49 protein-coding genes, 2 tRNA genes, 1 pseudogene and 1 riboswitch (1 of these 53 cut by a window edge) are annotated in these 50,321 nt (G+C 67.2%); of the genes and pseudogenes, 26 read left to right on the top strand and 26 right to left on the bottom strand.

Annotation, left to right across the window (positions count from 1 at the left end):
• From ACZI8W_RS08600 to ACZI8W_RS08585, 4 genes are all read right to left on the bottom strand, one after another.
• A partial coding sequence (locus tag ACZI8W_RS08600; RefSeq protein WP_463368071.1) for a DMT family transporter occupies positions 1-1,047 on the bottom strand: 1,047 nt, incomplete at its 3' end.
• A gap of 141 nt (positions 1,048-1,188) precedes the next feature.
• A riboswitch (glycine riboswitch) is annotated at positions 1,189-1,276 on the bottom strand.
• Between the two features lie 54 nt (positions 1,277-1,330).
• Positions 1,331-1,846, bottom strand: a complete 516-nt coding sequence (locus ACZI8W_RS08595) for a hypothetical protein (protein ID WP_463368070.1) — start codon at positions 1,844-1,846, stop codon at positions 1,331-1,333.
• Complete coding sequence (locus ACZI8W_RS08590; protein ID WP_463368069.1) at positions 1,843-2,424, bottom strand: hypothetical protein; 582 nt, start codon at positions 2,422-2,424, stop codon at positions 1,843-1,845. The genes ACZI8W_RS08595 and ACZI8W_RS08590 overlap by 4 nt, the downstream gene beginning before the upstream one ends.
• 31 nt (positions 2,425-2,455) lie before the next feature.
• Complete coding sequence (locus ACZI8W_RS08585; RefSeq protein WP_463368068.1) at positions 2,456-3,157, bottom strand: TVP38/TMEM64 family protein; 702 nt, start codon at positions 3,155-3,157, stop codon at positions 2,456-2,458.
• 253 nt (positions 3,158-3,410) lie between these two features.
• On the opposite strand from ACZI8W_RS08585, the gene mutA reads away from it, so the two are divergent.
• From mutA to ACZI8W_RS08565, 4 genes are read left to right on the top strand one after another with little or no spacing between them, the layout of a single operon-like run.
• A complete protein-coding gene (gene mutA / locus ACZI8W_RS08580) occupies positions 3,411-5,279 on the top strand; it encodes a methylmalonyl-CoA mutase small subunit (protein ID WP_463368067.1) in 1,869 nt (622 codons plus the stop codon).
• Positions 5,280-7,529 (top strand): methylmalonyl-CoA mutase, encoded by a 2,250-nt coding sequence (gene scpA / locus ACZI8W_RS08575; protein WP_463368066.1) that lies wholly within the window; start codon positions 5,280-5,282, stop codon positions 7,527-7,529.
• Positions 7,530-7,536: 7 nt separating this feature from the next.
• Positions 7,537-8,595: a methylmalonyl Co-A mutase-associated GTPase MeaB gene (gene meaB / locus ACZI8W_RS08570; RefSeq protein ID WP_463368065.1), complete on the top strand. Its 1,059-nt coding sequence runs from the start codon at positions 7,537-7,539 to the stop codon at positions 8,593-8,595.
• The gene (locus tag ACZI8W_RS08565; protein WP_463368064.1) at positions 8,592-9,299 is read left to right on the top strand and encodes a lysoplasmalogenase; all 708 of its coding nucleotides are present in this window, start codon (positions 8,592-8,594) and stop codon (positions 9,297-9,299) included. Before meaB ends, ACZI8W_RS08565 begins: the two co-directional genes overlap by 4 nt.
• A 67-nt stretch (positions 9,300-9,366) precedes the next feature.
• On the opposite strand, the gene ACZI8W_RS08560 is transcribed toward ACZI8W_RS08565, so the two are convergent.
• From ACZI8W_RS08560 to ACZI8W_RS08535, 6 genes are all read right to left on the bottom strand, one after another.
• Positions 9,367-9,960, bottom strand: a complete 594-nt coding sequence (locus ACZI8W_RS08560) for a hypothetical protein (protein WP_463368063.1) — start codon at positions 9,958-9,960, stop codon at positions 9,367-9,369.
• A 72-nt stretch (positions 9,961-10,032) separates the two neighbouring features.
• The gene (locus ACZI8W_RS08555; protein WP_463368062.1) at positions 10,033-10,980 is read right to left on the bottom strand and encodes a sulfite exporter TauE/SafE family protein; all 948 of its coding nucleotides are present in this window, start codon (positions 10,978-10,980) and stop codon (positions 10,033-10,035) included.
• Positions 10,981-11,249: 269 nt separating this feature from the next.
• Positions 11,250-12,494: a saccharopine dehydrogenase family protein gene (locus ACZI8W_RS08550; RefSeq protein WP_463368061.1), complete on the bottom strand. Its 1,245-nt coding sequence runs from the start codon at positions 12,492-12,494 to the stop codon at positions 11,250-11,252.
• 9 nt (positions 12,495-12,503) lie between these two features.
• Entirely contained in the window at positions 12,504-12,896 is a 393-nt protein-coding gene (locus tag ACZI8W_RS08545) for a DUF2784 domain-containing protein (RefSeq protein ID WP_463368060.1), read from the bottom strand.
• A gap of 18 nt (positions 12,897-12,914) precedes the next feature.
• Positions 12,915-13,283, bottom strand: a complete 369-nt coding sequence (locus ACZI8W_RS08540) for a universal stress protein (RefSeq protein WP_463368059.1) — start codon at positions 13,281-13,283, stop codon at positions 12,915-12,917.
• Positions 13,284-13,421: 138 nt separating this feature from the next.
• Entirely contained in the window at positions 13,422-14,897 is a 1,476-nt protein-coding gene (locus tag ACZI8W_RS08535; RefSeq protein ID WP_463368058.1) for an SDR family NAD(P)-dependent oxidoreductase, read from the bottom strand.
• 95 nt (positions 14,898-14,992) lie between these two features.
• Here ACZI8W_RS08535 and ACZI8W_RS08530 point away from each other — a divergent pair, with 95 nt between their 5' ends.
• Positions 14,993-15,238 (top strand): PLDc N-terminal domain-containing protein, encoded by a 246-nt coding sequence (locus ACZI8W_RS08530; protein WP_463368057.1) that lies wholly within the window; start codon positions 14,993-14,995, stop codon positions 15,236-15,238.
• A gap of 63 nt (positions 15,239-15,301) precedes the next feature.
• On the opposite strand, the gene ACZI8W_RS08525 is transcribed toward ACZI8W_RS08530, so the two are convergent.
• A tRNA-Leu gene (locus tag ACZI8W_RS08525) sits at positions 15,302-15,387 on the bottom strand.
• Between the two features lie 180 nt (positions 15,388-15,567).
• Positions 15,568-15,653: transfer RNA gene (locus ACZI8W_RS08520), tRNA-Leu, on the bottom strand.
• A gap of 119 nt (positions 15,654-15,772) precedes the next feature.
• On the opposite strand from ACZI8W_RS08520, the gene ACZI8W_RS08515 reads away from it, so the two are divergent.
• Both ACZI8W_RS08515 and ACZI8W_RS08510 read left to right on the top strand, forming a co-directional pair.
• Positions 15,773-17,125 (top strand): M20/M25/M40 family metallo-hydrolase, encoded by a 1,353-nt coding sequence (locus ACZI8W_RS08515; protein ID WP_463368056.1) that lies wholly within the window; start codon positions 15,773-15,775, stop codon positions 17,123-17,125.
• A gap of 41 nt (positions 17,126-17,166) precedes the next feature.
• The gene (locus ACZI8W_RS08510) at positions 17,167-17,709 is read left to right on the top strand and encodes a YbhB/YbcL family Raf kinase inhibitor-like protein (RefSeq protein ID WP_463368055.1); all 543 of its coding nucleotides are present in this window, start codon (positions 17,167-17,169) and stop codon (positions 17,707-17,709) included.
• 65 nt (positions 17,710-17,774) lie between these two features.
• Here ACZI8W_RS08510 and ACZI8W_RS08505 read toward each other — a convergent pair whose 3' ends face one another.
• From ACZI8W_RS08505 to ACZI8W_RS08470, 8 genes are all read right to left on the bottom strand, one after another.
• On the bottom strand, positions 17,775-18,839 hold the full coding sequence (locus ACZI8W_RS08505; protein WP_463368054.1) for a quinone-dependent dihydroorotate dehydrogenase: 1,065 nt from the start codon (positions 18,837-18,839) through the stop codon (positions 17,775-17,777).
• 42 nt (positions 18,840-18,881) lie between these two features.
• Positions 18,882-19,136 (bottom strand): DUF5703 family protein, encoded by a 255-nt coding sequence (locus tag ACZI8W_RS08500; protein WP_463368053.1) that lies wholly within the window; start codon positions 19,134-19,136, stop codon positions 18,882-18,884.
• Between the two features lie 2 nt (positions 19,137-19,138).
• Entirely contained in the window at positions 19,139-20,146 is a 1,008-nt protein-coding gene (locus ACZI8W_RS08495) for a hypothetical protein (RefSeq protein WP_463368052.1), read from the bottom strand.
• A 132-nt stretch (positions 20,147-20,278) separates the two neighbouring features.
• The gene (locus ACZI8W_RS08490; protein ID WP_463368051.1) at positions 20,279-21,166 is read right to left on the bottom strand and encodes a heme ABC transporter ATP-binding protein; all 888 of its coding nucleotides are present in this window, start codon (positions 21,164-21,166) and stop codon (positions 20,279-20,281) included.
• A complete protein-coding gene (locus ACZI8W_RS08485) occupies positions 21,163-22,224 on the bottom strand; it encodes a FecCD family ABC transporter permease (RefSeq protein ID WP_463368079.1) in 1,062 nt (353 codons plus the stop codon). The genes ACZI8W_RS08490 and ACZI8W_RS08485 overlap by 4 nt, the downstream gene beginning before the upstream one ends.
• Positions 22,225-22,279: 55 nt before the next feature.
• Positions 22,280-23,302 (bottom strand): heme/hemin ABC transporter substrate-binding protein, encoded by a 1,023-nt coding sequence (locus tag ACZI8W_RS08480; RefSeq protein ID WP_463368050.1) that lies wholly within the window; start codon positions 23,300-23,302, stop codon positions 22,280-22,282.
• A gap of 5 nt (positions 23,303-23,307) precedes the next feature.
• Positions 23,308-23,973 carry a biliverdin-producing heme oxygenase gene (locus ACZI8W_RS08475; protein ID WP_463368049.1) on the bottom strand — a complete coding sequence of 222 codons (666 nt, stop codon included), beginning with the start codon at positions 23,971-23,973 and terminating at the stop codon, positions 23,308-23,310.
• Between the two features lie 89 nt (positions 23,974-24,062).
• A complete protein-coding gene (locus ACZI8W_RS08470; protein WP_463368048.1) occupies positions 24,063-25,001 on the bottom strand; it encodes an aldo/keto reductase in 939 nt (312 codons plus the stop codon).
• A 207-nt stretch (positions 25,002-25,208) separates the two neighbouring features.
• Here ACZI8W_RS08470 and ACZI8W_RS08465 point away from each other — a divergent pair, with 207 nt between their 5' ends.
• From ACZI8W_RS08465 to ACZI8W_RS08450, 4 genes are read left to right on the top strand one after another with little or no spacing between them, the layout of a single operon-like run.
• A complete protein-coding gene (locus ACZI8W_RS08465) occupies positions 25,209-26,054 on the top strand; it encodes an undecaprenyl-diphosphate phosphatase (protein WP_463368047.1) in 846 nt (281 codons plus the stop codon).
• A gap of 54 nt (positions 26,055-26,108) precedes the next feature.
• Positions 26,109-26,840 (top strand): histidine phosphatase family protein, encoded by a 732-nt coding sequence (locus ACZI8W_RS08460; protein WP_463368046.1) that lies wholly within the window; start codon positions 26,109-26,111, stop codon positions 26,838-26,840.
• 45 nt (positions 26,841-26,885) lie between these two features.
• Entirely contained in the window at positions 26,886-27,473 is a 588-nt protein-coding gene (locus ACZI8W_RS08455) for a DUF3090 domain-containing protein (protein WP_463368045.1), read from the top strand.
• A gap of 4 nt (positions 27,474-27,477) precedes the next feature.
• Positions 27,478-28,275, top strand: coding sequence for an SCO1664 family protein (locus ACZI8W_RS08450; RefSeq protein WP_463368044.1), 798 nt, complete (start codon positions 27,478-27,480; stop codon positions 28,273-28,275).
• Between the two features lie 17 nt (positions 28,276-28,292).
• On the opposite strand, the gene ACZI8W_RS08445 is transcribed toward ACZI8W_RS08450, so the two are convergent.
• On the bottom strand, positions 28,293-29,246 hold the full coding sequence (locus tag ACZI8W_RS08445) for a DUF808 domain-containing protein (protein ID WP_463368043.1): 954 nt from the start codon (positions 29,244-29,246) through the stop codon (positions 28,293-28,295).
• Between the two features lie 142 nt (positions 29,247-29,388).
• Between ACZI8W_RS08445 and mshC the strand changes: the two genes are divergently transcribed.
• Positions 29,389-30,630 carry a cysteine--1-D-myo-inosityl 2-amino-2-deoxy-alpha-D-glucopyranoside ligase gene (gene mshC / locus ACZI8W_RS08440; protein WP_463368042.1) on the top strand — a complete coding sequence of 414 codons (1,242 nt, stop codon included), beginning with the start codon at positions 29,389-29,391 and terminating at the stop codon, positions 30,628-30,630.
• Positions 30,631-30,684: 54 nt separating this feature from the next.
• Here mshC and ACZI8W_RS08435 read toward each other — a convergent pair whose 3' ends face one another.
• Positions 30,685-33,903 carry a DEAD/DEAH box helicase gene (locus tag ACZI8W_RS08435; RefSeq protein ID WP_463368041.1) on the bottom strand — a complete coding sequence of 1,073 codons (3,219 nt, stop codon included), beginning with the start codon at positions 33,901-33,903 and terminating at the stop codon, positions 30,685-30,687.
• Positions 33,904-34,063: 160 nt separating this feature from the next.
• Between ACZI8W_RS08435 and ACZI8W_RS08430 the strand changes: the two genes are divergently transcribed.
• The 8 genes and pseudogenes from ACZI8W_RS08430 to ACZI8W_RS08395 all read left to right on the top strand — a co-directional run bounded on the left by ACZI8W_RS08430 (position 34,064) and on the right by ACZI8W_RS08395 (position 40,340).
• A complete protein-coding gene (locus ACZI8W_RS08430; protein ID WP_463368040.1) occupies positions 34,064-35,434 on the top strand; it encodes a hypothetical protein in 1,371 nt (456 codons plus the stop codon).
• Positions 35,435-35,508: 74 nt separating this feature from the next.
• Positions 35,509-36,741 carry an AAA family ATPase gene (locus ACZI8W_RS08425; protein ID WP_463368039.1) on the top strand — a complete coding sequence of 411 codons (1,233 nt, stop codon included), beginning with the start codon at positions 35,509-35,511 and terminating at the stop codon, positions 36,739-36,741.
• Positions 36,738-37,976: a vWA domain-containing protein gene (locus ACZI8W_RS08420; protein ID WP_463368038.1), complete on the top strand. Its 1,239-nt coding sequence runs from the start codon at positions 36,738-36,740 to the stop codon at positions 37,974-37,976. The genes ACZI8W_RS08425 and ACZI8W_RS08420 overlap by 4 nt, the downstream gene beginning before the upstream one ends.
• Positions 37,977-38,087: 111 nt before the next feature.
• Positions 38,088-38,493: pseudogene (locus ACZI8W_RS08415) on the top strand (IS6 family transposase); the annotation flags it as partial.
• 123 nt (positions 38,494-38,616) lie between these two features.
• Positions 38,617-38,772 carry a hypothetical protein gene (locus ACZI8W_RS08410; protein WP_463368037.1) on the top strand — a complete coding sequence of 52 codons (156 nt, stop codon included), beginning with the start codon at positions 38,617-38,619 and terminating at the stop codon, positions 38,770-38,772.
• A 101-nt stretch (positions 38,773-38,873) separates the two neighbouring features.
• On the top strand, positions 38,874-39,098 hold the full coding sequence (locus ACZI8W_RS08405) for a hypothetical protein (RefSeq protein WP_463368036.1): 225 nt from the start codon (positions 38,874-38,876) through the stop codon (positions 39,096-39,098).
• Positions 39,099-39,254: 156 nt separating this feature from the next.
• Positions 39,255-39,929, top strand: coding sequence for a hypothetical protein (locus tag ACZI8W_RS08400; protein ID WP_463368035.1), 675 nt, complete (start codon positions 39,255-39,257; stop codon positions 39,927-39,929).
• A 228-nt stretch (positions 39,930-40,157) separates the two neighbouring features.
• Entirely contained in the window at positions 40,158-40,340 is a 183-nt protein-coding gene (locus ACZI8W_RS08395) for a hypothetical protein (protein WP_463368034.1), read from the top strand.
• A gap of 471 nt (positions 40,341-40,811) precedes the next feature.
• On the opposite strand, the gene ACZI8W_RS08390 is transcribed toward ACZI8W_RS08395, so the two are convergent.
• Positions 40,812-41,015: a cold-shock protein gene (locus tag ACZI8W_RS08390; RefSeq protein WP_463368033.1), complete on the bottom strand. Its 204-nt coding sequence runs from the start codon at positions 41,013-41,015 to the stop codon at positions 40,812-40,814.
• Here ACZI8W_RS08390 and ACZI8W_RS08385 point away from each other — a divergent pair.
• The 3 genes from ACZI8W_RS08385 (at position 41,009) to ACZI8W_RS08375 (ending at position 44,406) form a co-directional block, all read left to right on the top strand.
• On the top strand, positions 41,009-42,205 hold the full coding sequence (locus tag ACZI8W_RS08385; RefSeq protein WP_463368032.1) for an aminotransferase-like domain-containing protein: 1,197 nt from the start codon (positions 41,009-41,011) through the stop codon (positions 42,203-42,205). The genes ACZI8W_RS08390 and ACZI8W_RS08385 overlap by 7 nt on opposite strands.
• Positions 42,206-42,297: 92 nt before the next feature.
• Positions 42,298-42,738: a VOC family protein gene (locus ACZI8W_RS08380; protein ID WP_463368031.1), complete on the top strand. Its 441-nt coding sequence runs from the start codon at positions 42,298-42,300 to the stop codon at positions 42,736-42,738.
• 156 nt (positions 42,739-42,894) lie between these two features.
• The gene (locus ACZI8W_RS08375) at positions 42,895-44,406 is read left to right on the top strand and encodes a protein adenylyltransferase SelO (protein ID WP_463368030.1); all 1,512 of its coding nucleotides are present in this window, start codon (positions 42,895-42,897) and stop codon (positions 44,404-44,406) included.
• A 73-nt stretch (positions 44,407-44,479) separates the two neighbouring features.
• Here the strand turns inward: ACZI8W_RS08375 and ACZI8W_RS08370 are convergent, their stop codons facing one another.
• Entirely contained in the window at positions 44,480-45,424 is a 945-nt protein-coding gene (locus ACZI8W_RS08370) for a LysR family transcriptional regulator (RefSeq protein WP_463368029.1), read from the bottom strand.
• A gap of 150 nt (positions 45,425-45,574) precedes the next feature.
• Between ACZI8W_RS08370 and ACZI8W_RS08365 the strand changes: the two genes are divergently transcribed.
• Both ACZI8W_RS08365 and ACZI8W_RS08360 read left to right on the top strand, forming a co-directional pair.
• On the top strand, positions 45,575-46,813 hold the full coding sequence (locus ACZI8W_RS08365; RefSeq protein ID WP_463368028.1) for a Glu/Leu/Phe/Val dehydrogenase dimerization domain-containing protein: 1,239 nt from the start codon (positions 45,575-45,577) through the stop codon (positions 46,811-46,813).
• A gap of 479 nt (positions 46,814-47,292) precedes the next feature.
• Positions 47,293-47,937, top strand: coding sequence for an MBL fold metallo-hydrolase (locus ACZI8W_RS08360; protein WP_463368027.1), 645 nt, complete (start codon positions 47,293-47,295; stop codon positions 47,935-47,937).
• Between the two features lie 50 nt (positions 47,938-47,987).
• On the opposite strand, the gene ACZI8W_RS08355 is transcribed toward ACZI8W_RS08360, so the two are convergent.
• Together ACZI8W_RS08355 and ACZI8W_RS08350 are read right to left on the bottom strand one after the other, a co-directional pair.
• The gene (locus ACZI8W_RS08355; protein WP_463368026.1) at positions 47,988-49,517 is read right to left on the bottom strand and encodes a glycerol-3-phosphate dehydrogenase/oxidase; all 1,530 of its coding nucleotides are present in this window, start codon (positions 49,515-49,517) and stop codon (positions 47,988-47,990) included.
• Positions 49,517-50,113 carry a TetR/AcrR family transcriptional regulator gene (locus ACZI8W_RS08350; RefSeq protein WP_463368078.1) on the bottom strand — a complete coding sequence of 199 codons (597 nt, stop codon included), beginning with the start codon at positions 50,111-50,113 and terminating at the stop codon, positions 49,517-49,519. The genes ACZI8W_RS08355 and ACZI8W_RS08350 overlap by 1 nt, the downstream gene beginning before the upstream one ends.
• A 71-nt stretch (positions 50,114-50,184) precedes the next feature.
• On the opposite strand from ACZI8W_RS08350, the gene ACZI8W_RS08345 reads away from it, so the two are divergent.
• On the top strand, positions 50,185-50,321 hold the start of the coding sequence (locus ACZI8W_RS08345) for an FAD-binding oxidoreductase (protein WP_463368025.1). The gene runs 1,486 nt beyond the window's last position; 137 of the gene's 1,623 nt are visible here — the first part of the coding sequence; it begins with the start codon at positions 50,185-50,187; the stop codon falls past the right edge of the window.

Below are 50,321 nucleotides of genomic sequence, written 5' to 3'. Positions count from 1 at the left end.
CCCTGCTGACCCTCCTCGGGTCCCCTGGGCCGGGCCCCGCACCTCCGATATGCGGGCCGCGACACTGGCACGGCGCCGTCGACCGGTGACGAGGGGCAGTGTCATCGCCGCAATGATCATTCCCGCTCCGAGGACCGCGGACGGTGAGATGGATTCGCCGAAGGCGACGGCGCCGAGCGTCAGCGCGACCACGACCTCGAGATACGACAGACCCGATAGCTCCGCCGCCCGCAGGTGCTTGCCCGCGACGACGAGCAGACCCAGAGCGACCAGACCGCACACGACGAAGAAGCCGGCGGCCCACACCCAGTTCGTGGCGGTCATGCCCGTCACGTCGGGACGGGTGACCGCGACCATTGCCGCGGTGGCGACGGCGCCGAACGCGAAATTCCAGAAGCTGCGCACATCGGCGGGCATGTCGGAGCGGTACCGATAGCAGAGCAGGGCCAGACCGTAGAAGATGCCCGACGCCACACCGAGCACCGTGCCCAGGGTGTCCTGGTCGGACCCGGCAGTAGGGCTGCCGCCGATCAGTCCGGCGGCGAGCAGCATCCCGGCGAATGCGGTCCCCAACGACACTGCATCGAGGCGTGTGATCGTCTCCCTGAGAAGGACTCGGGCCAGCACCGTTGCGATGAGCGGACCGAGGTAGTGCAGAACCACCGCTCGCGACAAGTCGGTGAGCAGGGTGGACGACAGGTAGGTGGCCAGCGACAGTCCCAGGAACACACCGCCGAGCACGATCGACGGGGACAACCGGGTGCGGCGGATGGCACCGAGCCGCCGGGAGAAGACGATCAGGAGCAGCATACCCACGGTTCCGACGAGCATTCGACCCAGCGTCAGGGCCTCGCCGAGCGCTGCGCCGGGCGGGGTGGCCATACGACCGAACAGGCCTGCGGCGCCCATGGCGGTCGCGGAGACGACGATGGCGGCGATGCCGAGCCGTCGATTCGGATGTGGACGCGAAAGCGGGGGAGTGGTCGACGGTGCGACGGGAACGGGAACAGCCTGGACGCGCGTGGGCGCGCCGACGGACAGCGTCAAGGAACTTCCTCCGGACAGGGTGCTTCACGCACCGGGGGTAGTGGTTCCCCGCTCTGTCATCGGACCTGAGAGCTTTCACGAATCCGTCAGGACCCGCCTACACCGTCGGTGAGCCCCGAAGGGCTGCTTTCCAGAGTTGCCTCGCGTGCGGCGGTCTGTGGGCCTGAGAGATTCCCGGGTGGTTGCTCCTTCGGCGCCCGCAGACGCGGGACTCTCCCGCCGCAGTTCCTCGGCTATTCAGTTGCGCCCGCAATTATGCCAGCCGGACTACGCGCGTGGACACTCAGGTGATCAGGGCGTGGCCGACTCCACACGCTGCGGCGGCCCACAGCACGCTCGTGGACGTGCCGATGATGAATTGCTCGGATGCCTGCGGTTCGCGTAGCTCCGGATATCGGGCCAGGCCTTTGACCGCCATGATGATGGCGATCCCTTCCGGCCACCCGGCCAGGATCGAAGCGGCGACCGCGCCGCGTTCGAGGACGCCGATGACCCGGCCACCGCGCAGCGGTCCCGGCGGGGGTGTCGGCGTCGGTCCCGCGTCCGGTTGCCGACGGGCGATCCGGAACGCGACGAGCACGGCCGGGCCGCCGCCGGTGATGGCGACGAGGGTGGTGAGGGTGAGCGTTGCCCCGAGCGCGAAGCCCTGAGCGGGGTCGGTGGCGGCCGCGGTCAGGGCCGCGATCCCGAGTGCGATCCCGGTGGTGGCCGCCCCGATCCACACCGGAAGACGCGGAATCAGCGACAATGCCGGCGCGACGGCGGCGACAGCGAGGAGCACCAGGGAAGCGACGGTCAACGGTCGGCCCTTTCGAGGAGTCGGTGCAGGAGGGCGCGGCCTGCGAACTCGGCCTGCCACCCGGCGGTGAGCAACCGCTGGGACACGGCCTGTTTGCTGATGCCGAGCTCGCTGGCGATCTCGGCCTGCGACAGTCCGGTTCGAGCGAGCGTGACGGCTTCGACACCCTGAGCGGTGCGGCGGAGCACGATCGTCGCGAGCAGGGTCAGTGCGGCGTCGACATCGGATGCGGACTCGGCTTCGGCGCCGTCGGCGGCGATTCGACCGGGGGTGTTCTTGGCGCGCTCGACGGCGGTGCGGGCGTGTTCGAATGCGGGCCCACGGCCGGCGCGGGTCTGGGCGGGCAGTGGAGTCTCGACGGGGCCGATCCCGATGCCGATGCTCCAGTTGTCCCGGTCGAGGAGATTCAACGCGAGATCGACGACGGTGCCGGGGTCGTCGGATACGGCCTGCACCTCGTCGCCGGCGGTGCGTTCGAACCCGCGGAGCAGGGGTGCGTCGCGGAGTTCGTCGAGCAGGTCGGCGACGCGGTCGATGTCGCGGCGACTGCCGCGTTGGTCGACCGTGAGTACATACACACATCAAGGGTGATGCCTTGATTGTTTGAAATCAAGCCTTCAGCCTTGCGTTGTTCTCTTTCGGGTCGGTGATGGCATCGAGTGCCGACCCCGCGGGCTGAGGCAGGCGCGCCTCGAGTAGGAGGCCGCCGACACCGAGTGCGATACAGATCGCCGTCGTCACCATCAGGGCGGGACTCGACTCCCCGGTGAGCACATCACCGAGGAGTACCACGGCGACGGTGCCCGGCAGAATCCCGACGACGGTCGCGAGGGTATAGGGAGCCAGACGCACCGCTGACACCGCACAACAACAGTTCACCACGAAGAACGGCGCCGCGGCGATCAGTCGCAGCGACCCGACCGCGAGCCAGCCGCGGCGCGCGAGGCGCAGATCGACCGCCTTCGCCGCGGGATGCGTCAGGTATGACGCCACGACGCCTCGTCCCAGAGCTCGTACCAGCACGAACGCAAGGACCGCGCTGACGGTGGTCGCTGCACTGGTGACTGCAATCCCGACCACGGGACCGAACAGCACGCCGGCGCTGAGAGTGAACACCGTGCGCGGAACCGGGAGGATCGTCACAAGAGAGTGGACGGCGAAGAAGATCAGGACCAGCAAGGGGCCGTCGACCGATTCCGACCACTCCCGGATCTGCCCGATCGATGGATGGGGAAGCACGAGTGCCGCAGCAGCGAAGACTGCGAGAAGTACGAGGATGCCGACGACCCTGCGGTCCCTGAAAATCCTCATCACAGGGGGTCAGCGTACCTGCCGTGGTCGGCACGCACCCGTCACGCAGAGATGCAGACCGCAGGATCACACAACCACGTCGTGCGGGGTTATCGATCGCTAGCAAAATTGTGGTGATCCCCACGGTTCTTCACCGGAGTGTGCGGCTAGCATCACAACGAGATCGGCTTAGTGTTTTTGCGAGGCGCCCCGCCCCGTCGGCCCACCCCGGCCGCCCGAGAGCCTGCCCACCCGCAGTAGGAGGAAATCGCACGTGTCATTAGCAGCAGAGGCCGAGGACGCCGCGCGCGCATACGCGCAGTGGCAGCAAGCGGTCGCGGGCGTACTCGCGAAATCGCGTCGCGTCGATCCGGCAGAACTCGGCCCGGAGCCGCAGCGCCTGCTCGAGACCACCACGTACGACGACGTGACGGTGGCCCCGCTCTACAGCGGTCGCGACGAACGCCCGGAAGCACCCCTGCCCGGGCAGTTCCCGTACACCCGTGGCGGGTCGTCCACCCGCGACGTCAACGCCGGTTGGCTCGTCAGCGCCCGCTTCGACGGAACCGACGCCAAGAATCTCAACGAGCGCGTCCTCGACGCCCTCGAGAACGGCGTCAGTGCACTGTGGCTGCAGATCGGCGACGGCGCACTGCCCGTCGACGGATTGTCCACGGCACTCGACAAAGTGCTCGTCGACCTCGCACCCATCAGCCTGGACGCCGGCAGCGACCTCGCTGCTGCCACAGAGGCCCTCTACACGCTGCTCGACGCACGTACCGATGTCGCCGACCGTGCCGCCGTGCGCGTTGCACTCGGCGCCGCGCCGTTGACCAGTGCCTTCTCCGGCCGCGCCGACATCACCGTCGACGACGCCGTCGCACTCGCGACCGCGGCCGCGGAGCGCGTCGAGACCGTCCGCGCGTTCACCGTCGACGGCACCGCTTTCCACAACGCCGGTGCCTCCGACGCCGAGGAACTCGGCGCGGCCGTCGCCGCCGGCATCGAGTACGTCCGCGCGCTCGTCGCCGCCGGGCTGTCTGCGCAGCAGGCCCTGCGCCAGATCGAGTTCCGGTTCGCGGCCACCGACGACCAGTTCCAGACCATCGCGAAGTTCCGCGCAGCCCGTCAGCTGTGGGCGCGTGTCGCACAGGTCGCCGGAGCAAGCGACGCCGGAAACGCACCGCAGCACGCGGTGACCTCCGCAGCGATGATGGCCCAGCGCGACCCGTGGGTGAACATGCTCCGCACCACCTTGGCCGCGTTCGGTGCGGGAGTCGGTGGCGCCGACGCCGTCACCGTGCTGCCGTTCGACGCTGCGCTGCCCACCGGCGTCGTCGGAGTGTCCGAGGCGTTCTCCGCCCGCATCGCCCGCAACACCAACTTGCTCCTGCTCGAGGAATCCAACCTCGGTCGTGTTCTCGATCCGGGCGCCGGATCCTGGTACATCGAGGACCTCACCGCGCAGGTCGCGGCGAAATCGTGGGAATTCTTCCAGCAGATCGAAGCGGCAGGCGGATATCGCGCGGCGCTCGACGCCGGGCTGATCTCCGAGCGCATCGCTGCGACCCGCGCTCGCCGCGACTCCGATATCGCACACCGCAAGACCTCCGTGACCGGCATCAACGAGTTCCCGAACCTCGGTGAGGCCCCGCTGCCCACCGGCGTCGCCGACTCGGGTGCCTTCGCGGCGCGCTACGCCGCACCGTTCGAAGCGCTGCGCGACCGCTCCGATGTGTATCTCGCCGTGCACGGCTCCCGGCCCACGGTGCTGCTCGCACCGCTCGGACCGATCGCCGAGCACAACGTGCGCACCACCTTCGCCAGCAACCTGCTCGCGGCCGGTGGTATCGAGGCGGTCAACCCCGGATCGCTGGATCCGAACGACGACACCCTTGCCGCCGCGGTCCGCGACTCCGCCACCACCGTGGCCGTACTGTGCGGCACCGATGCTCGCTACGGCGAACATGCCGGCCCCGCGACCGCGGCGTTGCGCGCAGCCGGGATCACCACCGTGCTGCTCGCCGGCCCGGAGAAGGCCGTGGGCGACGCGCAGGGCGACAACCGTCCGGACGGTTACCTGACCGCGCGCATCGACGCGGTCGCTGCACTGACCGATCTTCTGAACACCCTGGGAGCGTAAGTGAGCATCCAATCCGAGATCGGCAGCTTTGCCGATGTCCCGCTGACAGATCCGGATTCCCCGGAACCCGCTGCTCCCACCGAGGAGCAGACCACCGCGCTCGTCGAATCCGTCGCGTCCGCCAACAACTACACCGCCGACGATGTCGTGTGGAACACCCCCGAGGGTATCGACGTCAAGCCGGTCTACACCAAGGCCGACCGCGACGCCATCGCAGCCGAGGGCTACCCGCTCGGCAGCCACCCGGGCATCGCGCCGTTCGTGCGCGGCCCGTACCCGACGATGTACGTCAACCAGCCGTGGACCATCCGCCAGTACGCCGGTTTCTCCACCGCGGCCGAATCGAACGCCTTCTACCGTCGCAACCTCGCGGCCGGCCAGAAGGGCCTGTCCGTGGCCTTCGACCTCGCGACGCACCGCGGCTACGACTCCGATCACCCGCGCGTCCAAGGCGACGTCGGTATGGCCGGTGTCGCCATCGACTCGATCCTCGACATGCGTCAGCTGTTCGACGGCATCGATCTGTCGAAGGTGTCGGTGTCGATGACGATGAACGGTGCGGTGCTGCCGATCCTCGCGCTGTACGTCGTGGCCGCCGAAGAGCAGGGTGTCACGCCCGAGCAGTTGGCCGGAACCATTCAGAACGACATTCTGAAAGAGTTCATGGTCCGCAACACCTACATCTACCCGCCGAAGCCCTCGATGCGGATCATCTCCGACATCTTCGCGTACACCAGCACGAAGATGCCGAAATTCAACTCGATCTCCATTTCCGGCTACCACATCCAGGAGGCCGGAGCTACAGCCGATCTGGAGCTCGCCTACACCCTGGCCGACGGTGTCGAGTACATCCGGGCAGGCCTCGACGCCGGCATGGACATCGACAAGTTCGCACCGCGCCTGTCGTTCTTCTGGGCCATCGGCATGAACTTCTTCATGGAGGTCGCCAAGCTTCGCGCCGGCCGGCTCCTGTGGGCCGAACTCGTCGAGAAGTTCGCTCCGAAGAACGCGAAGTCACTCTCTCTGCGCACCCACTCGCAGACCTCCGGCTGGTCGCTCACCGCACAGGATGTGTTCAACAACGTCGGACGTACCTGCGTCGAGGCGATGGCTGCGACGCAGGGGCATACGCAGTCGTTGCACACCAATGCGCTCGACGAGGCGATCGCGTTGCCGACCGACTTCTCCGCCCGCATCGCGCGTAACACACAGCTGTTGCTGCAGCAGGAGTCCGGCACCACCCGGCCCATCGACCCCTGGGGCGGTTCGCACTACGTCGAGTGGCTCACCCACGAACTCGCGAACCGCGCCCGCGCGCACATCGCGGAGGTCGAGGAGGCCGGGGGTATGGCGCAGGCCATCAACGAGGGCATCCCGAAGCTGCGCATCGAAGAAGCCGCCGCCCGCACCCAGGCACGCATCGACTCGGGTCGTCAGCCGCTGATCGGTGTCAACAAGTACGTGCCGGCCGAACCCGACAGCATCGAGGTTCTCAAGGTCGAGAACTCGAAGGTGCGTGCCGAGCAGCTCGCGAAGCTCGAGCAACTGCGTGGAGACCGTGACGAGGCCGTCACCCGGGCCGCGCTCGCCGAGCTGACCCGCGCCGCCGCAGCCTCCGACGCAGTCTCGATGGAGAACAACCTGCTGGCGCTCGCGATCGACGCTGCCCGCGCGAAGGCCACTGTCGGCGAGATCTCCGACGCTCTCGAGAAGGTCTACGGCAGGCACCAGGCCGAGATCCGCACGATCAGTGGCGTCTACCGCGACGAAGCCGGGGAGGCGAGCAACATTTCCACGACCATCGGACTCGTCGACAAGTTCGCGGAGGAAGAGGGACGCCGCCCCCGTATCCTCGTCGCGAAGATGGGCCAGGACGGCCACGATCGCGGCCAGAAGGTGATTTCCACTGCCTTCGCCGACCTCGGCTTCGACGTCGACGTCGGACCGCTGTTCCAGACTCCCGAAGAGGTTGCCCGGCAGGCAGCCGACAACGACGTGCACGTCATCGGTGTGTCGTCGCTGGCCGCGGGGCACCTGACGTTGGTGCCGGCGCTCAAGCAGGCACTCGCGGAAGTGGGGCGTGAGGACATCATGATCGTGGTCGGCGGTGTCATTCCGCCCGGCGACTTCGACGAGCTGTACGAGGCCGGGGCCGCGGCGATCTTCCCGCCCGGCACCGTCATCGCCGACGCCGCAGCCGGCTTGCTCACCAAGCTCGCTGCGCAGCTCGGACATTCGCTCGGGAGCTGACGCAGATATGAGCGACACCTCGATCGGGACCACCACCGCGACGCGTCGGCGTCCGGTCGACCTCGACGCCTTGGCCGCCTCGGTCCTCGCCAACGAGCGAGCCGGACTCGCGAAGGCGATCACCCTGATCGAATCGACTCGCAACGACCATCGGGAGCAGGCGCAACAGTTGCTGTTGCGTCTGCTCCCGCAGGCCGGCGGGGCGATCCGGGTCGGGATCACCGGCGTTCCCGGGGTCGGGAAGTCGACGTTCATCGACTCGCTGGGCATGTACCTGATCGACAAGGGTCATCGGGTTGCGGTGCTCGCGGTCGATCCGTCCTCGACGCGGACCGGCGGATCGATCCTGGGCGACAAGACCCGGATGGCGCGGCTGTCCGGGGAGCAGGAAGCCTTCATCCGCCCGTCGCCGACAGCCGGCACGCTCGGCGGGGTCGCGAAGGCGACGCGCGAGACAATGGTGCTGCTCGAGGCGGCGGGATTCGACGTGATCCTCGTCGAGACCGTCGGCGTCGGCCAGTCCGAAGTCACCGTCGCGAACATGGTGGACTGCTTCTGTTTCCTGACTCTCGCACGCACCGGCGACCAGCTGCAGGGCATCAAGAAGGGCGTGCTCGAACTCGCCGACCTCGTCGCGGTGAACAAGGCAGACGGCAATCACGAGCGCGACGCGCGTGTCGCCGCCCGTGAATTGTCCGGTGCCCTGCGCATGGTGCATCCGCACGACGCGCTGTGGAAACCGCCCGTGATCACCATGAGCGGCCTCGAAGGTGTCGGTCTGGATACGTTCTGGGACACCGTCCTCGAACACAAGAGGGTGCTCACCGAGGCCGGGAGGTTCGACGAGAACCGCAGCCGCCAACAGGTCGACTGGACGTGGACGATGGTGCACGACCAATTGCTTCGACGGCTCGAGAGCAACCCGCGAGTCAAAGCGATCCGCGGCGACGTCGAAGCCGGGGTTCGCGCCGGGTCGCTCACCGCGGCCATCGGTGCGCAGCGGATCCTGGATGCATTCGACGGTGTGGATGACGAGGGCTTCGACAACGACGGTCCCGCTCGGTGACCCAGCGCGTCGCCGCGCGGTTCACCTTCGCCGGTTTCGGTGTGCTTGCCGCGGTGCATCTGATCGCCCAGCTCATCGACTCCGAGTCGCTGTGGGTCGACGCCACTCAGTGGCTGCTCATGCCGGTGCTGGCAGCAGCGCTGGTGCTGGGCACCAGCGCGTCGCGGTCACGGCTCGTCGAGCTGACGCTGGTGGCGCTGACCTTCTCCTGGCTCGGCGACACCGCCCCCGACCTGTTCGACGGCGACACCTCGTTCCTCGTGCTCGTCGGATTCTTCCTGTGTGCGCAGGTGACGTACATCGTGGCGTTCGTGCCGTACCGGGCGGAGAGCGTGCTGCACACCAGGCGGTGGGTACTCGCGGTTTTCGCAGTCGCCGTCGTCGCCCTGGTGGCGGTGTGCGCTCCGGGCGCGGGTGTGTTGCTGATCCCCGTCGTGCTCTACGCGTTGTGTCTGGCCACGGTGGCGGTCCTTGCGACGGGCGTCGGGCGCACCGTCGCGATCGGTGCGGTGGTCTTCGTGGTCTCCGATTCGCTGATCGCGCTGCGCGCGTTCGTCGAAGACTTCCCGCTGCCGCTGTCGGGTTTCTGGGTGATGCTCACCTACATCGCGGCGCAGGTACTCATCACACACGGTGTGATGACCCGGGACCGCGCGGCCCGGGATGAAGATGCCGACCGGAGTGCGGTCAGCACGCTCGAGTGACCCCGATACGAGAACGGGCGCGCTCACCATCTCGGTGATCGCGCCCGTGTCGTTCGAGACCGGTTGTTCAGAGGCCCAGAAGTTCTGTGGCGGCGGCGATTGCCGCCGGTCCGTCCAAGCTGGGGAGGTCGGCCCACTGCCCGCCGGTGATCGCGACACGCACGTCCGGGAGTTCGACGGTGGTGACGGTGATACCGGCGGCGTCGGTGCCCATATTCATGGTGTATGCGACGCCGCCCTTCGCCTCGATGGCGCTGTCGGTGAGCACGTCGATACCTGCGGTACCGAGCACCGAGGGGTCTGCCACCGCGCCGTTCCCGGTCTCGATCCTGACCTCCACCGTGCGGATGTCGTCGGAGCTTGTGGCGGTGTCGGGTGTGCTCCAGGTGCAGTACACGCCGTAGTCGCTCGATCCGTTGTTCGGATCGGCGTCGAGCCCTCCGATGTACTGCTCCACGGCGGGGGCCACGTCGTCGCAGGTCGTGAACTTCGCGAGGAGGTCGGCATCGAGTGTGTCGACGCTGACGTCACTGTCGGAGAACGCGGTGTCGGTGGACGATGAGGCGCCGTCGGTGGACGAAGCGTCGTCGGAGGAGCAGGCGCCGAGGGCAAGTGCGCAGGCGAGGATGGCGGGGAGGACCGCAAAACGGTGTCGATTCACGCGGCGAATGCTATCGGGCGGGGTGCACCGGCATGATCTTGGTATGGGTGTTTTGTCCGGTCAGAGCGCGTGCTAAATTTTTTGGCCCGGCGGGTCTTCCTGTAACGCTGTCGGGGTCGGCGCCTCGAGTTTCTCGAGCCCACCCGACGACTCGGCGGCGGTGAGCTTCGAACGTTTCCACGACACGACCAGCAGAGCGATCCAGCCGGCGATGAGCAGAAGGTAGAGCAGCGTGGCGACGGTGCTGGACACGTCGAACGTGTCGAACAACTTGTACAGGTTGGTCACGACGATCACACCGCCGACCGCGGTCCCCAGCAACGTCGCCGGGACACGGGAGACGAGCCATGCTGCCACCGGTGCGGCCAGCGCACCGCCGATTGCCAACCCGGCGACGATGAGCACGTTGTCGAGCGATTCGCGTCCCAGACCGATCAGGAAGCCGATGCTTGCGGCCACCGCGACCAGGAACTCCGAGGCGCTGACCGATCCGATCACCGTGCGCGGTGCGGTCTTTCCGCGGGACAGCAGGGTGCTGGTGGTGATAGGACCCCAGCCGCCGCCGCCACTTGCGTCGATGAAACCACCGAAGAACCCGAGGGGGGAGAGGAACTTCGCGGTGTGCGGCGAGGTACGGGCATTGGCCACCGCCGGTGGGCGCACCGAGAAACGCAACGCCACGTACACACCGATGATCAGCAGGATCGTCGCCGTGACCGGCACGGCCGCTTCCGTGGACAGACCGGAGAGGACAGTGGCGCCGAGAAACGCGCCGATCGCGCCGGGCACACCGAGTCGCAGCACGACCTTCCAGTCGATGTTGCGGAACCGCCAGTGCGCCACACCGGACACCAGAGTGGTGCCGACCTCGGCCAGATGGACTGCAGCACTCGCGTGGGCTGCGCCGACACCACTGAAGATCAACAACGTGGTCGCTGTGACACCGAACGCCATGCCGAGTGCACCGTCGACCAATTGGGCACCGACGCCGACCAACGTGAAAACGAGAAGATTGAGCATGCACCGCTCCGTGCGACTGAAGGGATCTGGACGAACACGCCGAGCGGTGCGACACCGCTCAGAAGGACATCCGGAAACAACACTCGCAGTCGAAGCATGCACCACGACGGGTAGGCCAGAACGCCATCAGAGCAAGTCGGGAGGCCGGAGCCGCCTCGATGCTCGTCGCGTGCATGATGCCTGTCTTTCCGTCGGATACTCGGTCGCCGGACAGGCGACCGATCGAGCATAGCCTCTCGCAGACGCCGGATCTATGCGGGCGTGCACATTCAGGGCAATCGGCGTGTCGAGATCTCGACTCCTGCCACCCGCAGACGCTCGGTCAGCACATCACCGAACGCCACCGCCGGGGTGAGTACCCCGCCGCCGGCGTGCAGTGCGGACCCGCCGACCGCCAACGACAGCGCGGATTCGCCCAGCATCATCGCGGTCGCCTTGTATCCGGGATCGCCCTGCGCAGCAAACCGTGCCGTGTAGCGGGCACCGGTCTCGGTGGTGGTGTACAGATCGACCGTGAAATGCCCGCGCTCGCGGGTCTGCTCCGACGGGCCCTCGCCAGCGGCGGGCAACACCTTGTCGAGCAGGAATCGGGTCGGACGGAACGACAGCCCCGCCACGAAGGCGCCCAGCCCCGCCGCGACGGCCCCGGCGATCGGGAGGGACGCCACCGACGACCCGACGTTCATCACCTCCCGATACCGGAACCGCGGCCCATAGGTTCCCTCGGTGAGGGCGCTGCTGCGTCGCACCACACGGGTGTTGGCCGACGCCATCGCGAAGGGCGCCTTCCATCCGGTCACTTCCGGCGCGATCGTCTTCCCGTCGACCAGCGCAAAATCACTCTGCCTGCCGTGATCGGGTTCCTGATCCCGGTCGGGTGACAACGAGTAGGGACTCGCCGCGACCCTCCGTGCGGTGCGATCGGTGCGCACCGCGTCGAGCTGGTCACGCAGTGAATCGATCGTGCCGCCGCTGATGCCACCACGCAGTGAGGTCAGAATGAACGTGGTGTCCGTCAGCGCGCCGGTTCCGTCGGCCTCGGCTGCACGGCGCAGGGCATGCACACCGAGGTCGGAGGGAACCGAATCGAAACCGCATGCATGCACGATGCGGGCGCCGGTCCGGTGCGCAACATCATCGAACCGGTCGATGCTCTCGCGCTGGAACAGGACCTCACCGGTCAGATCCACGTAATCGGTGCCCGCCTCGGCGCACGCCTGCACCAGCGGCACGCCGTACCGGGCGTAGGGGCCGACCGTCGTGATCACCACGCGAGTCTCGGACACCATCGTCGCCAGAGACTCGGGGTCGTCGGCATTCGCGATGATCAACGGCCACTCGGCGGCGGCGGGAGGAAGCGCCGAACGCACGGCTTCGAGCCTGCCGCGGGAGCGACCGGCGAGACCGACCGACAGACCGGACGGCAGGTGGTGGGCGAGGTACTCGGCGGTGAGCCGGCCGACGAAGCCGGTGGCGCCGTAGACGACGACGTCGAGATGGCGTGAGGCAGTCATGCCGCCACCCTACTGTCGGGTAAGTCCGGCGGTGGCCTTTCTCACTCGCGTGCGCCCCTGACGCACCCACAACACCGTCCAGGACACCACGACGCACATCACGACACTCCAGCGGACCAACCCGAGAGCCGATTCGGGATAGATTACGCCGGTCAGATAGTGCTCGATGAATCCGCCCGGGGGTAGCCCCGACGCCCCGGCCTTGTCTCTGGCCCAGTTCTCTGCCGACGTCAACGGGCAGTCGAACCCCACGATCACCGACCCGGCGCCCCACGCCACAGCGGGCACGTGGGCGACAATCGTGCGCGGCCACCGCCACGTGAGGAACCCGCCGACCGCAACATAGAGCACGAACAGCAGATGGACGAACGCAGTGGCATCGGCGAGCAGCCGGTAGGCCATGCACCCAGGGTAAGCCGATCACTCGTCCTTGACGACGAGTACCGGAACAGCCGCTTCGATGATCATGCGCTGCAGCCCACGTTCGAGCAGGAACTTGCCGGTCGCGGTCCGGCCGCGGCTCCCCACAACAGCTCTGCCGGCCCCGCTGCGCGCGAGCAACTCGATGACGGTTCCGACCGAATCACCGTCGTGGACCTCGGCGAGCAGCTCCCAGTCCCCGTTGCCGAGGACCTCGCGGACGTCGGCGCCCACCGCGGCGCTCGCGGCGGGGTCGTCGAGCGGAGCGAGCACGACCAGCTTCTCGCCGCGGTCGGCGGCCTCGCGGGCGCCGACGCGCAGGGCGGCGCGTCCCTCGGGAGTTTCGGCATGGACGACGGCGACAGACATGATGCTCCTAGGCGCGGTGGAACGGTAAACCACTGTGTACCAGTATCACGGCCGACGCCGGCGAATCCGGAATCCGACCCGTGTGGACATGCTCTCCACCGTCGGTGCCGTGTCGGCCGGATCTCACCGGGCACGCCATCACCAGGGCGCCGGCGCGTAATCCTTGAGGAAGCACCCGTACAGATCGATACCGGCTTCGCCTTGCACGACCGGGTCGTACACCCGCGCCGCCCCGTCGACGAGATCGAGCGGCGCATGGAAGCCTTCCTCGGCCAGCCGGATCTTCGTGTGGTGGGGTCGTTCGTCGGTGATCCACCCCGTGTCCACTGCGGTCATGAGGATGCCGTCGCTGAGCATTTCCTCGGCGCTCGTGCGGGTGAGCATGTTGAGCGCGGCTTTTGCCATGTTGGTGTGCGGATGTCCTGCGCCCTTGTATCGGCGACCCGCGAACTGTCCTTCCATTGCGGAGACATTGACGACGTACTTGCGCCGCGCCGGCGACGAGGCCATCGACGGACGCAGCCGATCGACGAGGATGAACGGCGCCACCGAGTTGCACAACTGCACCTCGAGCAGCTCGAGAGGATCGACCTCACCGACGGTCTGCACCCAACTGTTGGTGTGGACCAGATCGGGAAGCAGGCCGCCGGCGTCGATTGCGATGCCGGCCGCGATCCGCTCGGGAGCTGCGGACCCTGCCACCATGGCCAGCGACGACACGGCCGCCGGCGTCAACGTTCGGCCCGAGAGGCTGCCGGCGAGCGCGGCGGGATGCGCGTCCGAGGGCTTTCCGAACGTGAGAATCTCAGGACGCGGCCCCGCCGGAAGGGCTGCAGACTCGGCCTCGGCGAGTGCCGAATAGGCGCCGGGGGAGCGACGCACGGTCTGCGCTGCGTTGTTGATGAGGATGTCCAGCGGGCCCTGCGCTGCGACCTCGTCGGCGAGGGCTACGACCTGCGCCGGGTCGCGCAGATCGATACCGACCACCCGCAGGCGGTGGATCCAGTCGGCGCTGTCCGCCATCGCGCTGAACCGGCGGATCGCGTCATTGGGGAAGCGCGTGGTGATCGTCGTGTGAGCGCCGTCGCGCAGCAGTCGCAGCGCGATGTACATGCCGATCTTGGCGCGCCCGCCCGTGAGGAGCGCGCGCCGCCCGGTCAGGTCGGTGCGGGCGTCACGTTTGGCGTGATTCGCCGACGCGCAGTCCGGACACAGCTGGTGATAGAACGCGTCCACCTGCGTGTACTTGTTCTTGCAGACATAGCAACCCCGCGGACGCAGCAGAGTGCCCGCGCTCGCGTTCTGCGTGGTCGACGTGAGCGGAACCCCGGCGGTCTCGTCGTCGATACGAGTGGGAGAGCCGGTCGCGGTGGACTCGAGCACCTCACGGTCGGCGGCTGCCTTGCGGTCGCGGCGCTCGTTGCGGCGCAGCCGCTTGAATTTCTTGAACATGTGCCCGACGGCGCGCTGCACCGTGACCGCATCGGGATGCTCGGACGCGAGTCCGCCCGCGAGATCGAGCACGCGGAGGCACGTGTCGAGGTCGGCAGGGTCGATCCGCTCGGATCCGAGTGCATCGGGGAGTGTCGTTGCAGTATCGCTGTGGGGGTCCATGTGCCCTTTTCCGGTGTGTGGCGAAACCCGATAATGGTACCGGGCGAGCGCGGACGGCCCGCCGCTCGTGTCCTGAGGATCACTTCGGAGGAAAGATGAGCTCGACCGCACCGGCGGATACCACCTGTGTCAAGAAGAAGTTCGCCGACCTGTCGCCCTGGCAGAGAGCGCTCGTGCTCGTACTCGCAAGCGTCCAGATCGTACTTGCTGTGAGCGCCTGGACCGATCTGGCGAAGCGGCCCGCGGAGAAGGTCGACGGTAGCAAGCTGAAGTGGGCACTGATCATCGCCGTGAACTTCATCGGGCCGATCGGCTACTTTCGCAAGGGTCGTCGCGACTGAGTGACGCCACGCGAACACCTTGGCCCCGAACCTGAAACAGGTTCGGGGCCAAGGTGTTCGGTGTGTCCGAGGGGGGACTTGAACCCCCACGTCCGTTAATAGGACACTAGCACCTCAAGCTAGCGCGTCTGCCATTCCGCCACTCGGACCGGTGCCATACGGGCATACGGTGTACTCCCGCTCTCGCGGGCGCTGTCGAAACAGTAGCGCATGCATGCGCCGATCCCCAATTCGCCTCCCCAGACCTGTTTCGAGGATTGTCCGAACAACGACGTAGGCCCCGAACCTGAATCAGGTTCGGGGCCTACGTCGTCTGTCTCGACTCAGAGTGTCCGAGGGGGGACTTGAACCCCCACGTCCGTTAATAGGACACTAGCACCTCAAGCTAGCGCGTCTGCCATTCCGCCACTCGGACTTGATGCCTGCGCCCACTCCCGCGGGCGCTGTGAAAGATTAACGCACCACGCACCAGCTCCCAAATCGCTGCCCTTACCTGCAGTGATCGGCCGCTCCGTCGATGGTAGACATGCAGGCATGGTCACCACATCGAGCGCGCACCAACCGTCCCGAGCCGAAGCCGAGGTCGTCGACCTCGTTTCCCGGCTCATCCGCTTCGATACGTCGAATACCGGCGACCTCGCCACCACCCGCGGTGAGAAGGAGTGCGCCGAATGGGTCGCGTCCCAATTGCAGGAGGTCGGCTACGAGACCACCTACGTCGAATCCGGTGCGCCCGGCCGCGGCAACCTCTTCGCCCGGCTCCCCGGCGCCGACCCCGAGCGCGGCGCGTTGCTGCTGCACGGCCACCTCGATGTGGTGCCGGCCGAACCGGCGGACTGGAGCGTGCACCCGTTCTCCGGAGCCGTCGAGGACGGCTACGTCTGGGGCCGCGGTGCGGTCGACATGAAAGACATGGTCGGGATGATGATCGCCGTCGCCCGACGATTCAAAGCGGAGGGCATCGTTCCGCCCCGCGACATCGTCTTCGCGTTCCTCGCCGACGAGGAAGCCGGTGGCACCTATGGTTCCCATTGGCTGGTCCGGCACCGCCCCGACCTGTTCGAGGGCATCACCGAGGCGGTCGGCGAGGTCGGCGGCTTCTCGCTGACCGTCCCGCGACCCGACGGCACGGACCGTCGCCTCTACCTGGTCGAGACCGCGGAAAAAGGCCTCGGTTGGATGCGCCTCACCGCGAAAGGTCGCGCCGGACACGGATCGTTCCTCCACGAGGAGAATGCCGTCACGATCCTCGCGCAAGCCGTCGCACGGCTCGGCACACATACCTTCCCGCTCGTGATCCCGGACTCCGTTGCCGAGTTTCTCGCTGCCGCGGGGGAGGAAACCGGACTGGACTTCGACCCGGCCTCACCCGACCTCGAAGGCACCCTCGCCAAACTCGGATCGATCGCTCGCATCGTCGGCGCGACACTCCGCGACACCGCCAACCCCACCATGCTCGATGCCGGCTACAAGGCGAACGTCATCCCGCAGACCGCCGAAGCGGTCGTCGACTGCCGGATTCTGCCCGGTCGGCGCGCCGAGTTCGAACGCACCGTCGACGAACTGATCGGGCCCGACGTGACCCGCGAATGGATCACCAGCCTCGACTCCTACGAGACCACGTTCGACGGCGATCTCGTCGACGCGATGAACGCCGCCATCGAAGCGCACGACCCATTCGGTCGCACGGTGCCCTACATGCTTTCCGGGGGCACTGACGCCAAGGCCTTCGCGAAGCTGGGCATCCGCTGCTTCGGCTTCGCGCCCCTGCAGTTGCCGCCCGAACTGGACTTCACCGCGCTGTTCCACGGCGTCGACGAGCGTGTCCCCGTCGATGCACTGCGCTTCGGCACGCGCGTCATGGAACACTTCCTCATGCACGCCTGATCACGGAAACCGATCATCGAGCACAACCCGAAAGGACCGGTATGGCCTTCGATTACGACCCGTACAAGTTCCTGCCCGAGCTGCCCACCTTCGAGGTGACCAGCGAGGACTTCGCCGAAGGCGAGAAATGGAAGCTCCCGCAGGCCAGCGGCGCGTTCGGTATTCCCGGCGGCGGCGACATCTCCCCGCAGCTGTCGTGGTCCGGGTTCCCGGCCGAGACCAAGAGCTTCGTCGTGACCGTCTTCGACCCCGACGCCCCGACCGCTTCCGGCTTCTGGCACTGGGCCGTGGCGAACATCCCGGCCTCGGTCACCGCGCTGCCGACGGGGGCCGGCACTGCCGATGCGTCGGCGTTGCCGGCCGGGGCCCTGCAGCTGCGCCACGATGGTGGTGCCTTCGGGTTCATCGGAGCGGCGCCCCCCGCTGGGCACGGCTACCATCGCTACGTCGTCGCGGTGCATGCACTCGACGTCGACACGCTCGAAGGCGTCGGGCCGGAGGCGAGCCCGGCGTTCCTCGGCTTCAACGTCTTCGGTCACGCCATCGCGCGCGGCCTTCTGACCGGTACGTACGAGGTCGAGTAGTCGGATGGTCGGTGAAGGGCCGACACCGTAACGGTGTCGGCCCTTCACCGTCTGCCGGAGGCAACTCAGGCGCCGGCGCCGACGGCATCGGCGAGGGAGGCGTAACCCGACGCGCGCAGCTTGCGGGCGAGGCCCTTGTTGAGGCGACGAGTCCAGAGGGCGCCGCCGTAGATGAACCCGGTGTAGCCCTGCACCAGCGATGCACCGGCCAGGACGCGTTCCCACGCCTGCTCGGGCGTCTCGATCCCACCGACCGACACCAGCGTCAACCGGTCACCGACACGTGCGTACAGCCGCCGCAGTACCTCGAGGGACCGCGCCGCCACGGGCGCACCCGACAGCCCCCCGGCGCCGATCTCTGCGATGCGGGCGGCGTCGGTATGCAAGCCGTCACGTCGGATGGTCGTGTTGGTGGCCACGATCCCGGCGAGATTCAACTCGACGGCGAGATCGGCGACCGCGTCGATGTCCTCGTCGGACAGATCCGGCGCGATCTTGACGAGCACCGGCACCGCCACGGTGTCGAGGACCGCCCGCAGCAACGGACGCAGCGACTCGACGGCCTGCAGATCACGCAGGCCCGGGGTGTTCGGGGAGGAGACGTTGACCACCACGAAATCCGCGAGCGGACCGAGTAGTTGCGCGCTCGCGGCGTAGTCTTCTGCGGCCTGCTCGGCGGGCACGATCTTCGTCTTGCCGATGTTTGCGCCGATCGGCACCGTCCGGCGGCGCTGCCGCAGATGATTGGCGGCGACACCGGCTCCGTGGTTGTTGAAGCCCATCCGGTTGACCAGCGCGCGGTCCGCCGGCAACCGGAACAGGCGCGGCGCCGGATTTCCGGGCTGCGCCTGGGCGGTGACCGTCCCGACCTCCGCGAAACCGAAGCCGAGCGGACCCCACGCGTCGACACCTTTGGCGTTCTTGTCGAAACCCGCGGCCATGCCCACCGGGTTCGGGAACCGCACACCGAACACGGTGTTGTCCAGTATCGGATCGTCGACGGCGAGGATCTTCGACGCGAGCACGCGGGTGGGCCCGAATCCAGTGATCAGACGCAGCACCAGGAACACCAGGTAGTGGATCCGTTCCGGCGGAACCAGGAACATCACGCGACGAAGCAAGCGGTACACGAACAACTCCCTGCAGAGTGGGCGCGGGGCCCGGATATTCGATCAGCGGACGGTGGGTTCGGGGACGTGATGGCCGGTCTTGCGTCGACGCAGCAGCACCCGGCGACTGCCGTCGGGATACAGCCGCAGCCGGGTCAGCTCCCAGCCGTGGAACTCGGCCGAGATCGCGAGCCGCAGCGAGGCACTGATCCGCGACACGTCCTTCGGAAGTTTCAGCGGCACGTACTCGTAGTCGTCATTGCTGGTATCCCACCCCACGGGGAGGCGGGTGAACCGGCTCGCGTTATCGCCTGCCATCACTACCCTTCGACCGGAATCCTCTGCAGTCCGTCACCGGTCGCCGATGCGACCACCAGTGCTGCATCTGCCGGATCGACGGCGAGCGAGTTGGGTTGCTGCACCGTCGCGAAGCGGTGGCGCTCCCTCGGAATACCGGTCGACAGATCGTAGCCCACGACCTCGTTGCTGCCGGTCAGGGTGACCCACACCAGGTCACGGTTCTCGTCGTAGGCCACGGCATACGGTGCCGGGCCCGTCGGATACCGCTGTCGCAGCACGAGCGAATCGAGGGTGTAGACGAGCAGTTCGTCGCCGTCGGTGTCGGTGACCATGACGCGCCCGAACGGGTCGCTGGTCATCTGAGTGGCGCCCGCGCCGGCGCGCAGCGCGATACGCAGGTCCCCATCGTCGAGATCCAGTTCGGTGATGGACGTCTGGTGTCGGTCCAGAACAGCGACGGCCTCCCCGGCGACCGCGAGTGCGTCGGCGGAGACGAGCCCGCCGATCGTCGAGTCCACCTCACCGGTCTCGGGGACGACGACGAGCACCGTACCGGCCGCGGTACCGACGGCCCAGCGTCCGTCGGGCAGGACCGCGGCCGAGAGCGCGTCGCCGTCGACGGGCACCTCGGTGACGCTCCCGGTGGTGGTATCGACCTGCGCGACCATGCCTGCCGCAGGGGCCAGTACGGTGCCGTCGGGACCGGGGGAGACGGATGCTGCCGCTGCGGGCAAGTCCACCTCACGCGGGGGTGCGCCTGCGTCGTCGATCAACAGCATCTGCTGCCCGTCGTCGACGAGTGCCGCGACGATGCCGGTGCCGGGGGCGACGACCATCGCGTCGACCGACCGGGTGAGGGGAGTGACGACGCCGGCGGGTGCGGTGGCCACCGCGGGTGCCACCGCCGCGGTGGCAGGGTCACGGGTCGGGACCGACTCGGCCGCATCGTCGGACGACGAACAGCCGGCGACCAGCGTCACCGCGAGCCCGATCACCACCGCGGCGTTGCGCATCACCGGTCCACCCATCGTCGTTGCTCCTCGCTGTTGTGCTGTGGCTGTGACGGTGCCTCGACGGCGCCGCCGTCATCCAGTGTTCCCGATCGTCCTCCGGTGGGTGCACGCGCCTCCGGAGCGGTCGGTGCCGGTGTGACCTGGCGCTCAGCGGGTATGCGCGGGTCCGTCCCGGTGCGGCAGCACGAGCGGCGTGCCCGTCTCGGGGTGAGCACTGACCCTCAGCGGATAGTCGTAGACGCGGCTGAGCAGGTCCTCGGTGAGGACGTCGTCCGGGCTGCCGTCGGCGACGAGTTGGCCCTTCTCGAGTACGCAGATGCGGTCGGCGTAGGCGGCGGCGAGACCGAGGTCGTGCAGCACCACCACCACGGCGTGTCCGTGATCGGCGCGGGACCGCACGACCCGCATGATCGTTTCCTGATGCCCGATGTCGAGTGCCGCGGTCGGTTCGTCCAGGAGCAGGGTCTGCGTGTCCTGTGCCAGCACCCGAGCCAATGCGACCCGGGCGCGTTCACCACCGGACAACGAGGGGAAGGGGCGGTGGGCGAGATGCGCCACATCGCAGGTGGCGAATGCGGCATCGACGAGTTCTCGGTCGGAGTCCTGGCGGTCCGTGCGTGCCCACGCGGCGCGGCCCATCTGCACGATCTGTCGCGCAGTGAAGGGGAAGCCGACGGTGTGCTGTTGCGGCAGCACGGCGCGTCGGCGTGCCAACGCGAGGGGAGCCCAGTCGCTGAGGTCACGTCCGTGCACCTCGACGTGCCCGCCGCTGAGCGGATGATCGCCGGTCAACGCGGCGAGCAGCGTCGACTTGCCTGCGCCGTTGGGTCCGACCAGTGCCACTACTTCACCGACGCGGACCTCGAAGTCGATCCCGTGCAGAACTTCGCGTTCGCTGCGCTGGAGCCGGATCCCGGTGCCGCGCAGTGTCACGGAACCGGGTGCGGATCGTTCGGGCAGGTCGCGGCGGCCACGGAGCCTACCGAAGATCGGTGTGCGCGCCGCGACGGGAGTGGTGGACGGTGATCGGCTCATGCCCACCCGCCCTGCTTGGCGCGGGTGCGGCGCAGCATCCAGAAGAAGACCGGGCCGCCGATCAATGCGGTGAGCATGCCGAGCGGCAGGTCGGCATTGGGAACCAGGGTGCGGGCACCGAGATCGGCCGCGAGAAGCACCACCGCGCCGCCGAGGACACTGCCGAACATGAGCACGCGGTGGGCAGGACCGAGTGCCAGACGCATCAGGTGCGGCACGACGAGCCCGACGAACATGATGATGCCGGTGAATGCCACTGCGGCGCTGACCAGTACCGCGACCGCGACGATCGCTATCTGCCGGACCCGCTCGACGTCCACCCCGAGATGCCGGGCGACGCTCTCGCCGAGAGCGAGCACATCGAGTTTGGGGGCGAGCACGATGGCCACCGCAACCCCGATCACGGTGAGCGGGGCGACGACTCCCACGATGTCCCAGGTGGCGCCGCCGAGGCTGCCCAATTGCCAGAACACGATCTGATCGCGGGCCGCCGGATTTGCGATGAAGGTGAAGAATGCAATGAGTCCGCCGGCCATGGCGTTGACGGCGACACCGGTGAGGATCACGGTGACCACCTCGGTGCGACCACCCGATCGCGACATCGCATACACCAGGAACGTGGTGATCAGACCGGAGAACAGGGCCGCCGCGGCGAGCGACCACCCGGACGAGAACGCGCCGCCGAGGACGATCACGGCCGAGGCGCCGACTGCGGCACCGGACGACACCCCGATCACGCCGGGTTCGGCGAGTGGATTCGCGAAGATGCCCTGCAGGAGCGCACCTGAGCAGCCGAGTGCCGCTCCGACGAGGATCGACAGCACAACCCGGGGGAAGCGCACCTCCCACAGCGTGACCTCGCCGGCCGGATGGGCGGGCATCGGACCGAGGTCCAGTCCCAGGCGATGCAGCACGCTGCCGACCACCTCGGCGGGACTGGTGGGTACCTGGCCGAGGCACGCCGACACGATCGCGAGCGTCACCAGCGCGATGACGAGACCGGCGAACACCACGGTCGTGCGGGTGGGACCGGCCTTGCGGAGCGCTTCGGCGGGCAGGCCGGTGGCTTCGCCGACCTCGCTCACAGCAGGCACGCGATCAGGGGGCACTCGGTCACGCGGCATCGGAGGGGTAGAACGCGTCGACGAGCGCGGCGAGCACTTCACCGGTTTCGGGTCCGAAGCTCAGCAGCGCCGCGTCGTCCATGTCGACGATGCTGCCGTTTGCGCCGGCCGGGGTCTGCGCGACACCCGGAAGCTCCGCCAGGCCTTCCGGACCGCCGACGGATTCGAGGCTGTGCGTCATGACCAGGATGGTGTCGGGTGCGGACGCGATCATGGCCTCGCTGGTGATCGGCATGAACTGCGAGTCGAGTCCGGCCACGGTTCCTGCGTCCCGCCCGCCGAGGGCGTCGATCAATGCATCGGCGCCGGAACCGGGGCCACCGAGCATCTTGATCGCCGATCCGCGCAGATACAGGAAGGCGACGGTGAAGTCGGGGTGATCTGCCGGCACGGAGGCCTGTGCAGCGGCGATCTCCTCGTTGGTGCGGTGCACCAAGGCCTCGCCTGCCTCGGGCACACCCAGCGCCGCAGCGACCGAGTCGATGCCCGACGCCACGGTGCCGAGGCTCCGCTCCGGGTCGACGAACACCACCGGCACACCGGTGTCGCGCAACTGCTGTTGCACCGCCAGCGGACCGATCGAAGTATCGGTGAGCACCACCGTCGGGTTCAACGCCAGGATCGCTTCGGTGTTGAGACTGTGTCCGCCGGGGGTGACGTTCGGCAAGTGTTCAGCGGCGGGGAAGCTCGCGGTGGAGCGGCCGACGACGTTGTCGCCGAGACCGAGCGAGAACACGGTCTGAGCCAATGTCCCGGAGCGATCCGCGACGACGATCCGCGACACATCGGTCACGGTCACGTCGACACCGTCGAAGCTGCGCACCGTTGCGGGAAGCGTCGGGGACGGATCGGTGGTGATCGGTCGTGGATCGGGGTCGGCGACGGTCGCGGTGCGGGCTCCGGCAGCCGCGGATTCCCCGGTTTCCCCGGAATCGGTGCTGCAGCCGCCGAGCACGAGCGCGACGATTGCCACGAGCACCGCCGACAGCACTTTCACGGTCGAACGAGACATATCGTTCAGACCTGCGCCCGGTATCGGTCGAGGTCGGCTGCGAGGTCGGCGAACAATGCGCCGTTGAGGCCGTAGACGAGGTTCGCCTCGTCGATCACCTGCTGCTGCTGGGCCTCGTCGAGGGGAGCGGCGTCGAGCTTGGCGCGGTAGGAGTCCTTGAACGGCTTCGGCTTCGGGATCTCGTCGAAGATGTAGAAACGCAATCCGTCGCGCTCGTATCCGTAGGCGCGTTCGAGCATGCGGCGGATGATCTGCCCACCCGACAGGTCGCCGAGGTAGCGCAGGTAGTGGTGCGCCAGGAATGCTTCCGGCGACACCGCCGCGACCTTCTGCAACCGTTCGACATACGCGACGGTGGCGGGCAGCGGCGCGATCTCGTCGCGCCACTGCGCACCGATCAGGAATTCCAGGTCGGCCTCGAGCGTCGAGGTGCGGAGCAGTTCGGGGGTCAGGAAGGGGCCGACGATCGGGTTGTCGGCGTAGGTGATCCCGATCCGTTCGAGTGCGTCGTACACGAACCAAGTCTGGGCGATCAGGTCGGCATGCGCCGAGGCAGCCAGTTTCCCGTCGAGCAGTTCGGTGACGAACACCGAGTTCTCGGTGTCCGAATGTGCTTGTTGTGTCTCGATCCGGATCCGCTCGGCGAACCCTGTGACCTCGGTCGTGGTCATCGACCCCACCTCTCTGCGCTGACCTGATCAACCTTCTTGGCAGGACAGCCTAACCTTTGCGGGGGATTCCGGTAAAACCCGGCTCCCACTCACGCACTGACATCGTCGAGCGCGGCCGAGATCGCCGGCGGCAAGGCCAGGTCCTCCGCGACCAGCACTCCTGTCAACTGTGCCAGATCGCGTGCACCGACCAGGGCCGAGGCGACATGCGGACGATCCCGCACCCACGCCAATGCCACCGCCAGTGGCGAGGTGCCCAGGCCGTCGGCGGCGGTGGCGACCGCGTCGACCACCCGGATCGCGGACTTCGTCAGATACCGCTGCACTTCCCCGGTGTGCACGTCGTCGGCGCCTCGTGAATCGGCGGGCATCCCCGCGCGGTACTTGCCGGTGAGCACACCGCCGGCGAGTGGGACCGCGGCGAAGACGCCGACGCCGTGATGCGCGGCCGCGGGAATCAGTTCCTCCTCGACGCCACGGGCAAGCAGCGAGTACTCGACCTGCGTGCACACCAGAGGCGCGGGCCGCCGGGTCTGCGCTGCTGCCGTTGCGAGCTGCCACCCCAGGTAGCCGCGCACCCCGACATACCGGACGCGACCGCTGGACACGGCGAACTCGAGCGCCGAGGCAACCTCGTCGATCGGGGTGTGGGGATCCCAGGTCGCGACCTGCCAGACGTCGAGGTGGTCGGTGCCCAGCTCGCGCAGCGTGTGATCGAGCTGGGTGAGCAGACCACCGCGGGAGCAGTCGACCCGCCCCGAACCGAGCGTGGTGGTGTCGATCCCCGAACTGCCCGAGAGCACCAGTTCGTTGCGAGGCACCACATCGTCGAGCAGTTCGGCGAGGATGCGCTGCGCGACCCCGTCGCCGTAGGCGGGGGAGGTGTCGACGAGGGTGCCTCCCGCATCGACGAACGCGGACAGCTGGGCGGCCGCCTCGTCGCCGTCGGTACCGCGCCCCCAGGTCAAGGTTCCGAGTCCGAGTCGCGACACGCGCAGTCCACTCGAGCCCACTGTTCTGTGTTCCATACCGCCTGTGATCCTCCCGACCGGAGGGAACGTGCCGACCGATCCACGACCGTTCCCATGATTGGCACCTTAATGTCGGATGCACGACGAGTGGAGGTTCGGCGCGCCGCGTACTGTTTCGCGGGTGAATCGGACTCTGCGCACATCGAATGCGGGCACCTCGACCCACCGGACATCCCCCTGCTGTGACCATGCCGGGGTGACGGCATGACCGAATCGATGACCTGGTTGCAGACCATCATCCTCGGACTCGTGCAAGGCCTGACCGAATTCCTGCCGATTTCTTCGTCCGGTCACATGCGGATCGTGTCCGAGTTGTTCTTCGGAGCAGACGCCGGCGCATCGTTCACCGCCGTGACACAGCTCGGCACCGAAGCCGCCGTTCTGGTGTTCTTCGCCGCAGACATCTGGCGTATCCTGTGCGCCTGGTTCCGCGGCGTGTTCCACAAGGAGTACCGCGACAACCACGACTACAAGATGGGCTGGTATGTGATTCTCGGTACCATCCCCATCGGCATCCTCGGCCTGCTGTTCAAGGACGAAATCCGCACCGTCGCACGCAACCTGTGGCTCGTCGCAACCATGCTCATCGTGTTCTCGTTCGTCATCGCCGCCGCCGAGTACTACGGACGCCAGCGCCGCACCATCGACCAGCTCACCCTCAAGGACGGACTCATCATGGGTTCGGCCCAGGCACTCGCCCTGATCCCCGGTGTGTCCCGCTCCGGCGGCACCATCTCCGCGGGCCTGTTCCTCGGCCTCACCCGTGAAGCTGCGGCCCGCTACTCGTTTCTGCTGGCCATCCCGGCCGTCCTCGCATCGGGGCTGTTCAGCCTGCCCGATGCGTTCGAGCCCGTCGGCGAAGGGCTCGAGGCCTCCGGGGCTCAACTCGCGGTGGCGACACTCATCGCATTCGGTGTCGGCTACGCCGCGATCGCCTGGCTGCTCAGGTTCGTGGTGAACCACTCGATGTACTGGTTCGTCGGGTACCGCATCATCATCGGTCTGCTGCTGTTCGGCCTGCTCGGCACCGGTGTGATCTCGGCCACGTAGCCGTCGTCGGAACGCACGGCCACCCCGGCGCGGCAGGACACTAGGCTGGATCGTATGACGGTCATCCTGCTGCGCCACGGACGGTCTACGGCCAACACATCACAGATGTTGGCCGGTCGTACCCCCGGAGTGGAACTCGACGAGGTCGGCCACGTGCAGGCCAAGAACCTCCTCACCCGCTTGACAGGTCTCGACATCGCCGAGATCGTCCGGTCGCCGCTGCTGCGCTGCCGACAGACCGTGCAGCCCCTGGCCACCGACCGTGGCCTGGCGCCGACGATCGACGATCGGCTCGCCGAAGTCGACTACGGGCAATGGACCGGCCGCAAGCTCGGCGACCTCGTCCGCGAACCGATGTGGAAGGTGGTGCAGCAGCACGCGTCCGCAGCGGTGTTCCCCGGCGGCGAAGGGCTCGCGCAGGTGCAGGCCCGCGCTGTCGCGGCGATCCGCGAGCACGACCGTCGTCTCGCCGACACCCACGGCAAGGACGTCGTGTGGGTCGCCTGCAGTCACGGAGACGTGATCAAGTCGATCCTGGCCGACGCCCTGGCCACCCACCTCGACGGGTTCCAGCGCATCGTGGCCGAACCCGCCTCGATCAGCGTCGTGCGCTATACCGACACCCGGCCCTTCGTATTGCGCGTCAACGACACCGGCAGCGACCTCTCCGGTCTCGCGGTGGCCGACGCCCCGAAATCCGTTCCGGGCGGCGAAGTGCCCGGTGACGGGCCGAACGATTCCCCGGCCGACGAGATCGGGGAGGGACACGGCACCCGGGGCGGATAATGACAGTGACCGGCATGGCACAGTGAACGGACTCGAGGAGGTGCAATGGCCCGCGCGATACACGTCTTCCGGACCCCGGACCGGTTCGTTGCCGGCACCGTCGGTGAACCCGGCGACCGGGTGTTCTACCTGCAGGCTGTACACGACTCCCGGGTGGTGAGCGTGATACTGGAGAAACAGCAGGTCCAGATCCTGGCAGACCGGATGGGGCTACTGCTCGAAGAGGTTCACCGCCGGTTCGGCACCACTTTGCCCGACGACGCGGACGTCGACACCAGCCCCCTGCAAACGCCCATCGACGCAGAATTCCGGGTCGGCACCATGGGGCTGGGCTGGGATGCGGACTCCGGTGCCGTCGTCGTCGAACTGCTCGCCGTCACCGAGACCGAACTCGACGAATCCGTCGTCCTCGACGACACCGAGGAAGGCCCGGACGCCGTCCGGGTGTTCCTCACCCCGATCCAGGCGCGCGGCTTCGCGACTCGCTCCGAAATGGTCATTTCCGCAGGCCGCACCCCCTGCCCGCTGTGTGGTGAACCCATCGACGGTGAAGGCCACATCTGTGTGCGCACCAACGGCTACCTGCGCAACCCGGGATTCGATCCGACGTCGTGGTTCGACGAGGAGAACTGACACCATGGCCGTGCCCGACGTGCGCGACGTGTTGTCCGACGGCAGCCTGACCGTCGTCGGGCAGGTCGTGCACGCCAGTAACGCCACCCTCGTATGCGACGCCACACTCGATTCACACAGCGTGCGGTGCGTCTACAAACCCGTCCGGGGGGAACGCCCGCTCTGGGATTTCCCGGACGGCACCCTCGCCGGGCGCGAGGTCGCCTCCTACCTCATCGCCGAAGCGCTCGGCTGGGGCATCATCCCTCTCACGGTACTGCGCGACGGCCCGTTCGGGCGCGGCATGGTCCAACGCTGGATCGACACCCGCGACGACTCCGCCGACCGCCTCGACCGGGTCGACATCTGTCCCGTCGACGAAGTCCCCGAGGGATGGCTACCCGTGCTCCGCGCCCACGACATGGACGGCAGCGACGTCGCCTTGGTCCACGCCGACGACCCGACCCTGCAGCGCATGGCCGTCCTCGACATCATCCTCAACAACGCCGACCGTAAGGGTGGCCACGTCCTCGAAGGTCGCGACGGCACCGTCTACGGCATCGACCACGGAATCTGCCTGCATGCGCAGAACAAGATGCGCACAGTGCTGTGGGGATGGGCGAACTCCACCGTCGACCAGGCGCTGCTCACCGACCTCGACAAACTCGCGCGCCGGTTCGACGGCGACTTCGCCGACGTGCTGCGCGAGCACATCACCGACGCCGAGGTCGCCGCGCTGCACCACCGGATCCTCGCGCTGCTCGAGCGGCCCGTGATGCCCCGCCCCCTCGGCGAGCGGTGCATCCCTTGGCCGGCGTTCTGAACTTGCCCGCGAACTGATCAGTGCGCCGAGGCGTTTTTCTTCCGCTTCGGAAGCACGTGCACGATCAGCACGACGATTGCGCCGAGGACGAGTCCGACCACCGCGGACGTCACGGTGCCCGCGGTCCACGACAGGACGCCGCCGAACCCACCGTCCACGAGCTCGCCGAACCAGTGCTCGAGATCGTGGAGACGATCGGCCGGCCAATGGAATCCGGCCTCACCGACATTGACGAGCAGGATGTGCCCGCCCACCCACAACATCGCGGCGATACCGACCACAGTGAGCACCGTCATCACCTTCGGCATCGCCGACACCAGGCCCCGCCCGATCCGTTGAGCGAACGAGGACTTCCGTCGCGCCATCACCAAACCCACGTCGTCCATCTTCACGATCAACGCCACCACTCCGTACACCAGCGCGGTGATCAGAATCGCGACGACGATCAGTACCAGCAGCCGGGTCACGAACGGTTCACTCTCGACCGACGACAGCGAGATCACCATGATCTCGGCCGACAGGATCAGATCGGTGCGGACGGCCCCGCTGATCATGGTCTTCTCGAACTCGGGCCCACGCGCCGCGGCGGGCACGTCCTCGTCGGCCTGGTGTCCCCCGAACAATGCTTCGTACACTTTCTCGGCGCCCTCGAAACACAGGAACAGACCACCGGCGATCAGCAGATACGGCAGCGCCTGCGGCAGGAACTGACTCAGCAGCATCGCCACCGGCAGGATGATCAGCAGCTTGTTGCGGATCGACCCGATCGCGATCTTGCGAATGATCGGCAGTTCACGGTCGGGAGAAAATCCGTGCACATAGCGCGGGGTGACGGCGGTGTCGTCGACCACCACACCCGCAGCCTTGATACTGGCCTTACCAGCCGCGGCTCCGATGTCGTCGATCGACGCCGCAGCCGCCTTCGCGAGCACCGCAACATCGTCCAGCAGGGCGACGAGACCACCAGCCACGGGAACCTCCCACGATTCTCTTCTGTAGAGCCGAACGCACGTGATCGTGGTCGACATCGAACCGTACCGAACCTATGGTGACGCATGCTCGCCGAGCAGGGGCAAGGCTGCTCATGTCGTCCATTCCATTAGGCTCGGGTTCATGCTGTCTTGGTCCGATGTCGCGATTCCGTCCGTGCCCGGTGAAGGCCCCCCGTTGAGGTTGTTCGACACCGCCGATCGAGCTGTGCGGCCCGTCACCCCCGGTGCGACGGCCACGATGTATGTGTGCGGCATCACCCCGTACGACGCCACCCACCTCGGGCACGCCGCCACCTACCTCACGTTCGATCTCGTCAACCGCATCTGGCGCGACAACGGGCACAACGTCCACTACGTGCAGAACGTTACCGACGTCGACGACCCGCTGTTCGAACGCGCCGCCCGCGACGGCGAGGATTGGGTGGTACTCGGTATGCGCGAGACCGCGCTGTTCCGTGAGGACATGGAGGCGTTGCGGGTCCTGCCGCCGCGCGATTTCATCGGGGCCGTCGAATCGGTGGGCGAGGTGATCGAGCTCGTCGAGAAGCTTGTCGCGTCCGGTGCTGCGTATGTGGTCGACGACGAGCAGTACCCCGACGTGTACTTCCGGGTCGACGCCACCGAACAGTTCGGTTACGAATCCGGGTACGACCACGCCACCATGGCGCAGTTCTTCGCCGAGCGCGGCGGCGACCCCGAACGCCCCGGCAAACGGAACCCGCTCGACGCTCTGCTGTGGCGCGCGCAGCGTCCCGGCGAACCGGCCTGGCCGTCCCCGTTCGGCGACGGCCGCCCCGGCTGGCACATCGAATGCGCCGCGATCGCACTCAACCGCATCGGCAGCGGCTTCGACATCCAGGGCGGCGGCAGCGATCTGATCTTCCCGCACCACGAATTCTCCGCCGCCCACGCCGAAGCCGTCACCGGCGACCGCCGCTTCGCGCGGCACTACGTGCATACCGGCATGATCGGCCTCGACGGCGAGAAGATGTCCAAGTCGCGCGGCAACCTGGTGTTCGTCTCGAAGATGCGTGGCGAGGGCGTGGACCCGGCCGCGATCCGCCTCGGTTTGCTGTCCGGTCATTACCGCGTCGATCGGGCGTGGACGTCTGAGGTGCTTGCGTCCGCCGAAGCCCGGCTCAGCCTGTGGCGCCGTGCGGCGGCGGTGCCGTCCGCGGCGTCCGCGACGGACACGGTCGCGCGGCTGCGTCAGCACCTCGCCGATGATCTCGACACCCCCAAAGCCCTCGCGGCCCTCGATGCATGGGCACAGTTCGCCGTCGACCGCGGCGGCGACGACGCTGCGGCACCACGCCTGTTCGCCGACGCCATCGACTCGCTACTGGGCATCCCGCTGCGCTGACGCGCCCGTGCGTGGTTCTGGTAGCGCCGGCTACCAGAACCACGCACGGGGCGGCTACGCCAACAGTGCGCGGATGTCGTCGGCCGTCAGGGTGGACGAGAACATCTCTCCGTCGTCGACCACCGAGGAGAACAACTCTGCCTTGCGGAGCTGTAGTGCCCGCACCTTTGCCTCGATGGTGCCGCGGGCGATGAGCCGATACACCATGACGTTGCGGGTCTGCCCGATGCGATGGGTGCGGTCGACGGCCTGTGCTTCCGTTGCGGGATTCCACCACGGGTCGAGCAGGAAGCAGTAGTCCGCCTCGACGAGGTTCAACCCGAATCCTCCGGCCTTGAGGCTGATGAGGAACACCGGCGCTGCCCCGGACTTGAACTCCTCGAGCACTTTCCCGCGTTTGCGCGTCTTTCCGTCCAAGTACAGGTAGTCGATACCGGCGGCTTCGAGCCGGGGCCGGACGCGATCGAAGAATCCGGTGAACTGGCTGAACACCAACGCGCGGTGACCACCGGCGATCACGTCGTCGAGCTGTTCGAGCAGCGCATCGATCTTCGCGGAGCCGACCTTGCTGTGCGCGTCGTCGACGAGCGCCGGATCGAGGCTCATCTGCCGCAGCATCGTCAGCGACCGCAGGATCGTGATGCGGTTGCGGTCCAGGTCGTCGACGAGCCCGAGGATCTTCTGCCGTTCCCGCTGCAGCTGCCGGTCGTAGAGGGCGCGGTGCTTCGGTAACAGATCTACCTCGAGGACCTGCTCCTGCTTGTCCGGCAGATCGGGGGCGACCTGCTCCTTGGTGCGACGCAACATCAATGGTTTGATGCGCTGACGCAACTGCACCAGTAATTCGGGGTTGGTGCCGCTCTCGATGGGTTTGCGGTAGTAGTCCTGGAACTTCGTCGGATTCGGGAACAGGCCCGGCGCGGTGACCGACAGCAGCGACCACAACTCCATCAGGTTGTTTTCCATCGGGGTGCCGGTGATCGCGACCTTCAGTGGCGCCTCCACCTCGCGCACGCACTGGTAGGCCTTCGCCCGATGGTTCTTGACGAACTGTGCTTCGTCGAGCAGCAGCATCGACCAGTCCCGATCGAGATACTCGTCTATGTCCAGACGCAGCAGCGTGTACGACGTGACGACGACGTCGATGCTGTCGAGCATCTCGCCGAGTTCCAGGCCACGTTTCCGAGAGGTCTCGGTGATCGCGAGAACATTCAGGTGCGGGGTGAACCGTCGAGCCTCGGCGGCCCAGTTCGGGACTACCGATGTCGGGGCCACGATGAGGACCGGGGGATCGCTGGGGCGTTTGCTGCGGGCGTGGCAGATCAGGGCGAGTGACTGCAGTGTCTTGCCGAGCCCCATGTCGTCGGCGAGGATGCCGCCGAGCCCGTGCGTCCACAGGAACGTCAGCCACCGGAACCCGTCCAGCTGATACGGTCGCAGCGTCGCCTGCAACGTCTTCGGCACCCGCGTTTTCGCTGTCGCATGCACGTCGAGGAGCCCCTGCACCTGCTTCTTCCAGGCAGCGGCCTGCCGGTCGATGACACCGAGCGCCGCGAGTTCTTCCCAGATCCCCGCTTGGAACCGGCTCAACCGCAACCGATCCGGGTCATCTTCGTGCAGCGCCCGTGCTTCCTCGACGAGGCGGCGCAACTGCTGCAACTCGGGTTTGTCCAGCGACAGATACGCTCCGTCGGGCAGCATCAGATACGACGCGCCGTCGCTGAGCGCGGTGAACACCTCCCGGAACGGGACCGTCTCACCATCGATCTCGAGGGAGATGTTCAGGTCGAACCAGTCGGAATCCTCGGTGGCCTTGGTGGACAGTCCGATCCGCAGACTGTCGCTCACGTCGCGGTAGTCTGCGGGGCTGCCCTCGACCCGCACCTGCACGTCGTCGCGGTCGGACAACAGCGGCAGTAGTTCGGACACGAGACGCGCGGTGTCGAGACCGGTGAGCGTGACGCGCGCGAACAATCGGCGGTCGACGGTGTTGTCCAGTCCGAACGGGCCCACCACGGCCCGGGTCTCGGCCAGCAGTGTGGCCTCCGCCTCCTGGTCGCGCACAGCGTCGGAGAGGTGTTCGTACAATTCGGCCGTGTACTCGCTGTCACCGACGGTGTACACGAACTGCCAGTGCAGATCGGTGCGATGCTCGGGACGGAAGGCGACGCGCAGCAGCAGTGTCGGCCCGGTGACGGTCGGTGCGGTGAAGGAGCCGTCTGCGGAGCCGACCGTCGCAGCACGTTGCAGGCGCGGGTAGTAGGCGGCAGTGAACCGTGCCGCCTGGTCCGCCGGCACCGTGAGCGCAGTCTTGCTCTGCAACAGTTGCTGCATACCTTGGGGTGCGGTGTGACGCAGCTGCGCGAGCCGGAACGGTTGATCCGCTGGCGCGGTGCCACCGTGATCGCCCGGCGGGAGGTAGACCACGCCGTGAGCGGGGGCCCCGATGAATCCGACGGCGCTCGCCGCAGTGTCGTCGTCGATGAGCAGCGTCGGGGTCACTGTCAGGCCGTTGCCGGAGTCGGCGACATCCACGCACACATCGGCTGTGCCGGGTGGCGGTACTTCACCGTGCTTCTTCTTCGCGTAGCGCAGCTCGATCCCGAGGGTGCGGGCATCACTGAGCAGCGACCACAGCCGCGGCGACACCGCAGACAGATCGATCATGGTTTGGGTGGAGCTGTAATAGCTTCGCGTCGATGCCTGCACCAGCGCCGCGAACTCGAGCAACAATTGCTTGTGCTGCTTGTTCACGTCGTAGGTGTAGGCCAGGTTCTGCCAGGAGATGTTGCCGGACACCCACCCGGTCTTGCCGGGCCTCAGCACCCGCGCAGTGAGGGCAGGTGCCGGTGTGTGCGCTCGGTGCGTCAACGCCAGTTGCAGCGCGAGCGGCGCGCCGTTGCCGATGTCGTCGTCGCCGAGCAATACCTCGAACGATGCCTCCCACGAGGGAGGCGCGAAAGGCACTGCGTCCGCCTGCGGGTCGAGCAGGGTGAGAAGAAGTGCCACGGTGTGCTTGCAGTCGTACCCGACCGGGCACGAACACTCGCCGTACTCGAACTCGAGTCCCCGTGGTCCGGGGCTGAGCTGAATAACAGCCTGGTACATCTGCGTTCCGGCCACCGTCCCGTAGCCGAAGAGTTCGTCCTCGTCGAAGCCACAATGAACGACCGCACCCGACTCCGCGTAGCGTCTGCCGCGGTCGAACGTGGGTCGGCCCACCTCGTCGACCAACGACTGGACAAGCTGGTTGAACGCGGGATTCCTGGCCATGGGTGGGCAGTCTATGCGCCCCCGCGTCCCGTGCGCGGATGTGGTAGCCAGTGCTGCCTGAACCACGCACGGGGTGGCCGAGTTCGCCGCGGCAGGCTACGATTGCGCCGATGACAACCTTCTCTGATTCAAGATTGGGGGCCCAGTTCGCTCACGGTGAGTGCTGATGCACCCTCCGAACACGAACGGGATCATTCCCCGACTGTCCTTCTGGCTGCGGGTGCGCGAGTTCGCCGTGTCGCCGTCCATGATCGAGGTCGCAACCGACCGGCGTCGTGCTGGCGACTGGCGCGGTGCGTGTGATGCAGCGGGAGTCGATGTCGACATCGACCTACGCGGGCTGGCTCACGTGTACAGCCAGGACGTCGTGTCCCAGGTCCTGGACGATCTGCGACACCTGGCCCCCGACCTCCTCCGCTGGCACCTACCGCGGGTAGCCCCCGACGGACTGCTGCGCCCCGGGCTGACCATCGCACTCGCCCGATACGGTCCACGGGAACGCCGAAAATGTTGCGGTGGAACCGGTTCGGTGCACCTGGTGGTCCGCACCGCTCCGGCGTGGGCAGATGCCGGGCAAAGGGTCGTGCTGGCACTGTGGGACGGCTCGGAGCCCGCGAACCATCCCCATCCGCGACCCAACAGGCGGTTCCGGCTCGACCTCCACCGGCACCTGTGGGATGCACGCAGATCCGGTGATCTGCGAATGCGCAGTGGGACAGGCCAAATGCCGGGCGTCGCCAAGCTCGACCCAGCCCTGGCGGCGGTGATCCCCGACGGCTGCGCCGTCGACCGCTGGGCGGCCGAGGCCCGCATCCTGCTCGGCGCCGACCGACAACGTGATGGCCCCGTGCGGGTGCGGTGTGGGGGCCGGAACGACCTGGTGGTGGAGCCGGTCGGCGGCACCGACCCCGCCGCGATGCATCTCGTGGACGACTACCCCCGCGGCCGGCTCGCCGCGCTCCCGGTGCTGCCCGATGCCGCGACCTGGGTGCTGCCCGACCTGGAACTGATCCGGTCGGGCGCGATCACCGCTGATCGGCTGCACCCACTGGTCGCCGCCGTCCTGGAACCGGGCTGGTCGCCGCAGACACCATCCCGGACGGCGAACCGGAAGAACCGGATTCACGTGGTCGACTGCCGTGGTGAACGGCACCGGATCGGCTTGGTCGACGGCGTACTGACCGCCCTCGATCATGATTCCGCCGAGACTCGGCGCGAGGAACTGCTCGTCGCATTGGGTGGCACCCCGCTGCCGTGTCTTCAGTTCATCGACCAGGCGCTTCGTCGTCCAGACTGCCTGCCGGGCGTCCGCGAACGTCTGGACCACGGAGATGCCGAGGGGGCGCTCGCCGTCGTCGAAGGACTGCTCGGTCCCGACGCGATTCTCCGTGACGGACCCCTGCTGGACGAGCTGCGCGCGGCCGTCGAGCGCCGCACCACGTACGACCGGTTCCGTACTGCGCCGGTGGAACCGTCTCCTCCATCGCGACCGCGAAACGCCGGACGGTTGCACCACACCCGATCACGCTGAACCTTTCCACAATCCACCGTCCCGCAGGGTGTCCGATCGGACGCAACCTGCTGTTCCATCGGACCTCACAGGTGATGCACATGTCTTCCACATTCCTTCCCGACAGTCCCGGCAACATCGAACTCGACAGTGCCGCAGAACTGTTGACGATGCTCGCCGCGGTGACCACCGAACCTCGCCCCGACGACCAACTCGAGGCCCTCACCTTGGCGGTGTCCGCGGACCTACCGGTACTGCTGTGGGGCGAACCGGGAATCGGTAAAACCGCCGCCCTGACTCAGCTCGCCGAGGCCGTAGACTTACCACTGACCACCGTCATCGCGAGTGTGCACGAACCGTCGGACTTCTCGGGTCTGCCCGTTCTCGGGGACGACCCGGCCACACAGGGCGTCCCGATGGCCCCGCCCGACTGGGCCGTCCGGCTCGTGGAGGCCGGCCGAGGATTGCTTTTCTTGGACGAACTGTCGACGGCACCGCCTGCCGTGCAGGCTGCGCTGCTCCGTCTCGTGCTGGAAAGACGAATCGGGGCACTGCAACTCCCACCCGAGGTCCGCATCGTGGCCGCAGCCAACCCATCGTCTTCGGCTGCGGACGGCTGGGAACTGAGTCCACCTCTGGCGAACCGATTCGTGCACCTGCACTGGACCTACGACCACGACGTGATCGTCCGGGGTCTCGGCGGAACCTGGCCACGTGCGACGCTGCCTCGACTCGATCCGGCGACGTTCTCGGACGCGGTGAGTTTCGCCCGCCGCGCGGTCTGTGAGCTCCTCACCGCCCGACCCGCTCTCGTCCATCAACTGCCCAGCAGTCAGACCCGCCGCGGCAGCGCCTGGCCATCGCCACGCACCTGGGACATGACAGTGCGGCTGATTGCTTTCGCGACCGCCACCTCGTCGTCGAAAGACGTCCTGTCTCTGCTGGTCCGGGGGAGTGTCGGCGACGGACCGGGATTCGAATTGCTCGCCGCCCTCGAGCGTATGGACCTCCCCGACCCCGAGACGCTGCTCGCTGATCCAGGATCCGCCGATCTCCCCGATCGCGGTGATCTGCGCCAGGCCGTACTCGACGCGGTGGTCGCCGCCGTCCGTCGACGGCCGGAGAAGTGGCGCTGGGACGCGGCGTGGGCGATCCTGGTGACCGCGGTGGCAAGCGGGCCACCCGACCTCGTGGTCGTCCCGGCGACCACCCTCGCCACTCTGCGCCGGGACGAGTGGGAGGTGCCTGCGGCACTCGACCGGCTCGCCGGGGTCGTGTCGGTCTCTCAGGCGGCAGACGACGCGGCCGATCGTGCCACCGGTCGATGACGGCGGTACCTGCGGTCGACGTGGACAAGATCTACGCAGCCCGGCTGTACGCCGCGCGGGCCCGGCCCTATCTCGCGACCGCCTTGTACGCGCTGCACATCGTCGAGTCGGCTCGCGTGCCGACCCTCGGGGTGGACCGGCATTGGCGCTGCTACGTCTCGCCCGTCTTCGTCGCTCAGCGACCGGTGGAGGAACTGGCCTCGATCCTGGTCCACGAGGTGTCGCATCTGCTGCGCGATCACCACGGCCGCAGCGACCGCTACGCCCGCACACATGAACTGACCTCCCGTGCCGATCGGCTGCGCATGAACATCGCCGCCGACGCGGAGATCAACGACGATGCGTTCGGTGACGGATTGCCACTACCCGGCGATGCCGTTCTGCCGTCGACGCTGCAGCTGCCCGCCGGTCAGCTCATGGAGGACTATCTGCAGCAGTTCGGCCTCGGCCCGTGTACCGACAGGCTGATCTGGCTCGACTGCGGCAGCGGCGCCGACGGGCTGGACCGCGAGTGGGAACTGGGCCCCGAGGGCGCCAATGCGCTCAGTGACGAGCAGCGAGACGCGGTCCGTTTCCGGGTGGCGCACAGCATCATCGGACAACCGGGCAATGCACCCCGCGGATGGCGACGGTGGGCGCAGGAGGCCCTGCACCCGCCGCAGCCGTGGCGAGCCCTGCTGGGCGCAGCGATCCGCTCGGCCACGTCCTCGTCCGGCACCGGCGACAACTACACATACCGCCGGCCGGCGCGGCGCTCCGCCGCGGTGCCCGGTGCGGTGCTACCGAGCCTGCGGCGCACCCCGCCTCGGGTCAGTGTCATCGTCGACACCTCCGGTTCGGTCAGCGACGCCGACTTGGGCAGCGCACTTCTCGAGGTTGCCGCCATCGCGCGGGCCGTGGGCGGGCGCCGCGACCTGGTCACGGTGCTGTCCTGCGACGCCGCGGCCCGGGTCGTGCACCCGCTGTGCCAGGCCGAGAACATTCCACTGTTCGGGGGTGGCGGCACGGATCTGCGCGCCGGATTCGACAGGGCACTGCGCAGTCGCCCCTGCCCCGATGTGGTGGTCGTGCTCACCGACGGGCAGACGCCCTGGCCCAGCAGCCGTCCAGGGTGCCGAACGGTGGTCGGCCTGTTTCCCCGACGCGTTTCCTACAGCGAATCGAACCCCGACTACGTCCCGGACAGACCACCGGAGTGGGCGCATGTAGTGGAGATCGGCAGATCGCGCGGCTGATCGGCACCCGACGCGCGTACGGGGAACGGAATCGGCCGACAGGATTGCCACCCTGCGTGTGGCCAGAACTGATTGTGCATACAGTGTGCATTCCGTAGGGTTACTATATGACGCGCCGTGGACCAGGACGGCAACGTCCTCGACGTGCTGGTCCAGTCCCGCCGAAACGCCGTGGCCGCGAAGAAGTTCTTCCGCAAGCTCCTCAAGAGGCAGTGCGCGGTGCCACGGGTGCTGGTCACCGACGAGCTCGGTAGTTACCAGGTGGCGCATCGGGAGGTGATGCCGTCGGTCGAGCACCGGCGGTCGAGGTACCTGAATAATCGGGCGGAGAACTCCCATCAGCCCACGCGGCGACGTGAGCGGGCGATGAAACGGGTTCGCCTCGCCCGGGCAGGCGCAGCGGTTCCTCTCGGCGTTCGGCGGCATCGCAGGGCACGTTCAGTCGCGGCGACACCTGCTCAACGCGTCTGAATGGCGACGCGAGATGACCGATCGCTTCGCCGTGTGGAACGAGGTCATCGGTCTGTCCCCGCAGCCTGAACGGTGCGGCTCCGACAGGATCCCTCACCCGGCTCCACATGCCCGGATCCAGCTCTGGGCCCAGCCAAGTTGACGATGCCGTTGTGCGACAGTAAAGCTCGTGTCGAGTGGGGAGCTCGAAAGCGTGGAGCAGTTGACCTGGCGTTTCAGGGTGGTCGGCGACGTTGTCGATTTCTACGACACGCCTGGTGCGCAGATCGGCGCTCCGGACGCGTGGGTTCAGGCGGTTGTGGCCACCGCAGGAGGACCGGTGTAGGAAGCGAACCGAGGTGGTCGTGGCGGTCCGCGTCGGAGAAGGTCGGCACCCCCTCGGGCACGGCGCGGCGTGCCGCCATGCAGTCGCCGTACCGTTCGGTCATGAGCACCGACCGCGCGTACGAGGTCTGTACCCTCGAACTCGGCCCCTTTGACAGCCTCGCTGAGCTGCGCGGCGAACTGTCCAACCACGCTGCCGCCTTCGCCAACGAAGTGTCTGTGGCCACGGACGTCATCGTGATCTCTATATCGCATTCGGTCATCGAGGCCGACGGACGATGGTGGGCCTCGGTTGTCACCACGACCGATGAAGGCGTCGATCCCTGACCGCGATGTTGTCGACCTGTACCGTGCTCGCAGTGGGCCGGGGAGCGGCCACGCCGGGAAGGGTGGTGGAATGTCAAAACCCCGGGGACGTGCACCGTTGGGGTGCAGAGGCCGCTCCGGGGTCTTCACTGTCAACTATATCGGTACTGGAGGGATATGCCCAACCGCAGCGCGGCCGTGACGCAGGCGATGGGTGTGTTGTTGACGCCGGAGCGGTTGTCGTCGTATCTCGCGGCGGCTGGAGGTGACCTCGATCGGGCGTTGGATCTGTATGAGTGGAACGCCCGTCTGGGTGCGGCGGTGTTCGAGGATCTCGGCTATCTCGAGGTGGTCTTGCGCAACGCTTGTCACGCCCAGCTCGATCGGTGGAACCGCAGCAATGACGGTGTTGATCCGTGGTATCTGACGGTACCGTTGACGCCGCAGTCCCAGAAGGATGTCGCTGATGCTCGTCGCCGTGCGACTCGCGGGGGCCGCGTGGAGGTGCCGGGCCGGGTGGTGGCGGAGTTGATGTTCGGGTTCTGGCGTTTTTTGCATGCGCGCACCTATGAGGCCACGTTGTGGACTCCGTGCGTGCGGCACGCGTATCCGCACCAGCGTCCCAACCGGCGTCAGGATGTCTATCGGCGGCTTGATCACCTCAACACGCTGCGAAATCGGATTGCTCATCACGAGCCGATCCACGGCGCGCAGATCGCCGGCACCGGCCAGGACGTCGCCGGTCTGCATCGGGAGTTGCTTGAGGTGTTGTCCTGGATCGATCCGACGGTGGGGGCTTGGGTACGCGAGCGCAGCGCGGTGCCGGCGTTGCTAGGGACCCGATCAGACTGACGACGGACGTGTCCCCTGCATCAGGGTGCTGTGTGAGGAGAGGACCGGATGTCCGTAAGTGGCGAGGTAATGCTGGGGCCGTTCTGGCGGGTGGGGAGGCCCCTGCCGGAGCGCCGCGGGGAACTGCGGGTAAGCCCCGGCAAGGAGGCGGAACTGCGTGTCGAAAGACCCATTTCGCCCAGCCGGACGATTCGCGTCGAGCCTGGCGGATCGCCGGGGAGACAAGTGGTGCGATACAGCGCAGATCCGGATGATGTCGTTGCGGATTTTCAGCCGGTAACGGTGCACGGTGTCCTCGACGACGCCGATCGGGTCAGGTCGTCCACGAGTCGGGACAGCGGCGCGTGGGTGCTCGACGTGGCCGAGTTCGATCTCGCCGTCGCGCACCTGCGGGTTCCCGAAATGGCCTGAACAGCGTCATCCTCCGTCGGCAAGGTTCGGCGCGCAGGGGAGGTATTGCCGCGCCGCTGAACACCGTTACGCGCCAACCCGGCAGGAAGCGGGCGCTGCGGTGGGCGAGACCGGCGTGGTTGATCGTGGACCCGAGCACGGTGGATGCCGCGGCGAACGTGCGCCCGGTGCGCTGTCCGGTGCCTCGAAATCCGGTCTCGCCGCAGGGTTGTTGTCCGGCTATCGATGCATACGCAGAGTGCGCGCAGCCGTACGGAACGGCGGTCGGTGCGGGTCGCCGCGCCGCCGGAGGGCGGCCTGGACCGACCCCTCCGGCCCCTCCGGCCAGCACCAGGATCAGCTGTATCACGTTGGCATTCATGCCGACCTCCCTGTGTGTGGGGTGCGTCCGGGTGCGCGCTGCCGATACGTTCGCTGGTGGGAGTCCTGTGCTGTGGGAGTCGACCCTCGACCCGGGCCTGCGCGAGTCGGTCAGACTGTCCGCACGTTCTGCGCTTGCGGGCCTTTCATTCCGTAACCGATCTCGTACTCGACCCACTGGTTGTCCTCCAGCGTCTTGTAGCCGGTGCCCGCGATGTGCGAGTAGTGCACGAATATCTCGGCGGTGCCGTCGTCCGGGGTGATGAATCCGTAGCCATTTTCACTGTTGAACCACTGCACGATGCCCTGTGTCATGGTGTGCTTCCTCCCGTGGAGCCGGCGCCTCAGGTGCTGCCGTGTTCTGTGGTGGATCGTGCCGACCGGCCCGTTCCGCTGCGGCCCCTGTGCCGACGAGGCCGACCGGTATCCGGTGGCTGCAGGTCGGCGCTCGAATCGTTCGACGGGCAGGTCAGGATCCGTGCCCGGCGGGGCGCAGCGTACGGGCCCCGAGGCGGAAGGAGCGGCGGTGCGAGCCACGGCGCCGAGACCGTCGCGCCCCCTGGAGCGCGACGGCCCCGGCGAGAAGGGTTCGGGGCGCGGTTGCGGTCGCCGATGATCTCGTCGTCACCAACGGGGCGGTGCACGCAGTCGCAGTGATGGCACGAGCCTTGAGCGCGCGCGGCTTCGATCGCATCGGCGTCGAGCATCCGGGCTGGATTCCGCTGCGCACGCCCTTCGAGGGCTCCGGCCTCGAACCGATCGCGATTCCTGTGGACGATGGTGGATTGAATGTCTCCGAACTGGTCAAGAGTGGCGTTCGCGCGGTCCTGATCTCACCCGCTCATCAGTTTCCGACCGGCTCGGTCATGTCTTCGGGCCGGCGGGCCGCGCTACTCGACTGGGCGGAAGCGGTCGACGGAGTCATCATCGAGGATGACTACGACGCCGAATTCCGATACGACCGGCATCCTCTTGCCGCAATTCAAGGGCTGAGGCCGGAACGCGTTGTGTTGATCGGCTCGGTCAGCAAGAGTCTGGCGCCGGCCCTGCTCCTCGGTTGGATGGTCTTACCGTCACAGTGGAACGAACCGGTGCTGCGCGCCGTTCGGGCCATCGACCCCAGCGCCGCTGTAGTCAGTCAGCTTGCGCTCGCCGAGTATCTCGGCAGTGGCGGGTTCGAACGCCATCTACGCCGGATGCGCAAGGACTACGCAGGACGTCGTCAGCAATTGGTTGCAGCAATGGGGGAGCACTGTCCTGACGCCGCACTGCGGGGTATATCGGCGGGACTGCACTTGATGGTGGACTTCGGTCGAGGATCAGCTGCCGACTTCGTGGCGGCCGCTGCCGAGCGACAGATTCGGATCTGTCCGATCTCCCGCTATTGCATGAACGAAGACGTTCCCGAGCAATACCGTGACCGACGGGCCGTAGTGCTGGGGTACGGCGGCATTCCCGCTCACCGGATTGCCCAGGGAGTGGAGATCTTGTCGACGATTGTGTGAGAGGGGCGCACGGCACCGTGAAACTGCGAGGACTGTCACGAGAACTTGCGAACGACAGCGGCCTGCGGACCTTCGAGGGGACGATGGATCTCATGGCACACGTACAGCGCTTCGACCACGTCGGCATCACCGTCGCGGACCTTCCCTCGGCAACAGCGTTCTTCGTGGGCCTTGGGCTCGAGGTGGAGGGCACCGGATCCGTGGAAGGCGAGTTCGTCGAGACCGTCTGCGGCATCCCGGGTGCGCACTGCGAGATCGCGATGCTGCGGCTGCCTGGCGGAGGGGCCGGGCTGGAACTGGCGAGCTTCGTCACGCCCGACCACGAGCCCGGATCGCCGACCGCGATGGCCAACGAGGTCGGACTGCGAAATGTGTCCTTTGAAGTCGGCGACCTTCAGGCCGCTCTCGACGCCGTGGCAGCCGAAGGGTACGGGCTCATCGGTGGCGTCGGTGAGTATGAGAACAGCGTGCGGATGGCATATGTGCGTGGGCCCGAGGGAATCATCGTGTCGCTGTTCGAGCAATTTGGCTGACGCGCCGGGTCCACGGGCGTCGCGTAGCTCAACACGCACTACACCCTCCACGACAAGAACGCCCTGCGCCTGACTACCGATGCGAAAACGGTGAAACAGATCGGTGTGCCGGGCGGGCGGAGCAGCGGGCCCGGGCCTGCGAGTGGCTACCCTCGAATGATGGCAGCAATCCCGCATCCTCCCTCGGGCCCGAATACGGCGATGCCCGGTCTCGGGAGCACCTTCGTCGATGAACTGAGCGCACTGAGCGTGTCGTGGCAGGGAGCTGAGGTTCCGGATCCGACGCTGCTCGTGCTCAACGACAAGCTCGCAGCGCATCTGCGGTTGGACGCACCGGCACTGCGAAGCGATGAGGGAATCGCACTCCTGTCCGGGGCGGTGGCACCGTTCGACGCGAAACCGGTTGCGATGGCGTATGCGGGTCATCAGTTCGGCGGGTACGCGCCGCTCCTCGGGGATGGTCGGGCGCTATTGCTCGGCGAACTCGTGGACGACGAGGGCAGCCGGGTGGATCTGCATCTGAAGGGGTCAGGGCCCACACCGTTCTCTCGGGGCGGTGACGGGTTCGCGGTGGTCGGCCCGATGCTCCGCGAATACCTGGTCAGCGAGGCGATGAACGCCCTGGGTGTTCCCACCACACGGTCGCTGTCGGTCGTGGCGACGGGTCGCGCCGTCCACCGCAACGGTGCTGAACCCGGGGCGGTACTCGCGCGGGTCGCGGCCAGCCATCTGCGTGTAGGAACCTTCGAACTCGCGGTCCGTCATGGCGAGATTCTCCGCACGCTCGCCGATTACGCGATCGCCCGCCATTACCCACAGCTCACCGAACTGCCGGCGGAAGGCGAACGGAACCGCTACGTGGCGTTCCTCGAGTCCGTGATCGAGGCCCAGGCGTCCTTGGTGGCGCAATGGATGCTCACCGGGTTCGTGCACGGGGTGATGAACACCGACAACACGACGATCTCGGGGGAGACCATCGACTACGGTCCGTGCGCTTTCCTCGACGCCTACGATCCGTCAGCTGTGTTCAGTTCGATCGATCACGGTGGGCGCTACTCATTCGGCAACCAGCCCGTGGTACTGAAATGGAACCTGGCGCGTTTCGCCGAAACGCTTCTGGCGTTGCTCGACTCCGAACCGAACGATGCGATCACTGCGGCGACCGCTGCCCTCGACACCTTCGACGAACACTACGAGAGCCACTTCACGCGCGGCATGGCGGCCAAGCTCGGTCTGGCCGGCACGGACGTCGATCGGGCTCTGGTCGACGAGTTGTTGAAGCTGATGGCCGCACATGGCGCAGACTGGACGGGTACCTTCCGTGCGCTCGCAGGCGAACTCCGCGGGAATTCGGCGCCACTCGACGGCCTCGTTCCACACGAATCCACGGGTCCGTGGCTGGAACGCTGGCGTGCAGAACTCGAGAGGTACGGGCGCGGGGCGGCCGAGACAGCGGACGCGATGGACCGCGTCAACCCGCTGTATATCCCGCGCAACCATCACCTTGAGGCGGCTCTGCGCACCGCCACCGCCGGCGATCTAGTTCCGTTCGAGACTTTGCTGGAGGTGGTGACGCATCCGTTCGAGCGTCGTGACGAGTGGTCGGAGTACGCCACACCCGCCCCGCGGTCGTTCAACGACAACTTCCAGACCTTCTGCGGCACCTGACATTCGACGACGTCGAGTGCGTAGAAAGTTCACGCGACACGCCGAGGCCGACGACGAAAACTGCACCACCGATTCAGTCGTGTGTGACCGACGATTCCTCGGACGGTGACGACACCGCGAGCCCCTGGCCGGCCGCCGCGGTGCGGACGGAATCGATCACCAACTGCAGCGGCCGTCGTTGTGAATCGGCGCCCCGATGGGCGATCGAGATCGTACGCATCAGCGGGTCGGTGAGCGCGACCACTTCAATCCCCGGTGGAGGCAGAGTCAGCCCGAGGTCGGAGACGAGGGTGACGCCCAGGCCTGCAGCGACCATTGCGAGTGCTGTCGCCTGCTCGCCGACCTCGTGGTTGATCCTGGGCTCGAACCCGGAGCGTTGACACGCCATGCGCACCGCTCGGCCGAAATGTGAGGTGGGTCCGGCCAGCACCCACGGATACTCGGCGAGATCCGCCAACGTCATCGTCTCGGCCGGTGCCGTCCCCGGGGGCATGACGGCGTGCAATCGCTCCACCGCGATGACCACCCGTGTCAACGCGGGATCCCACGGCATCGGATAGTTGGAATAGTCGATCACGAACGAGAAATCCAACGTGCCGACCTGGACGGCGCCCGCGGTGTCCTCGGGTGCGAGCTCCTTCGTGCGGACTTCGATGCCGGGATGCTCGACCGCGAGCAAGGTCAGTGCCTTCGGCAGCAGACTCGACGCGACAGACGCCCACACGCCGCCGACCAATCGTGCGGTGACACCGTCCTGGGTGCGTTCGAGAGCGGTCGTCGCACGTTCCACCGAGCGGAGGATCTCCTCGGCGTGTTCGGCGAGGACGAAGCCGGCATCGGTGAGCTGCACCCGGCGGCCATGTCGCACGAAAAGAGTTGCACCGACGTCTCGTTCGAGTAACGCGAGCTGTTGGGAGACGGCCGAGGTGGTGTAGTGCAATGCCGCGGCAGCAGCGGTCACGGTGCCTCGGCGATGCAATTCCCGAAGCATCCGTAGCCGGCGCAACGACAGCTCCATACCGCCAGGGTAAGGGCTGTGTAGCAACCGTGAACGCAATCATTCAAGTTTCGTAACTGGACGCGGGGTCGCGGGTGAATGCACGCTGGCGTTGTCAGCCGATTACTCGTGGCGACGAAAACCTACTGCGGATGATTGGGGTGGCTCACTATGACCTCGACGATCGAGCGTGCGTTCGGGCAAGGGCCCGACAACAGAGAACAAGGTCCCCGTGAGCCTCTTCTGCGAATGACGTGGACGGACCCGATCACCGGAGCACACGGCTATCTCGTCGTGCACACCTCGGTGTCCGGGCTGTCCACCGGCGGCACCCGAATGAGGGCAGGCTGCACGGTGTCGGAGGTCGAGGATCTGGCCCGCGGGATGGCGGCGAAGACCGCAGTGTTCGACTTGCCGGTCGGCGGCGCGAAGGGTGGCATCGATTTCGACCCGAAGGATCCCCGTGCTGTCGGTGTCCTGGAGCGGTTCTGCCACGCGATGCGTCCGTGGCTGGACACACATTGGGTGACTGCGGAGGACTTGGGAGTGCCTCAGCATCTGATCGACGACGTCTTTGCGCGACTCGGACTCCAGCAGTCCTATCACGCTGCGATCGGACGCTCGCAGGATCCGGAACGGACGCTGCAGCGCGTGCGGGCCGCATTGAACGCGCCGGTGACCGGTGGTTTCCTGCTCGGAGATGTGGTCGGTGGGTACGGCGTTGCGCAGGCCTGCATCGGCAGCATGCACGCGCACGAATGGGCCCCGGCCGAGACGACCGTCGCGATCCAGGGCATCGGCACCATGGGAGGTGGGGCCGCGTGGTATCTGCATGAAGCGGGCGTTCGCGTGATCGCTGTCGCCGATGCTGCGGGCACGTTGTACTGTGCCGACGGTCTCGACATCCCGGCTCTGCTCGACCTGCGCGACGCCTATGGGGAGATCGACCGCACCCGGATCCCGGCGCATGTTCAGCAGTTGCCGAGCACCGCCGTGATCGGTATCCCGGCAGACATCTTCGTCCCCGCCGCGATCTCGTATGCGATCACGACGGACAATGTCGACCGGGTCGCCGCGAAGGCCGTGGTCGAGGCCGCGAATGCTGCGACGACCCCGGAAGCCGAGGCGGTACTGATCGGGCGAGGCATTCCGGTGGTTCCGGATTTCGTTGCCAACGCCGGGGCTGTCGCCTGGGCGTGGTGGGTGCTGCTCGGTCAGGTCGGTGACGATCCGGAGGAGTCGTTCCTGCGGTTGCGCACCGAGATGCTGGCCAAGGTCGCGCTGCTGGTCGAGCGTTGGTTGCTCGATCGGGTGCCGCCGCGACAGACTGCGAACGAGTTGGTCGCTGCTCACCACCGTGCGTCGGCGCTGGTGGATCCCGGTGCGGTACCGGTCCTGGTGATTCCGTAATCGTTCCTCTCTTACACCTGAAAGGCAGTCATCGCGGATCAGAGTCCCGAATGCACACGAGCATCGCGTTGGCACCGGCCTGGAACTCGTAGTCGACGCTACGAATGTCAGTGGTGATGCCGTCGTCTCGGGAGCCGCCTGCACTGACGTCCTCTGTCTCTCAGGGCCGGCCGCCAGCGGAAGGCGACTCGGGACACGCGTAATGGTCACGACCGCCGGAGCGGCCGCCACCAGGTACGTGCAGTGGACAACACTCGGACACCGTAGCGGACGCGGCCTTGGATTGCCGTGTCCGGAATTCGACGATGGGACAAGCTTCGCGCGCGCGTGTTGGCTTCCCGCTCGCGTGATTGCGCGCGCGGGAACACAGGGTGGGTGCGGGAATGGAATGCATGCAGATCCGCCGACCTTGACCTCGAGTCGACTCGAGGTTGCACCGTGGAGTTGTCGTTCAACATCGACAACGAGAAGGAGCAACGATGCGGAAAGTATTGCCCGACCTGTGGGAAACGCGACAAGACAATCCGTTTCCCGGGCTGACCACCCATGCCTACCTGTGGACCGGCAACCACAACGTGCTGTTCTACTCGGTCGCGGGTGAAGCCGACTTCGCCGAGTTGGAGCAGCGAGGCGGAATCACTGACCAGTATCTGTCTCATGAGGACGAAGCCGGCCCGATGCTCGGAAGGATCGCCGAGCGGTTCGGTTCGAAGTTGCGCGCTCCGGCGGCGGAAGCCGACGCGATCGGCCGGCATGCGCACATCGACGTCCCGCTGAAGGAGCGGCACACCGATGACAATGGAGTGGAGGTGATTCCGACACCGGGGCACACCGTCGGGAGTGTCTGTTATCTGGTTCCGGGTGCCGACGGAGCGCGCTACCTGTTCACCGGCGACACGCTGTTCGTCGGTGCGTCAGGAGAATGGGCGGCGGGGTACATCGAAAGCTTCAGCGACGCCCGCACTCTGGCCGACAGCCTGCGGCTGCTGGGCACGCTCACGCCGGATGTGGTGATCTCCAGTGCCTTCCCCAGCGAGTCGGCGGTACACAGGATCGACCCGCACCAATGGCCCGCTCATCTCGAGCAGGCGCTGGCCGGGTTGTCGGCTGCTGTGACGCGCTGAGGTTTGCCGGCCTGGGTGGGGTATGTGAGGGTGCGTCCGACCCACCGGTTTCATCGGAACGCAGCGGCGACCGGTTCCTCGGAGAGCGCTCGCTCCGCCGGGACCAATCCGATTCGGGTGCGACGATCGAGTACGTCGTCGACGTCGAGTGCGCCTTCGTGACTCACTGCGAACTCCACTTCCGCTCTCGTGATGTCGATCCCGGGTGCGATGGGTTCCATCCGCGTTCGGTCGGCCGCGAGGAGTGACGCCTCGGTTCCGTAGCGCTGTACCAGCGACTGCGGCGCCGTCATTGCGCGGAGCGCTGCGGGGTGGGCGGCACCGACCGTCGGCAGGTGCCGGGTACGGCACGGCGTCGCGGTCAGTCCGGCCACGTCGATGGCTGCGTCGACGGCGTCCTCGGCCATCTTCCGGTAGGTGGTAAGTTTGCCGCCGACGATGCCGATCGGCGCGCCTTCCGTCCGGAGCACGGCGTGTTCGCGTGAGAGGTCGGCTGTCGAACCCCCGGCGCCGGACGCGCTGGTGTCGAGCAGCGGGCGGAGCCCGGCGAAGGAACCCAGGACGTCGTCGCGGGTCAGCGGTGTCGCGAGCACCGTATTGACCGTGTCGAGCAGGAACTCGATCTCACGGTCGCTGCCCTTTGGCACGTCCGGCAGCTCACCCGGCGCCTCCTCGTCGGTCAATCCGAGGTAGACGCGGCCGAGTTGGGCAGGTAAGGCGAACACGAAGCGGTTGCGCTCGCCCGGGATCGGCACTGTGAGCGCGGCGGTCGGGTTCCCGAGTGCCGCCGAATCGAGCACGAGATGGGTACCGCGGCTGGGCCGCAGCCGGATGGTGGGGTCGATTAGACCGGCCCACACTCCGGCGGCGTTCACGACGGCGCGAGCCCCGATCTGCATGTCGCTGCCGGTGAGGGTATCGCGGAGCGTGGCGCCCCAGCCGGTGACGTCGCGGGCTTCGACGCGGGTGAGGATCCGTGCCCCGTACACGGCGGCAGTGCGGGCGAGCGCGACGACGAACCGCGCGTCGTCGACCAGTTGACCGTCGTAGGCGAGGAGGCCGCCGCGGAGCCCGGTCCGCCGAACGGCCGGGGCGAGTGCTGCGGTCCGCTTCGCGCTGACACGCCGGGATCGCGGAAGAACGGTGGCCGGTGTTCCTGCGGTGGCGCGCAGCGCGTCGCCGGCGAGGAAGCCAGTGCGGACCAATGCTGCTTCGGCGACACCCACGGACGGAAGGAGCGGCACGAGTTGAGGAAGAGGTCGCACGAGATGTGGCGCGGTACGCGTCATGACGATGTTGCGCTCGACGGCGCTCTCGCGGGCGATGCCGACGTTGCCCGAGGCAAGGTAACGCAATCCGCCGTGTACGAGTTTCGAGCTCCAGCGACTGGTGCCGAACGCGAGGTCGTGGCGTTCGGCGAGAACGACGCTCAATCCTCGGCTGGCGGCATCGAGGGCGACACCCACTCCGGTGACGCCACCGCCGACGACGAGGACGTCGACGGTGGGGTGCTCGCCGAGTTCCTCGAGCTCGCGGGTGCGGCGGGTGGCGTTCAGAGCGCTCGACCCGGTGGGGGTCATCATCGGTGCCTTTCGATGGGGGCGAGGTAGGAATCGATGGCATGGCCGAGCTCGTCGAGTAGTGCTCGATGGTCGACGACTTCGCTGATCATGCGGACGGACTGCACCGTCGATTGCGCGGTGAGAAGGATGAACGCGGCAAGTGCGCGGGGATCACCGGGGCGAATCGAACCATCGTCCTGGCCCCGTTCGACCGCGGTGACGAGAGCATCGAGGATGAGGCGCTGGCTGGTGCCGAGCCGGTCGACGATGTACGTGATGAACACTTCCGGGTCGGTGCGCAGCACTTTCTCGAAGATCGGGTGGGTGCCGAGGTCGTAGGAAGCGGAGACGACCGCAGACACCAGGATCGGGCGGGTGGGTCCGACACCGTGCGTGTCGGGAAGTGCGGCGCGGATCTCTCGGGTGAGCAGGTCGGCGAGTACCGCGTCGGTATCCGGCCATCGGCGGTAGACGGTGGGCCTGCTGACGCCTGCACGTCGAGCGATCTCGGCGAGGGTGGTGCGGCGTAGCCCGAAGTCGAGTAGGCACGAGCGGGCGGCGTCGAGGATCTTGTCCTCGATGCTGTCGCCGGGGCGTTCCGGCTCGGGTGACATCGGGTGCTGCGGGAGCACCGCATCACCGAATGTGTCGTTACGAACTAGCGGCATATGTAAAACTGTAACGCATGACTGAGAGCTTCACGCCCCAGCGACCCGGCCACCCCGCACCGGATATGGAGTGGGACGCGTGGGGGACGGCCGACCATCGAACCGACCTGGGCCCCGAAGTGCACACCCTGCTCGAGCAGGCACTCGGAATCCA

It is taken from the genome of Rhodococcus ruitaii (assembly GCF_055230935.1).
This window is presented reverse-complemented; position numbering and strand designations above follow the sequence as displayed.

Excerpts from the sequence above, each read along its gene's own strand:
- ACZI8W_RS08585 (WP_463368068.1), bottom strand. The coding sequence starts at position 3,157 with ATGAGGATTTTCAGGGACCGCAGGGTCGTCGGCATCCTCGTACTTCTC.
- meaB (WP_463368065.1), top strand. The coding sequence starts at position 7,537 with ATGAGCGACACCTCGATCGGGACCACCACCGCGACGCGTCGGCGTCCG.
- ACZI8W_RS08555 (WP_463368062.1), bottom strand. The coding sequence starts at position 10,980 with ATGCTCAATCTTCTCGTTTTCACGTTGGTCGGCGTCGGTGCCCAATTG.
- ACZI8W_RS08550 (WP_463368061.1), bottom strand. The coding sequence starts at position 12,494 with ATGACTGCCTCACGCCATCTCGACGTCGTCGTCTACGGCGCCACCGGC.
- ACZI8W_RS08545 (WP_463368060.1), bottom strand. The coding sequence starts at position 12,896 with ATGGCCTACCGGCTGCTCGCCGATGCCACTGCGTTCGTCCATCTGCTG.
- ACZI8W_RS08540 (WP_463368059.1), bottom strand. The coding sequence starts at position 13,283 with ATGTCTGTCGCCGTCGTCCATGCCGAAACTCCCGAGGGACGCGCCGCC.
- ACZI8W_RS08535 (WP_463368058.1), bottom strand. The coding sequence starts at position 14,897 with ATGGACCCCCACAGCGATACTGCAACGACACTCCCCGATGCACTCGGA.
- ACZI8W_RS08530 (WP_463368057.1), top strand. The coding sequence starts at position 14,993 with ATGAGCTCGACCGCACCGGCGGATACCACCTGTGTCAAGAAGAAGTTC.
- ACZI8W_RS08515 (WP_463368056.1), top strand. The coding sequence starts at position 15,773 with ATGGTCACCACATCGAGCGCGCACCAACCGTCCCGAGCCGAAGCCGAG.
- ACZI8W_RS08510 (WP_463368055.1), top strand. The coding sequence starts at position 17,167 with ATGGCCTTCGATTACGACCCGTACAAGTTCCTGCCCGAGCTGCCCACC.
- ACZI8W_RS08500 (WP_463368053.1), bottom strand. The coding sequence starts at position 19,136 with ATGGCAGGCGATAACGCGAGCCGGTTCACCCGCCTCCCCGTGGGGTGG.
- ACZI8W_RS08495 (WP_463368052.1), bottom strand. The coding sequence starts at position 20,146 with ATGGGTGGACCGGTGATGCGCAACGCCGCGGTGGTGATCGGGCTCGCG.
- ACZI8W_RS08490 (WP_463368051.1), bottom strand. The coding sequence starts at position 21,166 with ATGAGCCGATCACCGTCCACCACTCCCGTCGCGGCGCGCACACCGATC.
- ACZI8W_RS08480 (WP_463368050.1), bottom strand. The coding sequence starts at position 23,302 with ATGTCTCGTTCGACCGTGAAAGTGCTGTCGGCGGTGCTCGTGGCAATC.
- ACZI8W_RS08475 (WP_463368049.1), bottom strand. The coding sequence starts at position 23,973 with ATGACCACGACCGAGGTCACAGGGTTCGCCGAGCGGATCCGGATCGAG.
- ACZI8W_RS08470 (WP_463368048.1), bottom strand. The coding sequence starts at position 25,001 with ATGGAACACAGAACAGTGGGCTCGAGTGGACTGCGCGTGTCGCGACTC.
- ACZI8W_RS08465 (WP_463368047.1), top strand. The coding sequence starts at position 25,209 with ATGACCGAATCGATGACCTGGTTGCAGACCATCATCCTCGGACTCGTG.
- ACZI8W_RS08460 (WP_463368046.1), top strand. The coding sequence starts at position 26,109 with ATGACGGTCATCCTGCTGCGCCACGGACGGTCTACGGCCAACACATCA.
- ACZI8W_RS08455 (WP_463368045.1), top strand. The coding sequence starts at position 26,886 with ATGGCCCGCGCGATACACGTCTTCCGGACCCCGGACCGGTTCGTTGCC.
- ACZI8W_RS08450 (WP_463368044.1), top strand. The coding sequence starts at position 27,478 with ATGGCCGTGCCCGACGTGCGCGACGTGTTGTCCGACGGCAGCCTGACC.
- mshC (WP_463368042.1), top strand. The coding sequence starts at position 29,389 with ATGCTGTCTTGGTCCGATGTCGCGATTCCGTCCGTGCCCGGTGAAGGC.
- ACZI8W_RS08435 (WP_463368041.1), bottom strand. The coding sequence starts at position 33,903 with ATGGCCAGGAATCCCGCGTTCAACCAGCTTGTCCAGTCGTTGGTCGAC.
- ACZI8W_RS08425 (WP_463368039.1), top strand. The coding sequence starts at position 35,509 with ATGCACATGTCTTCCACATTCCTTCCCGACAGTCCCGGCAACATCGAA.
- ACZI8W_RS08420 (WP_463368038.1), top strand. The coding sequence starts at position 36,738 with ATGACGGCGGTACCTGCGGTCGACGTGGACAAGATCTACGCAGCCCGG.
- ACZI8W_RS08405 (WP_463368036.1), top strand. The coding sequence starts at position 38,874 with ATGAGCACCGACCGCGCGTACGAGGTCTGTACCCTCGAACTCGGCCCC.
- ACZI8W_RS08400 (WP_463368035.1), top strand. The coding sequence starts at position 39,255 with ATGCCCAACCGCAGCGCGGCCGTGACGCAGGCGATGGGTGTGTTGTTG.
- ACZI8W_RS08390 (WP_463368033.1), bottom strand. The coding sequence starts at position 41,015 with ATGACACAGGGCATCGTGCAGTGGTTCAACAGTGAAAATGGCTACGGA.
- ACZI8W_RS08380 (WP_463368031.1), top strand. The coding sequence starts at position 42,298 with ATGGCACACGTACAGCGCTTCGACCACGTCGGCATCACCGTCGCGGAC.
- ACZI8W_RS08375 (WP_463368030.1), top strand. The coding sequence starts at position 42,895 with ATGATGGCAGCAATCCCGCATCCTCCCTCGGGCCCGAATACGGCGATG.
- ACZI8W_RS08370 (WP_463368029.1), bottom strand. The coding sequence starts at position 45,424 with ATGGAGCTGTCGTTGCGCCGGCTACGGATGCTTCGGGAATTGCATCGC.
- ACZI8W_RS08365 (WP_463368028.1), top strand. The coding sequence starts at position 45,575 with ATGACCTCGACGATCGAGCGTGCGTTCGGGCAAGGGCCCGACAACAGA.
- ACZI8W_RS08360 (WP_463368027.1), top strand. The coding sequence starts at position 47,293 with ATGCGGAAAGTATTGCCCGACCTGTGGGAAACGCGACAAGACAATCCG.
- ACZI8W_RS08355 (WP_463368026.1), bottom strand. The coding sequence starts at position 49,517 with ATGACCCCCACCGGGTCGAGCGCTCTGAACGCCACCCGCCGCACCCGC.
- ACZI8W_RS08350 (WP_463368078.1), bottom strand. The coding sequence starts at position 50,113 with ATGTCACCCGAGCCGGAACGCCCCGGCGACAGCATCGAGGACAAGATC.